This window comes from Streptomyces sp. NPDC048389, from assembly GCF_040706335.1.
GTDB lineage: Bacteria > Actinomycetota > Actinomycetes > Streptomycetales > Streptomycetaceae > Streptomyces.
In genome coordinates this window covers 1-56043 of record NZ_JBEZKP010000038.1, presented here as the reverse complement: position 1 = coordinate 56043, position 56043 = coordinate 1, and the positions used below count along the sequence as shown (strand labels likewise).

Here is a 56043-nt window from a genome sequence, read left to right as displayed (position 1 = left end):
GCTGCTGCCTGCCGTGCCGGTGCTCACCGCGTCCGTGGTGCTCGGCGTCCTGGCCGCCCATCTGCCCCGCCTGCGGGCGACGGTGCGCACAGCCGCCCGGCCGGGCCTGTCGTACGCCGGGAGGCGGCTGATGCGCGCCGGGATCGTGCTCCTCGGGCTGCAACTCGGCCTGGACGACGTACGCCGCCTGGGCTGGGCCACCGTGGCCATGGTGCTCGTCGTCGTGACGGCCACCCTGCTCGGAACGTGGTGGCTCGGGCGGCGCCTGGGACTCCCCGGCGATCAGCCGCTGCTCGTCGCCACCGGATACGCCGTCTGCGGAGCCTCCGCGATCGGCGCGGTGAGCGAGGCGACGGACAGCGACGAACGGGACGCGGCCACCGCCGTGGCGCTGGTGACCCTCTGCGGCACCCTCGCGATCGCCGTACTGCCCCTGCTGCAAGGACCGTTGGGGCTCGGCGACGCGCAGTTCGGCCGCTGGGTCGGGGCGAGCGTCCATGACGTCGGCCAGGTCGTCGCCACCGCGCAGACCGCCGGAGGACCGGCACTCGGCGAGGCCGTACTGGTGAAACTCATACGGGTGGCGCTGCTCGCCCCGCTGGTCGCCGTCGTGGCACTGTCCGTACGGCGCCGCAGGCGGAGCGGGAAGGCCGGCGGTCACGAGGCCGGCCGCAAGCGGGTGCCGCTGGTGCCGCTGTTCGTCGTCGGCTTCCTCGCCGCGGTGGCCCTGCGCAGCACCGGACTGGTGCCGGCACAGGTGCTGGAGGCCGCCCGCACCGCGCAGGAACTGCTGCTGGCCGCCGCCCTGTTCGGCCTCGGCAGCGCCGTCGACCTGCCCTCGCTCGCCCGCACCGGCGGCCGCGTGGCGGTCCTCGGACTGTCCGCCTGGCTGGTCGTGGCGGGCGTGTCGTACGCCGGAGTGCTGCTGGTGGCCGGGTGATCGAAGGGGGACGGCCGATTCTGTCGTGCCCGGGGCCGGGACTTCCATGGCGCCACGGCAACGGTCGCATGTGGGGTACGACGTGGCCGGTCGGCATCCCGGCTGCCCCGGGCACACTCGGAAGCTAGGGCCGCCGGCGGGGCGCCGCCTATAGGGAACCGGTGATGTACCTATACGCAAAGAATCGGCCGGACCCGCAGGCCCCGGCCGCCGGGGGTCACTCCGGGCGCTGGGAGCGGGTCCGCGAAAGAGTCTGCCGGGACTGCGACTCCAACTTCCGCCGGGCCCGGGACACATGCTGCTCCACCGTACGCGGCGACAGATGCAGCGTCGCCGCGATCTCCCGGTTGGTGAGCCCGGTCGCCGCCAGGTCCGCGACTTCCTGCTCGCGCGGCGACAACTGATCGCCGTAGCTGGGGCGGCCGCGCGGCCGCTGCCCGTCGGCGGGCTGGTGGGCCCGCAGCTCCGCCCGGAGGCGGGCGGCGTCCCACACCGCGCCCAGTTCGGTCAACTGATCGACGCACGAGCTCAGTTCGGTGACGGCGGCCGCGGTGTCGGTCCCCGACGCCAACTGGCAGCGGGCCGCCCCCTCGGTGGCCAGGACGGTGGCGTACGGGCGGGGGATGCCCGCGTAGTGGAGGGCCGCCCGGCGGTACAGCGCCGCGGCCTCCCGCTGCTCGCCGTCCGCCTCTGCGAGCAGCGCGCGGCACCAGGTCAGCGCCCCCGCCGAGGCGGGCGCCTGGCGCCCCTCGAGACCCGCCTCGTACTCGAGGACCATGCCGTGCGCCGTGTCCCGCCGGCCGGCGCGCAGCGTCGCGTCGACGGCCCAGGGCGCGAGTTCGGCCGCCCACACCCAGACGCCCTTGTCCCTCACCCTGTCCCACGCCATCGACGCCTCCGCCACGGCGGACTCGACGTCGTCGCGGACCAGGGCCATCCGGATGAGGGCACCGGACGCGGCGGCTACGTGCGGCACGGCGGTGCCGTTCGTCTCCCGCGAGCCCTCACCGGCCAGCCAGGCCGTCGCCTGCTGCCACTCGCCCCTGGACAGCGCCATCAGTCCCAGCACCGTACGTCCGTCGACGGCCTGGCCGGGCATGGTGTCGGCCTCGGCCACGAACGCGCGCGCCCGGGAGGGCAGTTCCGACCAGTTGCCCTCGGCCCAGTCGAGCAGCAGCAGGGTGCCCCGGGCGCCCTGCTCGACGTACGAGGCACCGCTGCGGGTCGCCAGCTCCACACCCTCGGCGAGCAGCCTGCGCGCCGGGCCGAGCTGACCGAGCCAGAGCGCGCCGTCCGCCGCGTTGCACAGGCCACGGGCGACGTGCTGGCGGCAGGCCGCGTCCTGCGTCTCCCTCGGCAGCTGCTCCAGCACCTGCCAGGCCGACGGGTCCCCGATGTACATCAGCGTGCCGGCCCGGTTGGCGGCGACCGCCGTGGCCGCCTCCTCGTCGCCGCTGTCCGCGCCGGCCTTCTCCGCGCGCTCCAGCCAGTAAAGGTTCCGTTCCAGCGGCACCGTCGACAGCAGCGGCATGGCCAGCGCCGCCATGGCCCTGGCCGCCATCAGCGGCCGTTCCTGAAGCTCCTCCACCGCCTGCTGGAGCTCCAGCCAGCCCTGCATGCCGGCGACCGCCTGGTTGCAGAGCAGCAGCCCCAGGTCGAGCCGGATCTGGCCGCGCACGGCGGCCGGCAGCGACTGCTCGTCGAGGATCTGCCGCAGCACCGTGACCGTCTGGTCGCTGCGCAGTCCCAGCACCGCGCTGTGCGCGAGCAGCGGCGCGAGCCTGGCGCGGGCGGCGGGCGGCACCGTGGGACGGGACAGGGTCCGCTCGAGCAGGTCGATCGCGGCCTGGTGCTCGCCGGCGGCCGCGCACTGCAGCGCCGCGTGCTCCACGGCCCGCAGCCACGCCTTCACCTGGCCGCCGTGGCGGCGGTGCCGGGCCAGTGGCACCCACGGCACCGGATGCCGACGGCCGAGCGCGGCGGCCGCCCTGCGGTGCATCGCCCGGCGGACCGGGCCGGGCACCTGCCCGTACACGGCCGCCGCGGCCATCGGGACGAAGAACCCGTACCGGCCTTCGCCGTCCTCCCGCAGCACCCCCGCGCGCAGGGCCGCGACGAGGGCGTCCCTGCCGTCTGCGCCGTCCAGACCGGCCACCGTGGACAGCTCCTCCGCCTCCACCGGCTCGTCCAGCACGGCGGCCGCCCAGGCGACGGGCCGTATGTGGCCCGGCAGCTCCGCGGCCCGGCCGAGTGCCAGCTCGGCGAGACGGGGCGGTACGCCCGCCGCGTCCAGGTCCCTGACGGAGAAGCGCTCCCGGCCGTCGCCCGCCTCCCGCAGCAGCTCCACCACGTCGGTGACGACCTGCGGCACACCGCCGGAGCGTTCGACGATCCGCGTGATCAGATCAGCGGGACAGCGGCTCTCGCCCAGCCCGTCCGCCACGAGGGTGCGGACCTGCCCGGCGTCGAGCGGTGCGAGCCGCAGCCGCTGTACGGCGAGGCACGCGGGGAAGTGGGCGCCTCTGCCGAGCACGAGGCCGGGCTCCGGCAGGGCCTCGGGGCGGTACGTCACGACGGCGGCGAGACCGTCCGGCGGCCGGTCCACGAGCCTGCGCAGGAGTTCGAGCGCCGCGCCGTCCGCGCGGTGGACGTCCTCGGCGACGAGGAGGAACCGCTCGCTCCGTTCGAGCAGGGGCGCCAGGGCGGCGGACAGGCCGGCGGCCTGCGGGGTGCCGGTCGCGTGATGTGCGGTCTGCCGGTTCGCGTCGTGTGGCGTGCGGGCCTCACGGGATGCGGTCTGCCGGTCGGTGGCGTGTGGCGCGTCGGCCACACGCAATGCGGTCTGCCGGTCGGTGGCCGGCGGATCGGTGTTCCGCGGGGTCGCGGCCTGTGGACCGGCGGAGGGCGAGGCGGGCGGCGTCGATGAGTGGGGCGTCCGCGCGCGGCCCGCTGCCCGTGCCGCCGTGGCGGGCTGCGGGCGGTCGACGGCGACACCGTACGACGAGAACGAGACGGTCACGCTGGGTATCGAGTGGTGCACGGCTGCCCCGGCGAGGCGGTTCGCGAGCCGGGTCTTGCCCGTCCCGGCCGCCCCCTCGACCAGCAGCAGCGCGGGACCGCCTGGGCCGGACCCTCCACCGGGCGGGGCGGAGAGTGTCCGCTCCAGCCATCGGTCCGCCGATTCGTCACTCGACGTGTCCACCGAATCACTCTCCTCGGTGTTTCCCGGGCATTTCGATTCTTTACGTATACGGGTTTCAGTGTCCCTGATTGAACACCGGGTGTCCGGACATGAGTGTTGAGGTGCCGCAGAAGATCTGCATGGCTTTCGACGGCCAGGTGAGACCAGACGACTCCCGGCCGCTGGACCTGAGTCAGGGCGACACCGCCCGACCGAACAGGAGCCCAAGTGATTGCCATAGAACGTGCCCCGAGCCCTGCCCCCCGGCGGGCCGGGCCCACCTCCACACTGCGAAGCCTGGCCCACTGTGCCATGCCTGCTTCGCCGGAGGCCGCGCGCGCACTACGGCGCTTCGCCCGGTCCGTCGCACGCCGATGGTGTCTGGCCGAGCATTTCGACGAGGCACTGTCGGTCATCGTCACCGAACTGGTCACCAATGTGGTGCTGCACAGCGGCAGCCCCTGGGTGTCCACGGTGATCACCGTCCGCGGGGACGCGCTGACCGTCGAGGTCATGGACGGCGGTTGCTGGAAACACCGGGTGGACCGCCGGCAGGAACCGCTCGACGCGGACGTCCCCTGCGGGCGCGGACTGCGCCTGGTCGACGCGTACGCGACACGGACGGTGACCCACCGGATGGAGCGGGGCAGCGCGGTGCTCGCCGAGATCGCGCTCCATGGAACGCCGCCGCCGGTCGTGCGCGACCCGCTGCACGCGCTCGACCCGCATCTGTGACTGCGCCAGGCCCGTCCGGCCGGCCTTCCCTCGTATTTTCCTGAAGGCCCGGCTCTGGAGGATCGGCAGACGGCAGACGGCAGACGGCAGACGGCAGACGGCGGACGGCGGACGGCGGACGGCGGACGAACCCGAACCCCGGAGGCCGCCACACGTACGCCGGAGCCGCTCCGGACGGGTCGGAGCGGCCCCGTGTGAGAGTACGGCTCAGCGGGCGCCGAGCAGGTGGTCCATCGCCAGCTGGTCGAGGCGCTCGAACGCCATGCCGCGCTCGGCTGCGGCGTCCACGTCGAAGTCCTCGAACGCCGACCGGTCCGCCAGCAGCCCGGCCAGTCCGTCCCCGGCCGTCGGGCGCGCCAGATCGTCCAGGCGCGAGGCCCGCAGCGCCTCCTGCACCTCGGGGTCCGACCGGAACGCCGCGGCGCGCTCCTTGAGGATCAGGTAGTTGCGCATGCACCCCGCCGCCGACTCCCACACACCGTCGAAGTCCTCTGTGCGCGGCGGCTTGAAGTCGAAGTGCCGCGGTCCCGCGTAACCGGCCGTCTCCAGCAGGTCGACCAGCCAGAACGCGGAGCGCAGGTCGCCGGCGCCGAAGCGCAGGTCCTGGTCGTACTTGATGCCGCTCTGCCCGTTCAGATCGATGTGGAAGAGCTTGCCCGCCCACAGTGCCTGCGCGATGGAGTGGGGGAAGTTGAGCCCCGCCATCTGCTCGTGGCCGACCTCCGGGTTGACGCCGTAGAGCTCCGGGCGCTCCAGCCGCTCGATGAACGCCAGCGCGTGGCCGACCGTCGGGAGCAGGATGTCGCCGCGCGGCTCGTTCGGCTTCGGCTCGATGGCGAACCGCAGGTCGTAGCCCTGCTCGGTGACGTATTCGCCCAGCAGGTCGAAGGCTTCCTTCATGCGGTCCAGCGCGACCCGCACGTCCTTGGCGCCGCCGGACTCCGCGCCCTCACGGCCGCCCCAGGCGACGTACGTCCGCGCGCCCAGCTCCACTGCCAGGTCGATGTTGCGGATGGTCTTGCGCAGTGCGTAGCGGCGCACGTCGCGGTCGTTGGCGGTGAAACCGCCGTCCTTGAAGACCGGGTGGGTGAAGAGATTGGTCGTCGCCATCGGCACGACGAGGCCTGTGGCGTCCAGCGCCTCCCGGAAGCGCTTGATGTGCACCTCGCGCTCCCCGTCGCCCGACCCGAAGGGGATCAGGTCGTCGTCGTGGAAGGTCACACCGTACGCGCCGAGGTCGGCGAGACGCCGGACGGACTCCGCCGGGTCCAGGTGCGGCCGGGTCGCGTCCCCGAACGGGTCCCTGCCCTGCCATCCGACCGTCCAGAGGCCGAAGGTGAACTTGTCCTCGGGAGTGGGGGTGAAGCGTTCCGTCATGGTCATGCCCGCCTTGGATCACTGGTTTGTTCTCTGACCTTACTAATAATGCATGGATACTCTCTACGGCAGGAGACCATCGGGGCCTGTTGTCGCGCGAGCGCGTGGCGTAATTTGTTGCCGCTCGACCAAATGGTTGTGCGGGACACTGACCGAGAGGTGCTGCAATGCCGTCGAACGCGGTCGTCATCGGGGTGGACAGTTCCACTCAGTCCACCAAGGCGGCGTTCACCGACGCCGTGACCGGGCGGATGCTCGCCGTCGGCAGGGCACCCCACCAGGTCACCGGCGAGAGGGGCGCACGGGAGACCCACCCGGAGGTGTGGTGGACGGCCCTCGCAGAGGCCGTCGCCGCCGGCCTCAAGGAACTGGCGGGACTCGGCGTCGAGCCGTCGGCGATCACCGGTATCGCGGTCGCCGGACAGCAGCACGGGCTCGTCGTCCTCGACCGAGCGGGCACGCCCCTGCGACCGGCTCTGCTCTGGAACGACACCCGTTCCGCACCGCAGGCCGCCGCACTCACCGAGGCGCTCGGCGGCCCCGACGCCTGGACCGCCCGCACCGGGTCCGTCCCCGTCGCCTCCATGACGGCCGCGAAGTGGCAGTGGCTGCGGGAGAACGAGCCCGCCGCCGCGGACGCCGCCGCGGCGGTGCGTCTGCCGCACGACTTCCTCACCGAACGCCTCGCCGGTGTCGCCGCCACCGACCCCGGGGACGCGTCGGGTACCTGCTGGTACTCGACGGCCGCCGGCGCCTACGACCCCGGTCTGCTGGACCTCGTCGGGCTGGACCCCGCACTGCTGCCGCCCGTCGCCACCACCGGCGGCACACGCGTCGGTTCGCTCACCGCCGCGGCCGCCACGCGGCTCGGCCTGCCCGCAGGGATCGCCGTCGCCGCCGGCACCGGCGACAACATGGCCGCGGCGGTCGGACTCGGACTCGGCGGGCAGGGGCTGCTCGATCATCCGGTGCTCAGTCTCGGCACCTCCGGGACGGTGTTCGCCGCGACCCGCACCCGGCCCGCTTCCCCCGCACTCGCCGGATTCGCGGCGGCGGACGGCACGTACCTGCCGCTCGCCTGCACCCTCAACTGCACGCTCGCCGTCGACAAGGTCGCGTCCCTGCTGGGCCTGGACCGGGAGGCCGCGGAGGCGGGCGGCGAAGTAGTCCTCCTGCCGTACCTGGACGGCGAACGGACTCCGGACCTCCCCGGCGCCTCCGGCATGCTGACCGGGCTACGGCACGCCACGACCCGTCAGCAGATCCTCGGCGCGGCCTACGAGGGCGCCGCCGTGACCGTGCTGCGCGCGCTCGACGAAGTCCTGCGCGCCTGCGGCCGGGATCCGGCCGCACCGGACACCGCGTCCCGCCCCCTCCGGCTCGTCGGCGGCGGCGCGAAGGGCCACCACTGGGTCGAGACCGTCCGCCGCCTCTCCGGCCGCCCACTCCTGCTCCCGTCCAGTGGCGAACTCGTCGCCCTGGGCGCGGCGGCGCTCGCCGCGGAGGCGGCGACGGGCGAGGACGCGGTGGCTCTGGCGGCCGGCTGGGGCGCGGGCTCGGGTACGGAACTGCCTGCGGTGGAGCGGGACCTGGAGACATGGGAGCGGGTGTCGTCGGCGGTGGAAGGGCTGGGTGGCTGAGCGGGTTGGGTGAAGGCGGCGCCGGGTCAGGGCGTGGCGCGCGGTGGAGGGGCTGGATGGCTGAGCGGTTGTGCGGTTGTGCGGTTGAGCGCAGGCGGCACGGCGCGTGGTCAGGGTGTCGCGCGCGAGGTGGCGTACGCCACCGGGTCCGCCAGGACGTCCTGGACGACCAGCGCCGCCGCGCCCCGGGCGGCATCGGCCGCGGCCGAGGAGGCACGCAGCCGCGTCCCCGCCGCGGGCCAGAGCCCGGAGACCACGCGGGTCTCCAACTCCGCGCCCACCGGTGGTGCCAGCCACGGCAGCAGCGGCCGGTAGATGCCGCCCAGCACGACCGCGTCCGGGTCGAAGAGATTCACCGCGCCGGACAAGGCACGGCCCAGGGCCCGCCCCGCCCCGGCCAGCGCCGCCAGCGCGGCCGGGTCGTCCGCGCGGGCACGGCGTTCGAGCTCGGCCACGCCCGAGGCTCCGGCGTGTTCGTCGAGGCCGGCTGCCCGCAGCAGCGCGGACTGGCCCGCGTACTGCTCCAGGCAGCCACGCGATCCGCAGCGGCAGCGGGGGCCGTCGTCGGAGACGGAGACATGGCCGATCTCGCCGGCGAACCCGTTCGCGCCGCGCAGCAGTTCGCCGCCCAGCACCAGTGCGCCGCCGACACCGATCTCACCGGTCAGATACAGGAAGCTGCGTATGTCGCCGAGGTCGCCGAACCACAACTCGGCGAGCGCCGCCAGGTTCGCCTCGTTCTCCGAACGCACCGGCAGTGCGGGGGCCCCGGGCCGCAGCGCGGCCAGCGCCTTCGCGAAGGGGGCCTCGGCGGGGACGGCGGTCCAGCCGAGGTTCGGCGCCTGGAGGACCGATCCGCCGGAGATCAGGCCCGGCAGGGCCAGCTCCGCGCCGACCGGGCGCAACTCCTGCTCCGTGGCCGACCCGAGAGCCCGCGCCGCGATCCGCGCGGCCCTGCCCAGCACTTCGGCCGGTGCGGCGTTCCGGTTGTCCAGGTGCTCCACGAGCCGGACCCGGTCGGTGCCGGCGAGGTCGACGACGCACACCGACACGTAGTCGACGTTGATCTCGACCCCGATGCCCGCGACTCCGGTGCGGGCGATCTTGAGCACCGTACCGGGGCGGCCTGCCTGGCCGCTGAACGTCTTGCCCGACTCGGACAGGAAGCCGCTTTCGAGCAGCTGCTCGACCAGGGAGGAGACGGCGGCACGGGTCAGCCCCACCCGGGCGGCGACGCCGGCACGCGTGGCCTCGACCTGGTCGTGGACCGCCCGCAGCACCAGGCTCAGATTGTGCCGGCGCACCGTCTCACGGTCGGCCTTCGGGCCCAGCGGGGCCTGCCGACGCGCCGCGCCGGTACGGGCGCTGCCTGATTGGTTGCCGTTCATATCGCCGCCGAGCCTATGGGATGCGCCCGCGCCACGGCCCCGCGCCTTCCGTAACGGCGCTGCGGTCCGACGGGTGCGCCCCGGTGCGACACCCGCCTGACGGAAACACGGGCCTACGCGGCGGTGCGGCTCCGTTCCTCGAGGACGCGCGCCACTTCGTCGGGATGGGTGAGCTGGGGGTAGTGGCCGGCGCCCGGGACGGTCACGACCGGGTGGGCGGTCGGGCCGGTCAGGGGGTCGGTCGCGCCCGCCAACAAGGTGACGGGGAGGGGCGCGTCGGGAAGTGCGTGGCGCAGGGCGGAACGGTCCGTGTGGGCGCTGCGCAGCGCCGCGAGGACGCGTCGGGCCCCGCCCGGCCGGTGGAGAGCGGCTGCCGCGCTGTGGACGGCGGGGCCGAGCGGGGCGGACAGGGCCGCGGCGAGGTCTGCGGCAGGCATGCGGCGCAGTGCGAAGGCGCCCAGCCGGGTGGTGCGCCGGCGGCCGGAGGGTTCCTGCAGGAAGGCGGGTGCGACGAGTACCAGCCCGCGGATGCGTTCGGGGTGGCGCAGGGCGTAGCGCAGCGCGGGGCCGCACGCCAAGGAGTGCGCGGTCAGCAGCGGCCGGGTGGTGAGGGGGCGCATGAGTTCGGCGAGCCAGGCGTCCGTCGCGCCGCTGGTCGGGCTGGAGCGGCCGAGGCCCGGCAGATCGGCCGCCAGCGCCGCTCCGGTGAGCCGCGCGGTGACATCGGTCCAGGAGTCGGCGTCCAGGGGCAGTCCGTGCAGCAGTACGTGGTCCGGCCGGTGGCGTTCACCCACGAGCCAGGTGCGGCTGTCGGCGATCCGGTGGAATCCATGGGGCTGCGCCGGCGGTTCGATGGCACCGAAGCGGGTGGCGACCAGGTGGTCGGCCCAGTCGTGGAGCGCCTCCTCGACGGGGGGCATCCGCAGTCCGTGGGCGTCGGCGAACGCGGTGGCGGACCTGGTGGGGTAGCGGTCCGCCGACAGGAACGGCAGTGTCTCGGGGTCGGCGCGGGTGATGCGGCGGGGCAGCGCCCGCAGCAGGGACACGGGCACGTGCCCCCGGGGTGGGCGTACGCCGGTGTGCCGGGCCAGGAGGGTGAGGAGGCCGGGAAGTTCGGGGGTGGCGTCGTCGAGCACCCAGTAGTCCCGGCCGGCGGTGCCGGGGTCCTCGGGCAGGGTGGCGAGGAACCGGGTCAGGTGGTCGAGTGTCACGACGGGCAGGAAGGTGCGGGCGTCGCCGGGGCTGGCGCGCAGGCGTCCTTGCCACAGGTCGCCGACCATGGATGCGAGGCCGATGAACTGGCCCCGGCCTATGACCGTCGCGGGGTTGGCGATGGTCAGGGGCACGCCGGTTTCGCCGGCCCGGCGGCGTACGGCGGTGTCTCCCTCTCGCTTGGAGGATTCGTAGGCGCCGAGCCGGCCCTTCGGGCTCGGGTCGTCCTCGGCGGCGACCCGGTAGCCGCTGAGATGGACGAGGCGGCGCACGGAGGTCCTGGCCGCGGTCCAGTCGAGGACGTTCAGCGCTCCGGTGACGTTGACCGCCCGCGCCTCGTCCGGGTCGAGTCCGAAGGCGAAGCGGGCGGCGCAGTTGTAGACGTCCCGCGCCTCCCGCAGGTCGTTCGGCGGCAGGCCGAGCCCGGGACGGGTGATGTCGGCGGTCACGACGGTCAGCCGGCCGGTGTCGACCCCCGAGGCGTGCAGCCAGGACGTCAGAGGGGCGGCGGAGCCGCGGACGGCGGCGGCCACATGGCGGCCACGGCCGAGCAGTTCGGCGACGAGCGCCCGACCGATGAAGCCGGCGGCGCCGAAGACGACGGAGTCAGTGGACACAACACTCCCTTATAGACTGGTCTACATATTTTTTGGGCGACGAAGCGCCCGGTCGAACGGCTCGTGGAGCGGGCGAGGTGTCCTGTCGGCCACCGCGCCCAGGTCGGAGGGGCCGCGTTGCAGCCCCCAGGTCGCAGGGCCCGGGTCGCAGTGTCCAGGCCCCCGAATCGGAGGGCCCGAATCAGAGGGCCCGGGCCGCCACGGCGCCCGGGTCGGAGGGCCCGGGTCGGAGGAGGGATGCGATCGAATGCGCCGCCCGGTCGAGAGGCTCACGGCTGCGATGCGCCCGTGCGAGCACCAGCGCGCCCTCGATCAGGCAGAGCACCGCGGTCGCGGTCCCGTCGGGCGACGGATGGCCGTCCGCGGTCAGGCGTTCGGCGAGGGTCGTCTCCCAGGACCGGTACACCTCCGAGCACGCCTTCTGCAGACTCGGACTGGCGGCGGCCATCTCCAGGGCGACCGTGGCGATCGGGCACCCCTTGCGCCAGTCGGACTCCTCGAGCCTGCCGGCGAGCACCTGAACGAGGGTCGTGAGCATGTCGACCGTGCGGTGACCGGCGGCGTCCGCGCCGAGGTCCGCCATCAGCCGGGCGATCTCCCGGCCGCCCCGCCGTACGGACTCCTCCACGAGCTGGTCCTTGCCGCCGGGGAAGTGGAAGTACAGCGAGCCCTTCGGGGCTCCACTCGCGGCCACGACCTGGTTGAGCCCCGCGTTGAAGTAACCGCCCGACTCGATGAGTTGCTGGGTCGCGTCCAGCAGCCGGCTCCGCGTCTCCTCGCCCTTCTGTCCCATGCCTGAAAAATAGACCGGTCGCCATATTTTTGCAACCGGGCCTCTGTCCGTCTCACGGAGGCGCCGGAGGTCACTCCGGGCGGGGGGCCTGGCGGCGGGCCGACCGCGCCCTGTTGCCGCACCCCACCGAGCACCATGCCTGGTCGCGCCGGCGCGCCAGGAAGAACATGCCGCAGCTGGGTGCGGGGCATCGCCGCAGCCTGGCCTGGTCCGGTCCGGTGGCCAGGACGAGCACCTGCCGGGCCACCCTGCCCGCGACCGGGCCGCCGCCCTCCCGCTCGGTGAGCCGGCCGTCCTTCCCGACCTCGAACGTCACCGGAGCCTGTGCGGCGAGGTCGTTGAGTCGTGTCCGCGCCGCCTCCGGCAGCCGGGCCCGCCGGGCCGCCGCGCCGAGGGCGGCCCTGGCGGGGTCGCGCAGCCGTGTCAGTTCCTCCAGGGGCAGGGCCGCCAGCGCCCGGTCCGCCGCCCGGGTCCGCCATGCCGCCCTCAGTTCCTCGTCGGCCAGCAGGTCGATGTCGCCGCGGGACGGGCCTGCGCCGCACACGACGGTGTTGGCGAGGTCGAGCGCGGCGTCCTCGCCGATCCACGGCATCTCGTGGAGGTTTTTGAGGCTCATGTCCCCAAGCTACCGGACTCACGTATTCGGTATCGCGAACCCGTGATAGCTTCCACTCACGGTTTCCGGCTCGAAAATCCGTGACGAGCCATCTGGAAGGAGTGCCGCATGAGCACGACGATCGAGTACGTACGCTTCGAGGCCACCGACCCCGCCGAGCTGACCGCCCAGCGGGACGGGCTGGTCGCCCTGCTGCGCGAGAGGTACGGTGCCGACTTCCTCGGCGCGTATCTGGCCCGCTCACAGGACGGCTCCCTCATGGACTTCCTCCTCTGGTCGTCCCCCGAAGCAGCCGCCCGCGCGGCCCGGGAGATGCCCGGCGAACCCGCCGCCGCGGGATTCTTCGGTCTGATCGGCGAGGTCCACGAGATGCGGCACGCCGAGGTGCTGCACAGCGCCCGGCCGTAGCCGCAGCAGCCGTAGCAGCCGCCGGTCCCGTCCCGCAGCACCACGGCACGGGACCGGCGCGGGAGACTTACGAGGAGGCAGCCGTGCCCACGGCCGAGGAACTGCTCAACGCGCACACCACCGACGAACTGGCGCTCGTGATGACGGCAGCCGGCTGTGCACCGGCGACCGCCCTGCGCGGCTGCGGCGCCCGCCTGGACGGCCTGACGTTCAGCGGGCGCGTCGCCGCCGTGAAGGAAGCGGTGCTCGCCGACCTGCCGGACGACTACCCGGGCTTCGCCGCCGCTCTCCGCGCGGCGCTGCGGCACCCCGGCTTCGTCGGATGGATGACCTTCCCGGTCAACGAGGCGGTCGCCGAGCGCGCCCTCGCACACGGCGTGTTCGAACCCGCACTCGGCCTCCTGGCGGATCTCACGCCGCTGCTCACGGCGGAGAGCGCCGTACGGCCCTTCCTCCGCCACGATCTCCACCGGGCGCTGCGGACGATCCTGCCGTGGACCGACCATCCCGATCCGCACCTGCGCCGTCTGGCGAGCGAGGGCACACGGCCGCGCCTGCCCTGGGCGACCCGCCTGCCAGAGCTCGTCACCGACCCCTCCCCGGCCCTCCCCGTGCTGGACTCGCTGTACCGCGACTCCTCCGAGTACGTCAGGCGGTCGGTCGCCAACCACCTGAACGACATCAGCCGCGACCACCCGGAGACCGCCGTCGCCACCGCGTCCCGCTGGCTCGCCGACCCCGCCGCCACCACGCCGGCCCTGGTGCGGCACGGTCTGCGCACGCTCGTCAAGGCCGGGCACCCGCAGGCCCTGGCCCTCCTCGGCCACGACCACGACGCCGCGGTCGATGTCACCGGCCCCGACGTCCGGACACCCGACGTGCCGTCCGGCGGGCACCTGGTCTTCGCCTACGAGGTCACCAACACCGGCTCGCAGGCGGCCGACCTGATGATCGACTACGTCGTCCACCACCGGAAGGCGAACGGAACCCTCAGCCCCAAGGTGTTCAAGCTGACCACCCGCACCCTGGCCCCGGGTGAGCGGTGGTCCCAAGTCCGCCGCCACTCCTTCCGGCCCATCAGCACGCGCCGTTACCACCCCGGATTGCACCGGGTGCAGCTTCAGGTCAACGGACGGCCCTACGGTCTCGCCGACTTCACGCTCACCCCCGGCGCCCCGGCAGAAGCGCGGACCGGCGACGGCCGGTCCGCCGCCGGGTGACACGACGGGAGGCAGGCAGCGCCCCGCCCGCCGGGCGCCGCCGGTGAGGCCGGCTGTTGTGCCGCCCCTGCCGCTGAAGGCGCCCTTACGCGCCTGCCGGGGGCTGGCTGCCACGCTCCCGCCGGGGGCTGGCTGCCACGCGCCCGCCGGGGGCTGGCTGCCACGCGCCCGCCGGGGATCGGCTGTTACGCGCCCGCCGGGTCCGCCTCCCGTTCGCCGCGGGGCTCCTTCGCGATCCGCAGTTCGTCGTCGCTCAGCGGCGGTCCGGGCAGCGGCGGCAGTTTGGAGCCGCGCAGCACCGCGAGTGCGATCTCCGGCCGGACGAGGGAAGCCGTCGGCGCGGACAGCGTCATCACGTCGAACAGCGCCTTGGCGACCAGGGGCCGGCCCGTCGCGGTCAGCATCAGCCGGTCGACGTAGGTACGCAGGGCCCGCACCGCGACCCCGGGGGGCTTGCCGACCGCACCGGGGTAGAGGATGTCCTGTCCCGTGGCCAGGTCCCAGGCCGTGGCGACCGGCCGGGCGACCGCCCGCTGGACCCGGCGGGCGAGGCCCGGGGAGCCCACGCCCCCGGCCGCCGCCAGCGCCTCGCGCAGCGCGAGCACGCCCTGCGCGGCGACCGACATCCCGTGCCCGTAGACGGGGTTGTACGTGGCGACCGAGTCGCCGAGCGCGACGAAGCCCTCCGGCCAGTCGCGGATCTTCTCATAGTAGCGCCGTCGGTTGACCGTGCTGCGGGAGACGACGACGTCCGTCAGCGGCTCGGCCTGCGCGATGAGGTCGGCGACGACGGGGTGCCGTACGGATCGGGCGAAGTCCTCGAACTCGTCGGCCGCGTTCGTCGGCCGGCCGCCGCGTGTGCCGGACAGCGTCACCAGCCACCGTCCGCCCTCGATGGGCACGATCGTGGCGGTGCAGCCGGGCCGCGGCTCCCGCGCGTCGGCCTGGACGTTGACGACGGGGTACTCCTCCGAGCCCTCGGGCGCCCGGAAGATCCTGCTCGCATAGGCCAGGCCCGAATCGACCTTCTCCTCGCGCACCTCGCCCACGCCCAGGTCCCGCAGCCACTCGGGGGCCCGTGAGCCGCGGCCGCTCGTGTCGACGACCAAGTCCGCGGGGAGCACCCGTTCGCCCTCCGCGTCGCCGCGCACGCGCACGCCGTCGACCCGCCCGGCGGCGCCCTGCAGACCCAGCAGTTCGGTGCGTTCGAGGAGGGTGATCCGGGGACCGGCGAGCACCTGCTCGCGTACCACCCAGTCGAGCAGGTCCCGGCTGCACGCGACGAGGAACTGCATCTCGGGGAAGCGGCGGAACCAGCCCTGCGACGACATGGACACCAGCCCGGTCGGCAGCGCGATCCTGCGGGCGCCGGCGGCGAGCCAGCGGTCCGTGGTGCCGGGCATCAGCGACTCGATCGCCCGGGCCCCGCCGGACCACAGCAGATGGGCGTGGTGGGCCTGCGGGAGGCTCTTGCGTGATCGCGGCCCGTCGGGCAGCGCGTCCCGCTCGACGACCGTCACTTCCTCCACGTGCGCGCCGAGGGCCTTTGCCGCCAGCATGCCGGCCAGACCGCCGCCGACGACCACGGCTCTGCGGCCCGGGTTGTGACGACTTCTCAAGGGATCGCTGCTCATCGGGTGCCGCTCTCTGACCTGGCCGCACGCATGCGCGCTGCTTCGACGACGGGGGAATGGCGCAGCGCGAGGGACATGCGCACGAGGTCGCGCGGTCCGGCGGCTGCCACGGGTGTGCAGGACTCGGCGGACCTGACGATCCGCCCCTCGGGGTCGGCCGCCCGGGCCCGCAGGGCGGCGGCGACCATCGACGCGTCCGCCACCGCGTGGGCCTGCCGGGGGTCGGCTCCGGCGGTGAGCGCCTCGGCGTAGGCGTCCTCGCGCAGCACGCGGTCGAAGTACGGGTCGAGCTGCAACATCCCGTCGTGGATGTCGGACTCCCGCTGGATGACGCGCAGTTCGGCCGGGGAGAAGAGCGAGATGCGTACCGAGGGCTGGCCCGGCGGCGCGGTGGAGCGCAGTTCGCGCCAGAGGGTGCCGAGCCGGCGGTAGACCGCCCAGGTGTGCCAGCTGTCGGACACCCGCTGGCCGACGAGCGGCAGGACGAAGCCGACGGCGCTCAGCAGCGCGCCGGCCGAGGCGAGCGGCGGCGCGGCCAGCGTGGAGAGGTCGTCCCAGTCGTGCCCGGCCCAGCGGGCGGCCACGGCGAGCGATTTCGTGACTCCGTACGCGAGGTTGAACAGCGACCCGACGACGATCGTCACCAGACCGCCGCGGAGCCAGCCGCTCACCTTCAGCGACCAGCGCCAGCACAGCACGGTCATGCCCACCGCGGCGACGCTGTGGGCAGCGAGGTAGAGCGCGATCATCTCGCGGATGTACGGCGTCCTGGCGTAGTACGTGTCCAGGTCCCGCAGCCGCTCCACGGGAGCGTCGCCCAGCAGGAAGAGGAGGACGAGCGCCCCGATGACCACGCTGTACGCGGCCATCCAGCGCAGTGAGATCCGCCGGGTCTCCTCCTGCGGGCCGCCGCGCCAGTTGACGAGGAGCACCAGGCAGGACGCGCTGAACGCGGACAGGATGCAGTAGACCAGCGGCGCGGAGAAGTTGGGGACGCCGGTGATGCGGTTGACCTCGGCGATGGTGGGCGGCGCGGCGAAGAAGAAGGTGGACGCGCCGAGGATCAGCAGGGCGCACACGGACCGGAGCAACGGGTCGCGCCAGTCGCGCCGCATCCCTGGAATTTTGAACGCGAGTGCGATTCCCAGTGCGGCGGCGGGGATGTAGTAGTCCGGTCCGTTCACGCCTCAGCCCTGTGGCCCGCGGTATCCCAGGGACGCCTCGATACGTCCCGCGAGCCCGTCGCGCCGGACGGGGCCGCGGCCGTTCGAACCGGCGAGCCAGGCGCGGCACTTGCTGCCGAGCAGCAGCCCGAAGCTCTCGGCCTCGTTCTCCTCCGCCTGGTCGAAGCGGGTGCGCGCGGCGACCTTCAGCACGGTCGCCTGCAGGTCGGCCTCGTCGGACAGCAGCCGGGCGGCCACGGCCGCGCCCTCGACGTGATGGCTGCAGTGGCCGGCCTTCATGTGCCACAGCTCATGGCCGAGAATCACCAGCTGGTGGTCGGGTGCCGTGCGCTCCTCGATGACGACCAGGTCCTGCTCGGCCATGTCGAGCCACAGGCCGCTGGCGGTGCCCGGCGGGAAGGGCGCCGTGCGGTAACGCACCGGCCTGCCACGGTGTTTGCTCATGCCCTTGCACAGCGCGGAGTAGAGGTCGGCGGGTTCTGCGGGGGCGGGGAGATCGATTCCGCCGACCAGCTCGCCGCACAGTCGGCGCATCTCTTTGCCTATGCTCACCGCTCTCCTCTCCCCGTCAGAACCTTCACAGACACGTCCAAATCCAAGCCTGTCCGGAAATCAGGGCTCCGTGGAAGGATCCGTGTCCGGTGCGGGCTTCACGCTCTCCAGAAGCATGTCGAGCCATTCGGTCACCTTGTCCCGGTGCTTGTCGCTGGGCAGTTGCGCCGCCCGCCAGGCGATGCCGCGTACGCCGTGGTCCTGCAGCAGCCGCTCCAGCGGGTCGCCGCCGTCGCCCGCGTAGTCCTGGAGGAGGCGCTGCTCGGTGCGCCGGAGGGCACCGTCGAGAGCGTCGGCGTCGTCGGCGGTGAGGAAACCGGCGTGCACCTTGAAGAAGCGCTGGATCGCGTCACAGTGCTCCATCGTCGGCCGGCGGTCGCCGTTGATGAGCGCGCCCGCCTGCTGGCGTGACATGCCCGCCCCGTCGGCTATCTCCTGCTGGGTGTACCGGCGGCCGTTGGGCTTGAGCCGGGTGCGTCGCAGCAGGTTGAAGCGTTGCAGAAAGCGTGCCTGGAGGTCGGGTTCGCCTGCCGCGCGCCCCTCGAGGAGGGCGCGCACGACGTCGACGGGGACGCCGGACGCCTCGGAGAGCTTCTGGACGTCGAAAACCTCGCCGTGGCTCATTCCGAGCTTGTCCGCAAGTTCGGTGACCCGGGCAACCGATGCCGCCAGAGGGCCTGTGGCCGTTGGACCCGGAACCGAGAAGCCGTCTGTCACCAGTAGGTCTCCTAGATCACGCGAGGCAGCCCCGCATCCTGCGGGGCTGCCGGAAGTTAACCCTATTCCTGTCCTGGCAGCCAAGGTCTTGCCACAGCTGTGGCGTGATTTGAGCGCTCAGCGGCGCGGAATGCCACGATAGTTGACATCCCCTTGTTCGCGGTAGCAGGATCGCCACGCGGTGTGAAGATCCAAAGGGGGCTGTCGCAGCGGGACTTGCGGCACGCTCCGAGAAGGGTGGCGTTCTCGATGACACATGAGGTGGGCGTCGGGCGCCGGGGTGTCCGCGGACGCCCGAGCTCCGCGGGTGCCGCTCGGGCCGCGGCCCGTACGAAGCGGCTCGGTGACGCCCTCAGAGGGCGCCGCGAGGAACTGGGCCTCAGCCTCGAGGAGGTGGCCGCCCGCCTGGGCGTCACCGCCTACACCTACGCCACCTGGGAGCGCACGCCCGGCCGCGAGTGGCCCGAGGAGACGCTGTGCGCCCTCGTGGACGCCCTGGAACTGAACGACCGGCAGGGCGGGCTGCAGTGCCTCGCCGGCGACCCGGACACGCCCGACACGGTGCGCGGTGCCTTCGACGGGCACACGCCCGTCAGGCCCTCGGGCCCGGTGCCGCCCTCGCGGCCGGTGCACCGACCAGCCCCGCACCGGCCCGCCGTCCCCGTACCGCCGCCGGTGCCCGTACGGCCGCCGCGGCCGCCGTCGGGGCCGGACGGACCGGCGGACCCCGAGACGCAGTCCTATCTGCGGGACTACGCCGCGGTGATGGACACGGTGCCGCTGCCCTCTGTCCTCTTCGACCGGCACTGGGACGTGGTGCACACCAACCCCGCCTTCGCCGCCCTCTTCCGTGGCATCGGGCCGCACCCCACGGCCATGCCGGACCGCAACTTCCTGCGGTTCGTGCTGTTCCACCCCGACGCCCGGACGGTGCTCGGCGAGCACGAGACCAGCTGGTGCCTGCCGCTGATGGCCCAGCTCGCCGCGGCACTCGACAAGCACGGCGACGACGGTGCGCTTCAGGCCATTCGTGACGACATCGCCGACGACCCGATCATGGACGCCGCCTACCGGTGCGGCCTGCCGCACTGGATGAGCGCGGTCGGCGCGTCCGCCATCCATCACGACGGAGCCGTACGGCCGGTGAGCCACCCCGATCCGCGCTGGGGCCGCACCGACTGCCGGATCATCGACGAGACTCCGGCGACGCTCCAGGACAAGGGCTTCTCGCGGATGACACTGGCCCTCCGCGAGAACCGTTCGGCCGGTGCGCCCGGCGTGCGCCGGGGGAGAAGCCACTTGCGCGCGGTCTCCGGCGGCTGACGCGCGCCCTGACGGCCGCACGTCCCAGGACCCGCCCCCGTGCCGGGGCCCGCGCCACGGTCGCCGGCGGCGCTCGAAGTGCCCCTGCCCGGCGGGCGGCGGTGCCGCGCAACGGCATATCCGGCCCGGCTGGGCGGTCCTCCCGCGGCCGCCAGGCCGTAGGGGGAGATCGGCCCGCCACTGCGCGAAACGCGGTGCTGGTGCAGGTGCGCGGAGGCAGGGGCTTGCCCCGGATGCCCGCGTCCCGCCGCTCGGGTTCAGGCCCGGTACCGGCCGGGCCAGGCCGCCCCGTTCCGCCGGGGCCCGGCACGCCCGGGCCCGTCGGGCTCAGCCCATCGAGGCGACGGCCCACTCCGCGACGACCGCCACCGCCACGCCGATGCCGAGGATGAGGGTGGCCCACCGTGTGCGTCCGGCGCGGCTGAGCACGAGGGCGGTGCCGGAGAGGATCAGTGCGATGCCGTAGAAGCCGACGGTGAGCACCGAATGCGTGCTGCCCAGCCGCAGCGCCAGCGTGGCGGCCACCGCGGTCATGATGGCGGCCGACAGTGCTATCCGCACGCCGCGGGCCTGGCGCGGTGTGAGGCCGTCTCGTTCGGGGCCCGTGTTCACTTCTGACATGCGGGGAAGCCTATCCGGGCGGTTCCGCCGGCGGACCGGTGGGACCGCTTCGTGCTCGTCCGGCGGGATCAGACCGTATCTCGGCCCGGTCCGCCCACCTCGGCGGGCCAACGCGGTGCCGTACCGGTGAGTTGACATGCCATCAGGTAGAGAGGGATGGGCGGGGTGTACGGGCTCGGGCCCGCCGGTCGGCGGATCAGCCGGGTGCCGGCCCCGGGCACCCTGGCCCCCCGGGCGTAGTGGGAGGGCAGCGGCCAGGTCAGATCCAGGTCGGAGCCGGCGGGAACGATCCACCACCACCATGCGCTGTCGGCGAACACGCAGCCGGCGCTCGGCATCCGGACCAGCAGGCGGAATCCGTGACGGGCGGGCACGCCGACCGCGTCGCACCCCAGATCCGTATGGAGGGCGGCCGGGACGTCGAGCCGGGAGAGGTGGTCGGCGTGGTCGTGGCGTACGCCCCGGGAGCGGAGTGGCGCCAGATCCCTCAGCACAGCCACTCCGTCGTCGGCGGTCCCTCACCGAACGGCGGCCGGGGGTTGCAGGCAAGCTCCGCCCACACGGCGCGGCCCGTGCCCGGTACGGCGTCGTACGTGCCCCATGCGCAGCTCACCGCCTCGACGAGCAGCAGCCCGCGCCCGCGTTCGCCTGTCGCTCCGTGGCACACGCGCGGGCCGGTGGCCGTGCGGCCCCGGTCCTGCACGGTGATCCGCAACCGCTCGGCTCCGGCCTGGAGTTCGCAGGCGACCAGATGGCCGTCGGTGTGCACGATGGCGTTGGTGAACAGCTCGGAGACGACCAGCAGGGCCGTGTCGTGCGGGTCCCCGTCGACGCCCCAGCCCGCCAGGCGTGCGGACACCCGTTTTCTGGCCCGGGAGACATGTTCGACGCGCGCCGGCAACTCGAAGGCGTACCGGGTGAGATCGGTCCCCGCGCGGGGGGCCGGAAGCTCGGAGGCGAGCGCGTCACGGTTCACATGAACACTCTCCCGCTGCAACCGCCACCTTGGCAACCCCCACTCTGAAAAATGCAGAGTGGACATATTCATCGGGTCCGGGGCGTGGCACACTGCTCGCACACAGCACGTGGGGAGGTCTCGAAGTGAGTGAACCGCGGTCCGCCCCCACCGTGGGGCAGGTCGTCCTCGGCAAGCGCCTGCAGGATCTGCGGGAGCGCGCCGGTATGAAGCGCGAGGAAGCGGCGAAGGTGCTTCGCGTCGCCCCCGGCACCATCCGCAGGATGGAGACCGCCGAGGTCGCCCTGAAGATCCCGTACGTGCAACTGCTGCTCGGTGCCTACGGCGTCGGCGACGAGGAGGCCCGCGGCTTCGTGGAGCTGGCCGAGGAGGCCAACAGGCCCGGCTGGTGGCAGCGTTTCCACGACGTCCTGCCCCACTGGTTCAGCATGTACGTGAGCCTGGAGGGCGCCGCGAGCCTCATTCGTGCGTATGAACCGCAGTTCGTGCCCGGCCTGCTCCAGACCGAGGACTACGCCAGAGCGATCATGCTCGGCGGAGCCATCGGCCACACCGAGCCCGACGACGTCGAGCGGCACGTGGCACTGCGCATGGAGCGCCAGTCCCTGCTCACACGGCCGGCCGCCCCCAGGCTCTGGGTCGTCATGGACGAGACGGTCCTGCGCCGCCCCGTCGGGGCACCGGGTGTGATGAAGGGCCAGGTCGAAAGGCTGATCGAGGGCGCCCGGCTGCCGAACGTGACCCTGCAGATCGCCGAGTTCGCGACGGGCCACCACCCCGGAACGTACGGCCCGTTCGTGCTCTTCCGATTCGCCGTGCCCGAGCTCCCGGACATGGTCTACAGCGAGTACCTGACCGGCGCCGTCTACCTCGACGCGCGCCCCGAGGTCGCCACGCACCTCGAGGTCATGGACCGCATGGCGGCACAGGCCGCGTCGGTGCAACGCACGAGGGAGATCCTCGACGATCTCCGCAAGGAGCTGTGAATGGACCGCATATACAACGGGATGCCGGCCGCCGAGCTCGGCGAGGAGGGCTGGCACAAACCCTGGAGCGGCGGCAACGGCGGCAACTGCGTCGAGACCATGAAACTGGCCGACGGCAGGGTGGCGGTGCGTCAGTCCGCCGACCCCGACGGCCCCGCTCTCATCTACACCTCCGGGGAGATCGAGGCGTTCATAGAGGGAGCGAAGGCCGGCAAGGCGGACTTCCTGGTCGGCTGAGCTGCTGCCGCGGGGGCGGCGGCTCGGCCGGCCGGAAGCCCTGGGGCGCGTGGGCCGGTGAGGCGTGCCGGGCAACCGTTCTCCGCCGTCGGCGGCGCCGTCATTCCACCGCCACCGCCGGCCCGGAGTCACGTTCCCGACCCGGCGCCCCCGTCCGGGCGGCCGGTGCTCCCCTGCCGCGCGACCGCCGCACGACGTGGCCGACGAGCACCGCCACGGCCGCGAGGGCGTACGCGGTCGTGCCGATGGTCTCCCCGTCGGCGTCGAGATGCACGGTGACGTACTTGGCCGCACCCGCCGCCGCGACACCCAGCCACTCCCACCGGCCGTCGAGCGCCACCAGCGCCACCAGCAGCAGCGCGTACCAGGAGTACCCCGGGGTCATCAGCAGGAACGCCGTGCCCGTCACCAGCAGCGCCCCGCTCCACGGGAGTTCCGGGTCGCCGCGCCGCAGCACGTACCCGACGACGGCCACCGTCACCACCACGACCGCCGGCAGCGCCCAGGCGTCCGGCAGTACCAGCCGCAGCAGCGCGTAGCGGTTGCGGGCGGACGGGTCGTCGTACCCCTCCTCCTCGGTGTAGCCGCTCAGATAGCCGAGCACGGAGCTGTTCGAGAGCAGGACGTACGGCAGGTACGACAGCGCCACGACGGCCGCGGCCGGCACCAGGACGGCCGCCGCGTCCCGCCATCGCCGCACCCCCGCCAGCGCGCCCGGCAGCACCACCGCCGGGAGCAGTTTCGTCGCGACCGCCGCACCCAGGAGCACGCCGCCCTCCAAGCGGCGGCGGACCACCATCGCGAGCCCCACGACCGCCAGCGGCACCCCGACCACATCGACGTGCGCGTTGTTCACCGCCTCCAGCGGCACGGCGGGACACCACGCCCAGTACGCCGCCTTCCGCGGATCGCCGCGCCGGCGCAGCACCACCACCAGGGCGACCGTCGTGCCGACGGCGATCAGGGCGCCGCCCGCCTGCAGCGCCTTGTGCCGTGCGTCGTCCGGCGCGACGGCGTGCACCATCAGGAAGTAGCCCTCGGCGAACGGCGGATAGATCGTGTGGACCTTCGGCCGGTTGATCCGGGTGCAGTGCACCTCGCCCTTCGGCCCGGCGATCCGGGCCCGCTCGGGTGCCTCGCACCGCGCACCGGTCGGGAAGAGCCAGTCGTCACGCAGCTCCACGAGGGCCGGATCGGCCGGCGGGTGATCGTACGGAGAGATCCCGGCGGCCTGCACCCGGCCGTCCCAGGCATAGCGGTACGAGTCGGTGCTGGTCCGAGGCGGTGCGAGCAGCCCGGTCGCGGCGACCGCGACGCCGCCCGCGAGGATCAGCACCACCGCGTGCCGCACCGGCGCCCGGCGCACCGCGAAGGCCGCCGCGGCGAACAGGATCCAGCAGACGGCGTACCACCGGGACAGGCCCCCCGGATCGGTGATGTATCCGTCTTTGAGGACCGTCACGGCGAGCACGGCGGTCAGGCCGGCGACGAGAACACCGGTCGTCAGTGAGCGCATGTTGATCACGGCTCTCAGCCTGGCAGCCGAACCGGCCCGCACCGCGCAGACGCCCCCTGCCGTCCCCATTCCGTAAGGTGTCGGAACCCTCCCGCGGGTGGTTCGTGGGGTTCTCATGGAGGACATGAGGATCAGGAGAGCCGGACCACCGCTCACCCTCCGGCCGCCCAGGTTCGCCGGCCGGCTGCACGACCCCCGGACCGCCACCGCCATCGGCCGGTGGCTCGGCGCTGCGATCGCCCTGTGCTTCGTCACCGGCGTGCTCAGCCACTATGTGCAGCGGCCGCCGGACTGGCTCGCCGGGGCGCTGCCCGGCCGCCCCGTCTGGGGGTACCGGGTCACCCAGGGACTGCACGTCGCGAGCGGTATCGCGGCGATCCCGCTGCTGCTGGCCAAGCTGTGGGCCGTCTACCCGAGGCTGTTCGTGTGGCCCGCGCTGCGGTCGGTACGGCACGCCCTCGAACGGATCTCGGTGGCCGTGCTCGTCGCGGCGTCCGTCTTCCAGCTCGGCACGGGCCTGCTGAACACCGCCCAGTGGTATCCGTGGCCGTTCTCCTTCATTCCCGTGCACTTCGCGGTGGCCTGGCTGCTGCTGGGCGCGCTCGTCCTCCACATCGCCGTCAAATACCCCGAGATCAAAGCGCACTGGAGCCGCCGTTCGCCCGGGACACTGGAACTGCCCGCGGAGGAGGGGCCGGACCGGCGTTCCCTGCTCGCCGGGGTGGCGGCGGCTGTCGGGGCGGTGACCCTGACCACCGTCGGCCAGTCGCTCACGCCACTGCGGTGGTTCGACCTGCTCGCACCACGCCACCCCGACCACGGCGAGCAGGGCCTGCCCGTCAACCGCACCGCCGCGGCGGCCGGCGTCGGCCCTACGGCCCTCGACGGCTGGCGGCTCACCGTCACCGGCCCCCGCTCCTACAGCCTCACCCTCGACCAGCTCGCCGCGCTGCCGCAGCACACCGTGACCCTGCCCATCGCCTGCGTCGAAGGCTGGAGCAAGTCCGCACGGTGGACCGGCGTCCGCGTCCGGGACCTGCTGGAACGGGCCGGTGCGCCGCCCGGCGCCGCGCTGCGGGTCGTGTCCCTGGAGAGGCGCGGCGCCTACCGGGTGATGGAGATGGGCGGCGGATACACCGACGACCCGCTCACCCTCCTGGCGCTGCGCCTGAACGGCGAGGTCCTCTCCCTCGACCACGGCTACCCCGCCCGCGTCATCGCCCCCAACCGGCCGGGTGTCTGGCAGACGAAATGGGTCAGCGGAATGGAGGTGGTGTGATGCGGATCGTGCTGGGCGCGGCCGGCCTCGCCCTGATGACCGTCGGCCTGTCCCTCCTCGTCGGCGGCGGGCAGTTCAAGGACGTCGCCCTGTGGCTGGCCGGTGCCGTCCTCGTCCACGACCTCCTCGTCGCACCCCTGGTGCTCGGCGCCGGCCTGCTGCTGGCCCTGCTGCCCGCCCGCGGCCTGCTGCGGGGCGCCCTGATCACCGCCGGCAGTCTGACGGCGATCGCCCTGCCGGTGCTGCTCGCCCCGGGCACCCCGGGGAACCCCTCCGTGCTGCCGCTGGACTACCCGCGCAACTGGCTGCTGTCGCTCGCCGGGGTCGCCGCCGTGACCGGAGCCGTCCTGGCGGCGCGATGGCTGCGCGGCAGGCGGGCGGCGCGGGGCGCGCGGGCCGGCGGACGGCCCTGGGCGCGTTGACCTGCCGCGTTGCTCACTCGGGTGCGGGGCGCCTGCGGCGGGCTTGTCCCCTCCCCGTAACCGGGGGCTCTGCCCCCGGGCCCCGCGCCTCAATCGCCGACGGGGCTCCAAAAGAGCCCGCCCGGCGATCGAGGGGACGGCCGAACGCCGTACGGGGTCCGGGGCTTGCCCCGGTCGCGGGAAGGGACGGGGAAGAGTACAGGCCCCGCGCAGCGGACGCCGCACCCGCGGCCCGCCCCTACCGCCCCCGCCCCAGTGCCACGAACCGCCGCGCCCCCACCCCCCACTCCTCCCGCAGCGTCCACCCCGCACCCCGCCCGTACCTCAGCAGCGCCTCCGTGCCCACCCGGGCCCAGGGGAACGGCGTGCCCTCCGTCGCGATGCCGTCGAAGACGCGGACGCGGACTCGTTCGTCGATGTCCAGCGGTGCCGTCTCGGCGAGGAGCAGGCCGCCGGGAGCGACGAGCCGGGCGACGCGTGACAGCAGGGCGCGCGGGTCGCCGCCGATGCCGATGTTGCCGTCGATCAGCAGGGCCGTGTCCCAGGAGCCCTCCCTCGGCAGAGGGTCGAAGACGGACCGGCGCAGCGCGCTGCCGCCGATGCGTATCGTGCGGGCCACGGCCTCCGGGCTGACGTCGATGCCGAGCACGGTCGCTCCGCGCGCGGCGAGCGCCGCGACGAGGCGGCCGGGGCCGCAGCCGATGTCCAGGACCGCGCCGTGGCTGCGTGCGAGGACCGTGCCGTCGGCCGTGTCCGGTTCGGCGCACCAGCGTTCGACCTCCAGGGGCAGCAGCCAGCCGTCGGGCCGCCGCAGATAGAGCGGGCCGCGGCCGGTCCGCAGGGCGTCGGTGTACGGATCGGCCTGCCACGCGGCCGCCGGCGCGGCCGTCACCGCGCCCGGGCCCCGGCCATGGCTGCCAGCGTCGCGGCGAACCGTGTGCCCGGCGCGCCGGCGGCGACCCGCCGCGCGTCGTCCGGCGTGTCCACGTCCCGCAGCCGCGGCAGTTCACGCACCCCGAGGCCCGCCCCGACCAGCCGCTGCCGCTGCGCGGCGCCCGTACCGGGCGACGACATGGGTACGCCGCGCACCAGTCGCCCGTCCGGTTCCGCGAGACCCAGCGCCCAGAACCCGCCGTCGTCCGCGGGACCGAACGCGGCCTGACCGGGGCTCAACTCCAGCCCGCAGGCGAGAAGTCCGGGGGACACCTGAGGCGTGTCCATGCCGATGAGCAGCGCAGGCCCCTCGCACAGCCCGAACGCGTCCGCGAGCCGTTCGTCCAGCCCGCCCCCGCGCTGCGGCACGACGTCGATGCCGGGCGGCAGCCACGCCCCCGGCTTGCCGTCGAGTACGAGGACCCGGCGCCGTGCGGGCGTGGCGAGCACCGCGTCGAGGGTGTCGCGCAGCGCGGCCTCCGCGAGGACCGCAGCCTCTTCCGGAGTGTGGAAGGGCGTGAGCCGTGTCTTGACCCGTCCGGGCACCGGCGCCTTGGCGATCACCAGCAGGGTTCCGCTCATCGCGCGCCGCCGTCCACCAGGGGACGCGGCTGTTCGGCGAGCACCGCGCTCATGTCCCGTACGGCCTGCCAGGTGCCCCGCCAGGTACCGGTGACCTTCGACCTGCCCGACCGGGGCAGGTACGGGACGTCGACCTCCGTCACCCGCAGGCCGGCGTCGCTGGCGCGGACCACCATCTGGAGCGGGTAGCCGCTGCGGCGGTCGGTGAGGCCGAGTGCCAGCAGGTCGGTGCGTCGGGCCGCGCGCAGGGGGCCGAGGTCGTGCAGCCGCACCCCGGTGCGCCGGCGCAGCATGCGTGAGAGGGCCGCGTTGCCGGCCCGGGCGTGCGCCGGCCATGCACCCCGTGTCTGCGGGCGCCGCCGCCCGAGCACCAGGTCCGAGCCGCCGGCGGCGACGTCCCGTACGAACCCGGTCAGCAGCCCCGGGTCGAGCGACGCGTCGCAGTCGCAGAAGCAGACGTACTCGGCCTGCGCCGCGCTCAGTCCCGCGTGGCACGCCGCTCCGAAACCCCGCCGGGGTTCGTGGACGACGTGCGCCCCCAGCGCGCGGGCGATGTCGGCCGAGCCGTCCGTGGAGCCGTTGTCGACGACGATCGCCCGCCAGCCGGCCGGGATGCGCGACAGCACCCACGGCAGCGCCTCCGCCTCGTCCAGACAGGGCAGGACGACGTCCGCGGTCAGCATGGAGCACCCCGCAGCCCGCTCGCGGCGAACTCGGCCATGCCCTCGGCGAAGCCGACCCGTGGCTTCCAGCCCAGCTCGGCGCGGAGCCGCCCGGAGTCCGCCGTGATGTGCCGTACGTCGCCGAGCCGGAACCCGCCGGTCACGACCGGCGCCGGCCCGCCGTGCGCGGCGGCCAGCGCGGCCGCCATCTCGCCCACGGTGTGCGGCGTCCCGCGGCCGGTGTTGTACGCGGTCAGTGCTCCCGGCTCGCGGCCGTGCACCGCTTCCAGCGCGATCGCGTTCGCCTCCGCCACGTCCCGTACATGGACGAAGTCCCGCCGCTGGCCGCCGTCCTCGAAGACCCGCGGTGCCTCGCCGCGCTCCAGAGCGGACCGGAAGAAGGACGCGACGCCCGCGTAGGGCGTGTCGCGCGGCATCCCCGGCCCGTACACGTTGTGGTAGCGCAGCGCGACGGCGCGCCCGCCCGTCGACCGGGCCCAGGCCGCCGCCAGATGCTCCTGCGCCAGCTTCGTCGTGGCGTACACGTTGCGCGGGTCGACGGGCGCGTCCTCGCCGACGAGCCCGGGGGCCAGTTCCTCGCCGCACTCGGGGCACAGCGGCTCGAAGCGTCCGGCCGCCAGGTCGGCGGCGGCCCGTGGGCCGGGCCGGACCCGGCCGTGCGAGGGGCAGTCGTAGCGGCCCTCGCCGTAGACGACCATGGACCCGGCGAGCACCAGGTCCGCGATCCGCGCCCGGGCCATCGCCGCGAGCAGCACCGCCGTGCCGTGGTCGTTGCAGCTGACGTAGTCGGGCGCGTCGGAGAAGTCGGTGCCGAGGCCCACCATCGCGGCTTGGTGGCACACGGCTTCCACGCCGCGCAGTGCGCGCTCCACCGCCGCCGCGTCCCGCACGTCCGCGTGGATCCATTCGGCGTCGGGCGGTCGCGGGGGCCCGGGATGGGCAGCGGGAAGAAGGGCGTCGAGCACGACCGGGTCATGGCCGCGCGCGGTGAGGGCCGTGACGATATGCGAGCCGATGAAGCCCGCGCCACCTGTGACGAGTACACGCATGTCCGCGACGCTACGGCGGGAAGGGCCGTGGGCGGTCGTTCCGCGCCGTGCCGTCACAGGTCGGTAAGGAGTGGAGTGCTCCGGCCGGGTGAACGGGTCCTACGGGCGGTGGAGGTACGCGAGACCCGGGTGCTCGGCGAGGTAGCCGTCGACGAGACGGCGGGCGACGCTCACCGAGTCGACCAGCGGGTGCAGTGCGAAGGCCCGCACCGCGCCCGACCGGGAACCGCTCGCGGCCGCTGCCAGCACCTCGCGTTCGACGGCCTTGACCGCCGTGACGAGCCCGACCGCGTGAAGGGGCAGCGGGTCGACCGCAGCCGGGTGCGCGCCGTTGGCGTCGACGAGGCACGGGACCTCGATCACGGCGTCCGCGTCCAGCACGGACAGGGTGGAGCGGTTGCGGACGTTGAGGATCAGCGTGGTGCGTTCGTCGCGGGAGACGGCCCGCATGAGGGCGAGCGCCACCTTCTCGTACCCGCCGGACTCCAGGTCGCCCTCGTCCCTCTCACCGATGCCGGCCGCTTCCCGGTTGGCCGCCATGTAGGTGGCCTCGCGCTCGGCGAGCGTGCGATGCCAGGTGTCGAGCGGCGGTGCGCCGGGACGCTCCATCTCCTCGTAGAAGGACGCCTGTTGGGTGCGCAGGAACGCGCCCCGGGTCTGCTTCGCCTCCTGATAGGCGCGGACCGTCTCACGGTTGAAGTAGTAGTAGTGCAGGTACTCGTTCGGTACGGCGCCCAGCGAGCGCAGCCAGTCCGGCCCGAAGAGCCGGCCCTCCTCGAACGAGTCCAGCGCCTTCGGGTCCGCCAGCAGCCGCGGCAGTTCGTCGCGTCCGCCGACGTGCAGCCCGCGCAGCCAGCCGAGGTGGTTGAGGCCCACGTAGTCGATCCACGCGGTCGCCGGATCGGCGCCGAGCACCTTCGCCACCCGGCGGCCGAGGCCCACCGGCGAGTCGCAGATGCCGACGACCCGGTCGCCGAGGACCCGGCTCATCGCCTCGGTGACGAGCCCGGCCGGGTTGGTGAAGTTGATGACCCACGCGTCGGGGGCGAGTGCGGCGATCCGGCGGGCGATGTCCACCGCCACCGGCACCGTGCGCAGCCCGTACGCGATGCCGCCCGCGCCGACCGTCTCCTGTCCGAGGACGCCCTCGGCGAGCGCGACGCGCTCGTCCGCGGCACGGCCTTCCAGACCGCCGACCCGGATGGCGGAGAAGACGAAGTCGGCGCCCCGCACGGCCTCGTCGAGATCGCGGGTCACCACCAGCTCCGGCGCGTCGGGCCGCCCCGCCGCCTGCTCCGCCAGCACCCGGGCGACCGCGTCGAGCCGGCCCGCGTCCACGTCGTGCAGGGTGACGCGGGTGACCCGGCCCTCCGCGTGATCGCCGAGGAGCGCCCCGTACACGAGAGGCACCCGGAACCCGCCGCCGCCGAGAATCGTGAGCTTCATGCCCGTACGCTACTCGGCGCCGGCGGCCCGGCACCGGTCAGCCGAGGTCGAACGCGTTGGGCAGCCCGAGCCGGAAGCGGATGCGGTCGTGCCGTCGGAAGGGGTCGAGCTCCGGAGCGCGGAACAGCGGGGTGACCGTGCAGCGGGGCGCCGTCGAGCCGGTGCGCTCGAGCAGTGCGTTGACCGCCGCTCGGGCGGAGGCGTTGGCGCCTTCCATGGTCGCCAGGTCGATGTCGACCGACACGTAGTCGCCGGCCAGGAAGAGGTTCGGGACCGCGGTCGCGGCTTGCGGGCGGTTGTGGAAGGTGCCGACGGGGTGGATGAGGAGTTCGTCGTCGTTGGTCGGGTTCGGTGTGCCGAGGCCGTCGACGCCCGGGTCGAGGAACCACGAGTGCAGGGCGCTGTCCTTGAGGACCGTCCGGCCGGTGTCGTTCACCGCCGCCTTCAACTGCGCCCACACCTCCTTGGCGACCTCGGCGCGGGTGCACTGCTTCGCGGTCTTCCCGTAGAGGATGCCGGGCCTGTCCCACTCGGAGACGTCCACCGAGAGGCAGTCCACGGCCGCGCCGTCGCCGTAGTCGGCCGGGAAGTCGCGGTCGGGCCAGTGCGCCGCCTGCTGGATGGCCGTCAGGGACCACGGGGAGTCGACGCAGTTGAGATGCCCGTGGAGCAGGGGGGCGCGCTCGGTCAGATAGAACTGGATACCCGTCATCCAGTCGGTCCGCAGCCGGTCGCAGCGCGCGAGCTGCGGGTCCGCGGCGCGCAGCGCGGGCCCCCAGGTCCGCCGGGCGTGCTCCACGGGCATCGCGGAGACGTAGTGGTCCGCGGTCACCGACTCGCGTCCGCCCCGGGGGTTCTCGACCACGGCGGCGCGGACCCGCCCGGAGGCGTACGCGATCTCATGGACGGTCCAGCCGACCTTGAACTCCACTCCCAGCGAGGTCAGATGGGCGACCCAGGGATCGATCCACGCCTCGTTGGTCGGGGCGTCGAGGATCCGGTCCAGGGGGCCGTCGGCGCCACGGCCGAGTGCGTTGTGGACGAACGCCTCCAGCAGTGTGGCGACGGTGCGGGTGCTGGCCTCCTCCGCCTTGGTCGCCACGATGTTGCGGGTGAGGCCGACGGCGAGGATGCGCCGGTAGTCGTGGCTCATCCGGTCCGCCCTGATGAACTCCCACCAGGGTGTGGCCTCCCAGGTCCGGTCGCGGCGCTCGTCGCAGCTGGTGAGGAAGACGAGCATGCGGTTCACGAAGTACGCGGTCTCGTGGAACGGGATGCCGAGGGCCGTGTCGAGCATCGCCGTCAGGGCGCGGCGGATGTCGTCGAGCGTGAGATCGGGCGGCTGGTGGCCGGGCCAGGGGAGTGGGATGCGCAGGTCCTCCCGTCCGGTGCGGCTGAACGACATCTCGGACGGCGCGACCAGGTTGTCCCAGACTCCGTTCGCGTTTCCGGGGAAGGGGATGCGGCGCATCGTGTCGGGCAGGTTGTGGTAGATCCCGGGGATGAAACGGAAGCCGTGCTCGGCGGGCAGCGGTCTGCGGCCCCCTCTGGCGCTTCCGGGTACGTCCATGCTCCTGGCCTTGCCGCCCAGGGCCCGGCGTTCGTAGACGGTGACCGCGAAACCGCGCTCGGCGAGTTCATGAGCGGCCGTCAGGCCGGCGACGCCGCCTCCGAGCACCGCGACCGAGACGGCGGGCGCGGTGGTGGCGGGCGCGGTGGCGGCGGCCGCCGTGCCGGGGACGCCCGCACCGGCCAGGGCGGCGGCTCCGGTGACCTTCGCGGCGCCGGCCATGAAGGTGCGCCGCGACGCGCGCGGCCGGTCCTGCGGTGAGTCCTGCGGGGGGTACTGCGGTGAGTCCGGCAGGGTGCCCTCCGCCGAGTCCGGCGGGGTGTCCTGCAGAGTGGTGTGCGTGGTGGTGTGCGGTGTGCGTCGCGCGGTGCCAGAACCATCCATCCGATGCTCCTTACCGACGGTAACTTCCACATCCGGCGCCGGAGCATACGGAGATCCCTCACGACTCGGAAGCCACCGGTGCGCCCCCTGCGCGCAATGGCTGGAAAATGAAGCCATGTCCCGACGAACCAAGCGCACCAGAGGCACCACCCCTCCCGCCCTCACCGCCGAGTCGCCCTGCCCCTGCGGGCTGCCCGCCACCTACGGCGAGTGCTGCGGCCGGTTCCACCGCGGAGACGAGTGGCCGCCCACCGCGGAGCTGCTGATGCGTTCCCGCTACAGCGCCTTCGTCGCCCACGACGCGGCGTACCTGCTGCGCACCTGGCATTCCTCGACCCGCCCCCGTCACCTCGAACTCGACCCGGGCATGCAGTGGGCGTCTCTCGAGATCGTCGACACCACGGACGGCAGCGCATTCCACGCCACCGGCACCGTCACCTTCCGTGCCCGCTACCGCCACCACGGCAAGCGCGGTGAACTGCACGAACGCAGCAACTTCGAGCGCGAGAAGGGCGCGTGGGTGTACGTCGACGGCACGTTCAACGAGTGATCGGGCGCACCGGGCGACCGCGCAGCCCGGAAGGCACGTCCCACCTGCTTCAATGCGGTCATGGTCGAACTCGTACTTTTCGGAGCACTCGCCTCACTGGTCGGCTGGCTGGTGCACCGCAAGCAGCGGCAGCGGTCGTCCGCCGCGACCGCGAAGGACGAGACCGGTATCGCGTGCATGGTCAAGGGCGGGCCCGGAGGGGCGCGCTGGCGGCCGGGTCGGCTGCTCACCGGCGCCGGTCCGCTTGCCTGGAAGGCGTCATGGGGCGGACGGACGGTCGTCCTGCCCACCGGCCTGCGACGGACCGGGCTCCGGCCGCCCTCGATGCGGGAGGCGCTGGGGCTCAACCCGAGAGCGCGGATCATCGAGTGCGCGGCCGGCGACGAGGTCGTCCTGATCGCCGTCATGCCGGAGGAGCTGGAACCGGTCGTGAAGGCCCTCGACAGCGCGTGAGCCGCGCCGGGCCGGACGGCACCGGCGGGCGCCCGGCCGGGGCCGGACCTCGCCGGCCGGCCACGCCGGTCAGCACCTCGTAGAGAGGCGCCGGGCGGTCAGTGCCGGGTCGGTCGGTGGTCGGCGATCAGTGCCCGGTCGGGCGGGGGGCGCGTCGCGGCGCGACCGTGAGCCGGGGGTCGTAGGCGGCCAGTACCTTGTTCGCCCGTGCCAGCACGGACAGTGCCCGCTCCCGGTCCACCCGGTCCTCGGCGCACAGCGGCCCGCGGAACAGGTTCACCTCACGCGCGGCGCACTCCGCTTCGATCTCCGCCTGCAGGATGTGGACCGGCATACAGGATCCGATCATGGCCGCGACCCGGTCGGGGATCGGGACCGGGATGAGGGGGGAGGCGGTCACGTGAAGTCCTTCTTTACCGTTACGGGTCGCCCCGTGTTTCTCGTTGCTCGGGCGGTGCGTCGCCCCGAGCAGGCACCCGGGTCCCGTCAACCCGCGGATCGCGTCCGGTGGGGTCGGCCGTCGGGCACGGTGTCCTGCGAGTGGCTCGCGCCCTGTCCCCGCCTGGCCGTCCGTATCCGGCGGCACTGCCGACACACCTTACGCGAATGCCGCCGAGGCACCCGAATCGGTGGTCCGGCGGCGTGGAGGTGACGACGGCACCCCGTGACCGGTCACCGCGTCCGAATCCGCAGGTCAAGTCGGCGAAACGGCCCAGGGCTTGATCATCGCGGGGCGGGGCCCGCTCGGCGGCGCGAGGGTGACTCCCGCCACACTCGCCTCAGTCGGCTGCCACCGCCCCGGCCGCTGCCTCTGGGCCACTGCCCGGAACCGCGGGCGCCGCCGGCGACCGGGCTTCTTGCAGGTCGACGAACCGCCCTCGCCGTTGTCGCGGAAGGTGATGGCATCCTTCCCGATGCCCAGAGCGTCGAGCAGGACGTCCGGCGCCGCACAGACGTCTGACTGAGCGCGGCTGACCGGGACGAGGACATGACGAGGACATCAGGGCAGGGTGCCCTCCAGTCGGCCGAGCGCGACGATCCTCTGGTTGCGGAACATCGCCACATCCACCGGTCCCGGGCCCTCCCAGCCCCGTTCGGTCTTCGTACGCAACCGCGCGGTAAGGAATCGGACGCGCAGAACGGGGGCGAAGACGGCCAACTGGCCCTGCGGCGCGGGATACTGGTGCTTTCTCGACGTGGCGATCAGGGGAGTGGATCGGTGAACTCTGCCGGAGAAGCGGGCCGTTGGGGCGTGGGCGGCGTCCGGGGTGGGCGGCATGCGGTCGTCGTGGGCGGGAGCCTCGCGGGGCTGCTCGCGGCACACGTCCTCGCCGGGCACGCCGACCGGGTGACCGTCGTCGAGCGCGACCGGTTCCCGGACGGCATGAAGCCGCGGCCGGGTGTACCGCAGGGGCGGCATCCACATGTCCTGCTGGAGGGTGGGCAGGTGGCCCTGGAGTCGCTGCTGCCCGGCTTCCTGGCGGAGTTGCGGGCGGCGGGGGCGCCGCGGGTGGGCATGCCGTCGGACATGGTGATGTGGCAGACGGGGCGCTGGTTGCGGCGGCTGCCCGCCACGACGCACATCTACACCGGTTCCCGCGCGCAGCTCGAGGAGCAGGTACGGCGGTGGGTTCTCGCCAACCCGGTGATCAGCGTGGTGGAGGGGACCGAAGCCGTCGGGCTCCTCGGTGACGCCTCGCGCGTGCGGGGTGTGCTGCTGCGGGACCGCTCCGGCGCCGCCCGCGGGGAGCAGCGGGCCCTTGAGGCGGACCTGGTCGTCGACGCCTCCGGCGGCGGCACGAAGGCCCCGCAGTGGCTGACGGCGATCGGGGCCGAGGCCGCGCACGAGGAGACCATCGACACCGGGCTCGCGTACGCCTCGCGCGTCTACCGAGGCAGGAGCGGTGTCCTCGACGGCGATACGGTCGGCTACTACGTCTACCCCGGCCCCGCCCAGGTGTATGGCGGCGGTGCGCTGCCGCTGGAGGACGGCACCCATCTGGTCATCGTCTCGGGGTTGCGTGGCGACGAGCCGCCCACCGACGACGACGAGTTCGTGACGTACGCCAAGAGGCTGCCGCATCCGCTCCTGCACAGGTGGCTGGAAGGGGCCGAACCGCTCTCGTCTGCGTTCGGCTACCGGCGGACCGCGAACATCCGACGCCGCTACGATCTGCCCGGCCGCCGGCCGGCCGGATTCCTCGCCACCGGCGACGCCCTGTGCACCTTCAACCCGATCTACGGGCAGGGCATGGCCGTTGCCGCGATGAGCGCGGTCGCGCTGCGTGACGCACTGGCCGATCCGGGCCGGACGCCCACGACGCGGCATGTGCAGCGCGCACTCCTCACGGCGTCCCGGCAGGCGTGGGACATCTCCGCCGGGGCGGACCGCAAGATGCCGGGGGCGGTCGGCAACGCGGTCGCCGTCGGGCCCGTGGACAGCGTCGCCGGCTGGTATCTGCGGCGTGTCCAGGAGCGCTACGCCGGCGACGCCGTCATGGGGCGCGCCTTCCGCTCCGTGCTGACTCTCTCCGCGCCTGTCACCACCCTGTTCGCCCCGCCCGTGGCCCGGGCCGTCCTCTTCCGTCCGCCCGCGCCGACGCCCACCGAGCCGCCGGCGACACCGGAGGAACCGGGAGGATCGGGGGCCTGAGCGACGTCGGCAGCCGACGGCGTCCTTCGCGCCCGTACCCCGCCCCCGGCCCGTACTCCCGGCACGGACCGCGGCGGCGGCCTGGACTGCGGCGGCCTGGACGGGGGCGCCCCGGACGGCGGCGGCCCGGACGGGGTCCGCCCGACGATCCCGGACCGGCCGGTCCGGGATCGGTTCAGCGCCGCTCGCGCCGCTCCCGCAGCTGCAGCGCGCGCAGCACGCCCTCGGTGGCGAACCGGCGGTCGGGGTCGCCGAGCCGGTCGCCGAAGATGGACTCCAGGCTACGCAGCCGGTAGCGGACCGTCTGGGGATGCACATCGAGCAGTTCGCCCATCTGGGCGGCGGTGCCGCGGGTGTCGAGCCAGATCCGCAGGGTCTCCACCAGCCGGCTCCGGCGGGTCGGCGTCAGCCCGGCGAGCGGGGCGAGTTCACGCTCGGTGAGCCGGTCCAGAAGGGCGGGATCGGAGAGCAGCCACAGCGTGAGCATGTGGTCGGAGCAGCAGGTCAGCGGGGCGTCGTCCACGATGCCCGAGTCGATGAATTCCAGCAGGCGGCGGGCCCAGCGGATGGAGTCCGCGGCGTTCGCGATCGGTACGGTCAGTCCTATGGAGGCCCGGTGGCCGGTCAGCGTCTTCTCCAGCAGGTGTCTTCGTCGGAGGTCGACCGGTCCCGGGACGAGTAAGTGCGGTTGTGGTCCGCCCAGTTCGGAGAGGACATCGTTGTCGAGTTCCGTTCCGGCCAATTCCTTCGACGGGCGCAGGGCGACCAGGGTGACCTGTTCCGGCAGCGGCCAGCCGACCTGCTCGGACAGCTCCGCGACGGCCGGCCGGGGCACGGGCGGCCCGGCCATGATCAGGTGCAGCAGCCTGCGGCGGGCGGCCGAGCCCTGTTCGACGGTCCTGGCCTGCACCTCCAAGTAGCCCTCCCTGGTGAGGGCTTCGAGCTCGTCGACGTAGGCGAAGAGGGCATCGGCGAAGCTGAGCATCAGCGTGGGGGAGAGGTTGTACCGCCGGCCGATCCGTTTGGCGCGGCGCAGCGCGACCCGGGCGCCGAGCCGGTAGGCGCCGTGGAGGGAGTCCAGGCTGCGGCCCTCGTACGCCTCGAACCGGCCGAAGCGGCGCAGCATCTCGTCGCGCAGCGGTGACGGCGCCGACGGTGAGGCGACCTGGTCGACGAAGACGGAGATGTTCTGTTCGACGCCGATCTGGATCGCCCGACCGTACGGCCCCTTGAGCAGTCGCCCGTACTCCGGGTACGCGCGCGTCACCTCGATACCGATCTCCTGGATGAGGCTGGGCAGTTCGGGCCTGATGATCGCGGCGAACTCCTGCGGCAGCGGGCCCAGCGGCTCGCCGGCGTCCGACGGCTGGGTCGGCTTTCTGGGCATGGTTCTCTCCCCTCGGTCTCCGGTTGTCCGGTGGGGGGCCAGGCGGCGGGAAGCGCTCCCACGGACCGACAGGCACGACGACTTCGTCGGGTGCTGAACGTTGGGTGCTGAACGTTGGGTGCTGAACATAGACCAGAGGAGCACGCCTGCACAGCGGGCGCGACAGGGTTGGCCGGGGATGGAGGTGGCCGGGAGACGCACGGTGCGCCGCGTGCGGACGGGGGTGCCACGCTCACTTCCGGACAAGAAAACGGGAGTGGGGTGTTGCGCCGGCGACAAGAAAATACCCGCTGGTAGGGGCTCTGCGGGAATCTGCCGAACCAGTATTGCGCGACTGGTTACCCGCTCGTAACGTCACTCTCCGAAAGCAGGGGCGAGCGGGTGGCCAACAGAATTCGACCCGTGTTCCTCCCCTGCGGCCTGGCGGCCGTGGGCGGGGGAGTCCCCGGACTGCGCGTCCCTCGAACGAGCCGCAACCCCTCTTCGGTCTGTGCGGACGAAGAGCGATCCCCAGGTACGCCGATCCCCCTGAAGGGAACACACCCGTGCGCAGATACATCAGAAACGCCGCGTTGGTCGCGTCCTCCACCGTGGCCGCACTCGGCCTCGCCGTCACTCAGGCGTCCGCCACCTCCGCCGCCGGCTGGGCGGTCACCCCGGGCGGCGCCTTCACCGCCGTGGCCCAGAACCCGACCCTCACCGTTCCGGCCGCCGTCCTGGAGTGTGCCTCGGCCACCGCCACCGGCACCATCGGTTCCAGTGCCACGAACGACGTCGGCAACATCACGTCCCTCACGTTCGAGGACTGCTCGGTCATCGGCATCCCGTTCGACGTGGTCAGCAAGAGCTTCCCGTGGGACCTCAACGCGCTCGGTGTGAGCGCGGTCCCGAACGCCGTCGACGGATCGATCACCGGCGTCGACGCGAGCATCAGCGGCAGCGGCTGCACCGCCGACTTCGCCGGCTCCGTCACCGGCCACTACAAGAACGACACCAAGCAACTGGTGATCGACGACGGTGACCTCGTCGCGTCGAACGCGAACTGCTTCGGCATGATCAACGACGGTGACCCGGCCCTCTTCGAGGCCGTCTTCGACGTCTCCGGCAACCACACCATCAGCCCGGCCTGACGCCGCCGCTGTTCCGGGGCCCCGCGGCCGGACCCCCGTGCCGCGGGGCCCCTTGGGGCAGCGGACCGCCCATCCCCGCCAGGCCCCGCCAGGATCGTGCTGCCGCACCGACCAGAGCTGGAGAGGCACCCGTAGATGACAGGCTTCAGCACCCGCTCCCAAGCTGCCCGCGTCGCCGTAGTCGGTGCCACGGGGCTCGTCGCCGCCTTGCTCGTCGGTCCGGGATCCACCGCGCAGGCCCGTGACATCCATGTCGGACTCACCTACGACTGCGCGTTCGCACAGGGCACCGGGGCGGTGCGGATCGCCGTCGGCGGCTCCTTCCCCGACACGGGTGCCGTGGGCCGTCCCATGCAGCCGGGCGAGCCGGTGGTGCGGGTGACGATCCCGCCCGGGGTGCTGGAGGGGACCCTGCCCGCCGATGTGCGGAGCGTCGCGAGTTCGCTGACGATGACGGCCCAGGTGCGGCAGAACACCCGCTCCGCGGAGGCTTCCTGGGCCTCCCTCACCGCCCCGGCCGCCGCACTCGGCGAGGACGGAGGACTGGAGCTGGAACACACCGGAAAGGTGCCCTCCGTCACGGTGACCGCCCAGGGCGACGTCACCTTCTCCGCCGGGCCCGTCTCGCTCCGGCTGCTGCCGGAAACCGCCGACGGCAGTGAGCCGATGCCCCTGCCGGCAGTGGACTGCACCCCCGCCGCCGGACAGGACGCACTCCTCGCGACCGTCCCGGTCGCCGGTGAGGAGCCCCCAGCCCCCTCCGGCGCCCCGTCGCCGGGTGAGGGGCAGGACGGGGCCGACCGGGAGCCGGACCGCGACATCGCGGTGGCCCCCTCACCTCCGGAGAGCGAGCAGCCCGACGTGTGCCCGCCCGACCGGCCGTCCGGGGGGATCGAGGAGAGCTTCATACCTCCGCCCCCGCCCGGGGAGCCCCCGTTCGTCAGCAACCTCCCCGGCCAGCACGGATGTGCCTACGCCGTCGGACTGGCCAATGTGCGGAAGCTCGGCAGCGCGATGATCGTGAACGACCCGGCCGCACAGCCCGAGGCCATCAATCTGGTCGCCGTCAAGCGCACGCTCCGGCGGTCCGCCAGCCGCCCCGGCGGCTACTACTTCCGTATCGACTCCTACGGTGAGATCGCCCTGCCCGTCGCCTCCAGCACCTTCCTCGCCTTCGGCTTCCAACCGGTGTCCGCCCGGGTGGAGTTCGTCAACGGTCCGCTCACCATCTCCACGGGGACCATCGGGTCCAAGCCCAACCAGGTCAACTTCGCCGTCGCCGCTTTCTACCAGTCGCTGCGGGTCCACGACGTCAAGGTCAACGGCATACCGCTCGACGTCGGACCCGACTGCCGTACCGCCCGGCCCTACCCGGTGGTCCTGCACGGCAAGTTCCCCGAGTACGTGAGCGTCCTGGTGGGCGGGCCGATGCGAGGCACCGTCACCATTCCGGAGTTCACCGGGTGCGGAAGCGGCGGCGAGGACCTCGACCAGCTCTTCAGCGCGTCGCTCTCCGGGCCCGACAACCTCATCGCGATGCGTCAGGGACCGCTCTGCGTACCGGGCGCGCCAGGTCTGAAATGCCCGCCCCCGGTGCCGGCGCTCCCCGGGCAGTCCCCGACGCCGTCCACCCCGTGACGTCACGCCGTCCGGCCGCGCCGGGCCGCCCCGCACGCCGCATGCAGAGCCCCGCACCGCGCATGCAGAGCCCCGCACCCCGTATGGAGAGCCCCGCACAGGCACCGGGAGCGCCCGCACACGCAACAGGAGACAAGGCTTCCACGCTGTCTTGTCACCACATGACAATCCCTGTAGTTCGACCTGAAAGCGCTGGTCACAGCCATTGCCGCGGCCGCCTACCCGCAAGTAGCGTGCGGGCGCCCGGTGCACTTCCACCACTTTCGACACCCGTGCGCGGCCCGCTGCCCACGGACACCCGAACCGGGAGGTGAAATGGGAATCGAGGTAGTCGTCGAAGGTCTCACCAAGTCCTTCGGCAGACAGAACATCTGGCAGGACGTCACGCTCACCCTCCCGGCCGGAGAAGTCAGCGTCATGCTCGGCCCCTCGGGAACCGGCAAGACCGTGTTCCTGAAATCGATCATCGGACTGCTGAAGCCCGAGCGCGGACGGGTCATGATCGACGGCGTCGACATGGTGAACAGCCCGGAACGCGACATCTACGAGACGCGCAAGCTCTTCGGCCTCATGTTCCAGGACGGCGCGCTCTTCGGCTCGATGTCGCTCTTCGACAACATCGCCTTCCCCTTGCGTGAACACACCCGCAAGAAGGAGTCCGAGATCCGGCGCATCGTGATGGAGCGCATCGAGATCGTCGGTCTGCTCGGCGCCGAGGGCAAACTCCCCGGTGAGATCTCCGGCGGCATGCGCAAACGCGCCGGGCTCGCCCGCGCCCTGGTGCTCGACCCGCAGATCATCCTCTGCGACGAACCGGACTCCGGTCTCGACCCGGTGCGCACCGCCTACCTCTCGCAGCTGCTGATCGACCTCAACGCGCAGATCGACGCCACGATGCTGATCGTCACCCACAACCTCGACATCGCGGCCACCGTCCCCGACAACATGGGGATGCTCTTCCGTCGCGGCCTCGTCACCTTCGGCCCCCGTGAGGTGCTGCTGACCAGCGAGGAGCCGGTCGTCGCCCAGTTCCTCGGCGGACGGCGCGAGGGCCCCATCGGGATGTCGGAGGAGAAGGACGCCGCCACCCTCGCCGCCGAACAGCGGGGCGGCGGCGCCTACGACCCCGGCCCGCGGACCGTGGTCCCGCAGCTGGAACCCTCGCCCGGTATGCCCGTCCGCCAGGGCGCCCTGCGCCGCAGGCAACGCGTCCTCGGGATGATGTCCCAGCTGCCGGAGTCCGCCCGTACGGCCATCATGCGCGGCTACAGCCCGGCCGGCGGAGTGGCGCCGTGACCGCCGGGCTTCCGGTGCGCCAGGACGTGCCGGAGGCGGACAGACCCTCGCCCGGAGCCCCCTCGAGGCTCCTCGCCCCGCTGCGCGAGACCGGGAAACTGTTCGCACTGACCATCGCCGTGAGCAGGGCGATCTTCCGCCGACCGTTCCAACTGCGGGAATTCGTCGAGCAGTTCTGGTTCGTGGCCAGTGTGACCATCCTGCCCGCCGCTCTGGTGTCCATCCCGTTCGGCGCGGTCATCGCCCTCCAGGTCGGTTCGCTCACCCAGCAGCTCGGCGCCCAGTCCTTCACCGGCGGCGCCAGCGTCCTGGCCGTCATCCAGCAGGCCGGCCCCCTGATCGTGGCCCTGCTCATCGCCGGGGCCGGCGGCTCGGCGATCTGCGCCGACCTCGGCTCCCGCAAGATCCGCGAGGAACTCGACGCCATGGAGGTCATGGGCGTCTCACCGATCCAGCGCCTCGTGGTGCCCCGGGTGCTGGCGACCATGCTCGTCGCCGTGCTCCTCAACGGCATGGTCTCCGTCGTCGGGACGCTCGGCGGCTACTTCTTCAACGTCATCATGCAGGGCGGCACACCCGGCGCGTACCTCGCGAGCTTCTCCGCCCTCGCCCAGCTGCCGGATCTCTACATCAGCGAGTTCAAGGCCCTGGTCTTCGGCTTCATCGCGGGGATCGTCGCCGCCCACTGCGGCCTCAATCCGCGCGGCGGCCCCAAGGGAGTGGGCGACGCGGTCAACCAGGCCGTCGTCATCACCTTCATGCTGCTGTTCTTCGTGAACATGGTCCTCACGGCGATCTATCTGCAGATCGTCCCCGCGAAGGGGGGCTGAGCGATGGCCGTGCTCGGCTGGCTGGACCGCTCCGGCGACCAGCTCACCTTCTACCTGCGGGCCCTGCTGTGGATCCCGAAGACCCTGCGCCGCTATCTGCGCGAGGTCCAGCGTCTCCTCGCCGAGGTCGCGTTCGGCAGCGGCGGCCTCGGCGTCATCGGCGGCACCATCGGCGTGATGATCGCGATGACCCTGTTCACCGGCACGGTCGTCGGCCTCCAGGGGTACGCCGCCCTCAACCAGATCGGCACGTCCGCCTTCACCGGTTTCGTCTCCGCCTACTTCAACACCCGTGAGATCGCCCCCCTCGTCGCGGGCCTCGCCCTCTCCGCCACCGTCGGCGCCGGCTTCACCGCCCAGCTCGGCGCGATGCGGATCAACGAAGAGGTCGACGCCCTCGAGGCGATGGGCGTGCGTTCCATGCCGTACCTCGTCACCACCCGCATCATCGCGGGGGTCGTCGCGATCATCCCGCTGTACGCGATCGGACTGCTCAGCTCCTACCTCGCCTCCCGCTGGATCACCGTCCTGTTCAACGGCCAGTCCGCGGGCACCTACGACCACTACTTCAATCTCTTCCTCTCCCCGGACGACGTGCTGCTGTCGATGCTCAAGGTGCTGATCTTCAGCGTGATGGTGATCCTCGCGCACTGCTACTACGGCTTCCGCGCGAGCGGCGGCCCCGCCGGTGTGGGCGTGGCCGTCGGCCGCTCCGTACGCAACGCGATCGTGCTGATCAGCCTGACCGACTTCTTCCTCTCGCTCGCCATCTGGGGTGCGACCACGACGGTGAAGGTGGCCGGATGACCGCGCGGACGGCAAGAAGACGGCTCGCGGGCGTGGCCTTCCTGCTCGTGCCCGTACTGCTCGTATGGCTCTCGGTGGCCGTCTACGAGAAGAAGTTCACCGACGACGCCACCGTCACCGTCCTCACCGGCGCGGTCGGCAACGAGATGCACAGGGGCGCGGAGGTGAAGCTGCGCGGCGTCGTCATCGGCGAGGTCCGCGGCATCAGCGCCGACGGCACCGGTGCGCGGCTCACACTCGCGCTGGAACGGGACGAGCTGAGGCGCGTACCGGCCGACGTCACCGCGCAGATGCTGCCGACGACTCTGTTCGGGGAGCGCTTCGTCGCGCTCGTACCGCCTGCCCGCAACCCGTCGGTACAGACCCTGCGGGCGGGGGAGACCATCACCCAGGACCGCTCCGCCAACGCCATCGAGCTGGAGCAGGTCCTCGACAACGTGCTGCCGTTGCTGACCGCGGTCAAGCCGGAGAAGCTCTCGGCGACCCTCACCGCCGTCTCCCAGGCCCTCCAGGGCCGCGGCGACCGGCTCGGCGACACCCTCGTCACCCTCGACGCGCATCTGAAGAAGCTGAACCCCCATCTGCCGGTGCTGAACCGGGACATCGCCCACCTGGTCGAGGTCGGCCACCTCTACGCGGACGCCGCGCCCGACGTGCTCCAGGCGCTCACCGACTTCACCACCACCAGCGGCACCATCGCCGACCGGCAGGCCGCACTCGCCGGCCTCTACGGCGCCACGACCAAGTCCGCGCAGGACCTCACCTCCTTCCTCCACAAGAACCGGAGCAACCTGATCCGGCTGGCCGCCGACGGCCGGCCCACCCTGGAACTCCTCGCCCGGTACTCGTCCACCTTCCCGTGCACCCTGCGCACCCTCGCCGGATTCGTGCCCGCCATGGACAAGGCCCTCGGCAAGGGCACCGACGAGCCGGGCCTCCACGTGGACGTGACGAGCGTGCCCTCCCTCGGCGCGTACGTGCCCGGCACGGACGCCCCGGCCTACGGCAGCGGCGGCGGCGGCGGACCGCACTGCTACGCCGTCCCCTACACCGGCCGGCCCGCCCCCACCGCGGCGTCCGCCGCCACCGAGAACCTCGGACTGCCCAACTCGCCGCAGGAGAACCGGCTCGTCAACGAACTGATGGCCCCGGAGCTGAAGAAGACCCCCACCCAGCTGCCCGACTGGAGCAGCGTGCTGACCGGCCCCGTCTACCGCGGTGCGGAGGTGACGCTCAAGTGAAGCGCCGCAGCCTCGTGGGACCTCTGATCAAGTCCCTCGCGTTCATCGTGGTGACGGTTCTCGCCACCACCGTCCTCGCGTTCTCCATCGCCAACACCTCGGTCGGCGACACCGCCCCGTACAAGGCCCGCTTCACCGATGTGACGGGGCTCGTCGCCGGTGACAGCGTCCGGGTCGCCGGGGTGAAGGTCGGCCAGGTCGAATCGGTGAAGGTCGTCGACCGCCGCGTCGCGGAGGTCGCCTTCAGCGTCCGCAAGGGCCGGGCGCTGCCCGCGTCGGTGACCGCCTCCGTCAAGTACCTCAACATGGTCGGCCAGCGCTACATCGACCTCGACCAGGGGGCCGGTCCGGTGGGCCGCAGCTTCCCGCCCGGGGGCACCATCCCGCTGGAACGCACCACCCCCGCCCTCGACCTCACCCAGTTGTTCAACGGCTTCCAGCCGTTGTTCGAGGGCCTGTCGCCGGGCGAGATCAACGACCTCGCAGCCTCCATCGTCCAGGTCCTCCAGGGCGAGGGAGGCACCGTCGACAGCCTCCTGAGGCACGTCGGATCACTGACCGGCACCGTCGCCGCCAAGGACAGGGTGATCGGTGAGGTCGTCAAGAACCTCAGCACCGTCCTCAAGACCGTCAACGACCGCGAGGCGGGCTTCGACGAGCTGGTGATCACCCTTCAGAAGCTGGTCAGCGGATTCTCCGGCGACCGGGAACCGCTCGGCGAGGCCGTCGCGGCCATGGGGGACCTGACCACCGTCACCGCCGGTCTTCTGAAGGACGGACGGGCACCGCTCAAGAAGGACATCGCCGAACTCGGCCGGCTGTCCCGGCAACTGGACAAGGGGGCACCGCAGATCGAGAACTTCCTGGCGAAGACGCCCGCCAAGATGCAGGCCGTCACCCGTATCGCCTCCTACGGATCGTGGCTCAACCTCTACCTCTGCGAGGCCCGGGTCACCGGCGTCGCCACCTCCGACGGCAGCCCGGCGCCCACCGGCATCGGCATCACGGAATCGAGGTGCCGCGGATGAGTACCGCCCGCTTCCGCGCCAAGTCCGTGCAGGAACGCAACCCCGTCGCCGTCGCTCTCGTGGGGCTGCTCGTCCTGGCACTGCTCGGCATCACCGCGTACAAGGCCGACGCCCTGCCGTTCGTCGGCGGCGGCACCGGCTACACCGCCGACTTCACCGAGGCGGCAGGACTCGACGAGGGCGACGAGGTCCGCATCGCCGGCGTCAAGGTCGGCGAAGTCACCGCCGTCGCCCTCGCCGGAGCCAAGGTCAGGGTCTCCTTCAAGGTCAAGGGCGCCTGGATCGGCGACTCCAGCACCGCGGCCATCGCCATCAGGACACTCCTCGGGGAGAAGTACCTCGCCCTCGACCCGCTCGGCACTCGCGCCCAGGACCCCGCGGAGCCCATCCCCACCAGCCGCACCACCTCACCGTTCGACGTCACACAGGCCCTCAACGGCCTCGGCGAGACCATCGGGAAGATCGACACCGCGAAGCTCGCAGAGAGCTTCGACGCGATCAACGACACCTTCAAGGACTCGCCCCCGAACGTCCGCAACGCCGCGACCGGACTCTCCGCCCTGTCGAAGTCCGTGTCGAAACGCGACGCGCAGCTGGCCGAACTGCTCAAGGGCAGCAGACAGCTCGCCAAGACCCTCGACGGCAAGAAGAGCAGCTTCGAGACGCTGCTCGAGGACGGCAATCTGCTGCTCGGCGAGATCCAGGCCCGACGGGACGCCATCCATGCCCTGCTCACCGGTACCACGAGCCTCGGCACCCAGCTCTCCGGCGTCGTCGAGGACAACAAGCGGCAGCTGAAACCCACCCTCGACGCGCTCGGCAAGGTCACCGCCGTCCTGCTGAAGAACCGCGCGAAGCTGGACCGGACCCTCGCCCTCGCCGGGCCCTACTACCGGCTCGTCGGCAACACCCTCGGCAACGGACGCTGGTTCGACACCTACGTCTGCGGACTCGTCCCCAAGAACTACCTGCCCGCCGGTACCCCCCCGGCCACCGGCTGCATGCCCCCCAAGGTGACCGCGAAGGGCGGTGGATCGTGAACCTGAGACGCGTCGTCGGCATCGGCGCCGGCCTCGCCGTCGTCGCGGTCGTCGGGACCGCGGGCGCGAGGGCGCTCCAGGAGTCCCATTCGACCCGGATCACCGCGTACTTCGACCGCACCACCGGCGTCTACGAGGGCTCCGACCTGCGCGTCCTCGGAGTGAAGGCCGGCACGGTGGAGACCCTACGGCCCCAGGGCGACCAGGTGAAGGTGACCCTGCTGCTCGACGAGGACATCGAGGTGCCGGCGGACGCGCACGCCGTCGTCGTGGCACCCAGCGTCGTCGCCGACCGCTACATCCAGCTCGCGCCCGCCTACACCGGCGGCGAGCGCATCCGCGACGGCGCGGTCCTGCCCGCCGAGAGGAACGCCATGCCGCTGGAGGTCGACCAGCTCTACGCCTCGATCACCGAACTCGGCACCGCGCTCGGCCCCGACGGCGCCAACGCCGACGGCGCGCTCGCCGGCCTCCTCGACACCGGCGCGGCCAACCTCAAGGGCAACGGCAAGGCGATCGGCGACTCCATCGAACAGTTCGGCAAGGCGGCCAGGACCCTCGACGGCAGCAGCGGCGACCTGTTCGCCACCCTCTCCCATCTCCAGTCCTTCACCGCCATGCTGAAGAAGAACGACGCCGGCGTCGCCAAGGCGGAAAGGCAACTCGCCTCCGTCACCGGCTTTCTGGCCGAGGACAAGGAGAACCTGGGCGCCGCCCTGAAGGAACTGGGCACCGCACTGAAGCAGGTCAAGGGCTTCATCCAGGAGAACCGCGGCAGCCTCAAGAAGAACGTCGACGCGCTCGTCCCGCTCACCCGCACGCTCGTCGACCAGCGGGCCTCGCTCGCCGAGGCGATGGACACCGCTCCCCTCGCCGCCGGCAACGCGCTGAACGCCTACGACCCGGTGAACCGCACCCTCAACGGCCGCGCCGACATCAACGAACTCGGTTTCGGACCCGAGATCACCGTCCCGCCCGGCGCCGAGCCCCTTGCCGGACTCGTCCCCGTGGACGGTGCCCGGCAGCAGGCCCTGCCCGCCCTGCCGCTGCCACCGGTCGGCACGGTCTACGGGACCCCCGAGAAGCGGAAGGGGGACTCCCGTTGAGAGGCACCCGAACCGGCCGGCGCCGCGCGCCCGCCGTCCTCGCCCTGGCCCTCGGCATCGGCATGACCGCGGGGGAATGCTCGGTGCCCGCCTTCTCCGGGCCGGAGCAACTGCCGCTGCCCGGCGGCGCGGACCTCGGCGACCATCCGTACGAGATCACCGCCGAGTTCGCCGACGTACTCAGTCTCGTCCCGCAGTCGTCGGTCAAGGTCAACGACGTCGCCGTGGGCCGCGTCACCGGAATCGCACTCGACGGGGACGGCTGGACGGCGAAGGTCACCATGCGCGTCAACGGGGACGTGAAGCTGCCCGCCAACGCGTACGCCCACCTCGAACAGTCCAGCCTCCTCGGCGAGAAGTACATCCAGCTCACCCCGCCGCCGAAACCCGCCGCAGCCCGGGGCGCCCTCAGCGACGGTGCGGCCATCCCGATGAGCCGCACCAACCGCAACCCCGAGGTCGAAGAGGTCTTCGGCGCGCTCTCGCTCCTCCTCAACGGCGGTGGCGTCCAGCAGATCAGGACCATCGCCACCGAACTCAACAAGGCGATGACCGGCCGCGAACCGAAGATCCGCTCCATGCTGAAGCAGGTCGACAAGCTCGTCACGAGCCTCGACGCCAACAAGGAGAACATCACCGCCGCCCTCGACGGAGTCAACCGGCTCGCCGCCACCCTCGCCACCCGCAAACATCAGGTCGGCACCGTCCTCACCGGACTCAGCCCCGGCCTCAAGGTACTGGAGGAGCAGCGCGGCTCGCTGCTCACCATGCTGCGCGCCCTGGGCACCCTGTCCGCCGTCGCCGTCGACACCATCGACAGGGCGAAGGCCGACACGGTCGCGAGCCTGAAAGCTCTGGCCCCCACCCTCAAGGCGCTCGCCGACTCCGGCCAGGACCTGCCCGACTCCCTTCAGGTGCTGCTCACCTACCCGTTCACCGACGAGGTGCTGCGCGGCGTGAAGGGCGACTACCTCAACGTGTACCTCGATGTCACGGCCGTACCCGGCACCACGATCATCCCCGAGTTCGTCCCCGACGACGAGCCCGCCGCCGCGCGGGCGGGCGGCGGCGCGCCCCTGCCGCTGCCGTCGCTCACCGGCACGGGTGGAGGAACCCGCTGATGCTCACGCTCGCCATCCGCCTCAAGAACATCGCCTTCCTCGTCATCGCCGTCCTCGTCCTCGGCTTCGTCGGCGTCCGCCACGCAGACCTCGGCCACTGGGCCGGCATGCGCGACCACTACCGCGTGCGGGTCCAACTCGACCACACCGGCGGCCTGTTCACCCACTCCAACGTCACCTACCGGGGCGTGTCCGTCGGCCGGGTAGGCGACATCGACCTCACCGAGAAGGGAGTCGAGGCGGAGCTGCGCATCGACTACGACGCGCCGCGCATCCCGGCCGACCTGGAAGCCGTGGTGGCCGGCCTCTCCGCCGTGGGCGAGCAGTACATCGACCTGCGGCCGGCCGGAGACAACGGCCCCTACCTGAAGGACGGGTCGGTCATCACCCGGGCGGACACCCGGCTCCCGGCCCCCGTGACCGACGTCCTCACCAGCGTCGACGACCTCGCCTCCTCCGTCGACCTCGAGTCCTTGCGCACGGTCGTCGACGAATTCGGCACGGCACTGAACGGCCGCGGCGACGACCTCCAGGTGCTCCTCGACAACGGCAGCGACTTCGTCCGCGCCGCCGACGAGGCACTGCCCGTCAACACCCGGCTCATGATCGAGGGGGAGACCGTCCTGCGCACCCAGATCGAACACGGCCGGGCGCTGAAGGACTTCGCCGGCGGCGCACGGGAACTCGCCGCCCGGCTGAAGAGCTCCGACACCGACCTGCGGGCACTCATCGCGGCGGCCCCCGACGCCGCCGGACAGATCAGCGGACTGCTGCGCGACCTCGACCCGGCCTTCGGCGTCGTCGTCGCCAACCTGCTGACCACCTCGCAAGTCGCCGTCACCCGGCAGAACGGCATCGAGGAACTGCTCGTGAGACTGCCCGCCGTCGCCGCCGCCGGCTCGACCGCCGTCACCGACAAGGGGGCGAGGTTCGGTCTGTCGGTCACCTTCTTCAAGCCGCTGCCCTGCACCGACGGATACGAGGAGACCGTCTACCGCAACGGCCTCGACACCTCTCCCGCCACAACGACCAGCACCAGGGCCCGCTGCACGTCACCACCGAGCAGCGGAAGGAACGTCCGCGGCAGTGCCAACGCACCCACCGGCGGCCCGGTGCCCGACCCCGTACAGCCCGGCTCCCTGCCCGGTGCGTCTCCCGGTGTGGGTGTGGGTGCGGGTGCGGGTGCGGGGTCAGGTTCGGGACGGGGAGGCAAGGGCGGCCCGGCGGCGGTGCTGCCGGGGGTGCTCCATCTGCCCGCAGTGACCGGCCCCGCCCCGGGTATGGGCGGGCTGCTGGGACTGGAGGTCGCGCCATGACCCGCGGCAGACCGGCCGCGTCCCTGGCGGTCGTCGCGATGGCCCTGGCGTTCTTCGTGTTCGGCGCGTGGACCTACGCGCAGGCGGAGGGCGACGAGTCCCTGGCCTACGCCGCCTCGCGCGACACGGCGCTCGCCGAGGGCAAGGAGCGTGTCGAGACCCTCACCAGCTTCGACGCGGAGCAGCCGGAGGCGGGCCTGCGCCGTTGGCTGGACGCCGCAACCGGGCCGCTGCGCGAGGAACTGAAGCGGGCGAAGACGAAGAGCGGCCCGACGACGCGGGCGGAGGTCACCGACGCGGCACTGACCGCGCTCGACGACCGGGCGGGCACCGCCGAGCTGATCGCCACGGTCGAGGTCGCCACGCGGCAGACCGGCGGCGCGGGGCCCGGGACCCTTCGGAAGCGGCTGGAGGCCACGCTTGCCCTGACCGCCGACGGCTGGAAGATCCAGTCGCTGGCGGCCGTACCGGTCGGAGGGGTGTGACGTGCGCGTCGAGCAAGATGCCGAGGTGACGGCCGAGGCGGAAGAGCCCGGTACGCAGCCGGGCGACGGGCTCCCGTCCGACGACGGCCCCGGCCCTCGCGCGACGCGGCGACGGCAGGCCCTCGTGGTCGTCGCCGTGGCACTGGTGGTGGGCGGAGCGCTGTTCCTTCTGCGGGCAGCCCAGTTGACGGGCGCTCCCGCGGCGGACAACCGGGCGCTCACCGACACGGAGGCCACCGCCCGGGTCACCGGCGACGTCGGCAACGCGCTGACCGCGGTCTTCTCGTACCGGCCCGGCCACACCGACGCCACCCGGGCTTCGGCGCGCGAACTGCTCGCCGGCAAGGCGGCCCGGCAGTACACGGAGCTGTTCGGCCAGGTCGAGAAGCGGGCCGCCGAACAGAAGCTGACGCTCACCACTCACGTCGTACGGGTCGGAGTGACGCGTCTGACCGGCGGCAGCGCGCGGCTCCTGGTCTTTCTCGACCAGGTGTCGCAGCGGCAGGGCGGCGCGCCCGCCACCGCTCCCGCGCAGCTGTCCGTCACGGCCGAACTCGACGACGGGCGCTGGCGGATCGTCGGCATCGCATCCCGCTGAAACCGAAGGGAAGGGAACATGGCACGTGCCCGCACACGCACCCGTGTGACGAGGAACCCGCTGGTCGCGGCAGCTCTCGTGCTGACCGTCGGTGCAACCGGCCTCGCCGCGTGGGGAGGCTGGTCCTGGTACGGGGCCGCGAACGACGACTCCCTGGCCTTCGCGCAGAAGCGCGACGAGGTGCTGGCCGCCGGCCGCCAGGCGGTGCAGAACATGAACACCCTCGACCACCGCGACCTCAAGGGAGGACTCGACACCTGGGAGGACTCGGCAACCGGGGACCTGCACCGGCAACTGGTCGACGGACGAAGCCGGTTCGAGCGTCAGATCCAGGAGTCCGGAACGGTCACCAGCGCCAAGGTGCTGTCCGCGGCCGTCACCGAACTCGACGACCGGGCAGGGCGGGCGAGTGTGATGGTCGCCCTGCGGATCACGGTGACCGCGCCCAAGGGCGAACCGGCCCGCAAGGAGAGCCGGATGCTCGGCGAACTGACCCGTACACCGGAGGGCTGGAAGCTCAGCGCCCTCGGCCAGGCGCCCGTCGGCAACACCGCGGCCGAGTAACCACCGAGAGGACCCCGGACATGTCGACGACGCGTCACCTCATCAACAGGCAACGCAGGTTGGCGACGGCCGCCTCGGCCGCCGAACGCGGCGGCGGGAGTGAGGCCGTCGCGCCGGTCGCGACCGTGGCCGCCACCGACACCGCCGCCGAGACAGGGGGCGCGCCCCCGGAGGCGGGCGGCCTCCGGACCGCCACGGCGCCGGCGGACGGGCGGACCGGGGGCCGGCGACCCTTCGCGAAGCGCCTCCCGGGGCGTTCCCCGGGACGCGCGTCGGCCGGAGGGACGGCCGGAGGGACGGCTGCGGAGACGGCTGTGGAGGAGGCCGCCGCCGAGGCGACCGTGGAGCCGACCGCCGAGCCAACGGCCGAGGACGCGGGTGACGGCGGCGGCCTGCGGGCCGGCGGCCGCCGCGCACGGCTCCTCGCCGTCCTTGCCGTGCTCACCTTCCTGCTCGGCGGCTTCGCCGCCTTCGCCGCCACGCGCGCCGGCGACCTGCGCGACACCCCCGCCGCACGCAACACCGCCCTCACCGACATCGCCCGGACCAGCGAGGTCAAGGGCCGGGTCACCGAGGCGGTGGAGGCCGTCTTCTCATACGACTTCGCCGACGCGGGAGCGCTCGACCTGGCCGCCGAGAAGCATCTGACGGGCCGGGCGGTCGAGCAGCACGACGAGATGCTCGCCGCCGTCCGCAGGGAAGGGCAGAAGCAGAAGCTGGTGCTCACGACCACCGTCACCGCAGGCGGCGTCGAACTCCTCGACGGTGACCGGGCCCGCGTCCTCCTCTACGCCGACCAGAGCAACACCCGCACCGCCACGAAGGAGGAGACGACGTACGCCGCCGCGATGCTCGCTGTCGACGCCGTGCACGAGGGCGGCACCTGGCGCATCGCCGGGTTGGACACCTTCGGAGCCGCGTCATGAGGCCGGTGAGGAAACGGACGCGCCGTGGACTGGCCGGTACCGCGGCGGCCGTTGCCGCCATGGCGGCGCTCACCGCCTCGCAGGCACCCGGGACGCCGGTGTTCCCGCCCGCGGCCCGGAACGACGACAGGGCGGCGGGCAGAAGTGGTTGGCCGGTGGCACCCAACGACGACTCGTACCACACCGAACTGCCGCCGCTGCGTACGCCGGCCCCGCCCGCCGCTCCGCCGACCGGCCCGGCTCCCGTCGACCAGCCGGCCCGGTTCCGGGCGGAGGCCGGCATCCCGGCGACCGTGCTGGCGGCGTACCGCAACGCGGAGGCGCGGACCGGGCACGGCGATCCGGGCTGCCGTCTGCCGTGGCAACTGCTCGCCGCCATCGGCAAGGTGGAGTCCGGCCACGCACGCGGCGGCCGTGTCGGGTCGAGTGGCACGACCCTGACACCCATTCTGGGCCCGGTCCTCGACGGCAACGGCTTCGCACACATCCTCGACACCGACAACGGCGCCTGGGACGGCGACACCCGCTACGACCGTGCGGTCGGGCCGATGCAGTTCATCCCCTCCACCTGGGCGAACTGGGGGCAGGACGCGAACGGGGACGGCCGCAGGGACCCGAACAACATCCACGACGCCGCCCTCGCCGCAGCCCGCTACCTCTGCGCGGGTGACCGGAGCCTCGCCGTCAAGGTTCATCTGGACCGGGCCATCCTCAGCTACAACCACTCGCAGGCGTATCTGCGCACCGTGCTCGCCTGGTTCGACTTCTACCGCCAGGGCGTCCACCCGGTGGCCGACGGCAAGGGCGTGGTACCGGTCAGTCCGGGGGCCGGTGGGAAGAGCCCGGCGAAGGAGCCCGTCGGCGGGGACGGCGACGCGGACGGCGGCGAGATCATCATCGGTCCGCCGCCGGGCTCACCGTCCCCGGCCCCGTCACCGACCGCCGTTCCCAGGCCGTCACCGGACCCGAGCGACGGCCCCGACCCGAGCCCCGATCCCGACCCGGACCCGAGCGACGGCCCCGACCCGGACCCGAGCCCGGACCCGAGCCCGGACCCGAGCCCGGACCCGTCTCCCGATCCCACGCCGGACCCCACATCGGATCCGGACCCCACGCCGGGTCCGGACCCCACACTCGACCCCAGCCCCACACTCGACCCCAGCCCCACACTCGACCCCAGCCCCACACTCGACCCCAGCACCTCATCCACCCCGAGCCCCGCCCCGTCGGTCCCCGACTCGTCGGATCCCGCCCTCGCCTCCTGCGCCTCGGACTGCCCTGCGCCGCCACCCTCCGAACCGTCCCCCGAGCCCTCCGCTCCGGCGTCCTCGGCACCGCCCAGCCCGAGCGCTGGTGCGACTGGCCGCTGAAGGGGCGGCCTGCTCACCCTCCCGAGGGGGTCAGCACCTCGCTCAGGTCGTAGCTCACCGGCTCCTCCAGCTGTGCGTACGTGCAGCCGGCGGGCTCCCGGTCGGGCCGCCATCTGCGGAACTGCGCGGTGTGCCGGAAGCGGTCGCCCTCCATGTGGTCGTAGGCCACCTCCACCACCCGCTCCGGAGCCAGCGCCACCCAGGACAGGTCCTTCTTGCCCGACCAGCGGCTCGGGGCACCAGGCAGCCTGGCGCCCGCATGGGCGCTGTCCTCAGCCCAGGCGGCCCACGGATGCCCGTCCACCGGATCCATCCGCAGCGGCTCCAGCTCCGCCACGAGCTCCTCGCGCCGCCGCATCGAGAACGCCGCGCAGACCCCCACGTGCTGGAGCGCTCCCGAGTCGTCGTACAGCCCGAGCAGCAGCGAACCGACGATCGGGCCGCTCTTGTGGAAGCGGTAGCCGGCGACGACACAGTCGGCGGTCCGCTCGTGCTTGATCTTGTACATCAACCGGACGTCCGGCCGGTACGGCAGATCCAGCGGTTTGGCGATCACACCGTCCAGGCCGGCCCCCTCGTATCGCTCGAACCACTCGCGCGCGACCTCGATGTCGGTGGTCGACGGCGCGAGATGCACGGGCGGGCGGGCGCCCGCGAGCGCCTGGGTGAGCAACTCCAGCCGGGCGCCGAGCGGCGCGTCCAGCAGCGACTCGTCGCCGAGCGCGAGTACGTCGAAGGCGATGAAACTTGCGGGTGTCCGTTCGGCGAGCATTCGCACCCGGGAGTCGGCGGGGTGGATGCGCTCGGTGAGTCTGTCGAAGTCCAGCCGCCCGTCGTGCGCGATGACGATCTCTCCGTCGACGACGCAGCGGTCCGGCAGATTGGCCGCCAGCTCCGCGGCCAGTTCGGGGAAGTATCTCGTGAGCGGCTTGCCGGTACGGGAGCCGATCACCAGCTCGTCGCCGTCGCGGTGGACGATGGCCCGGAAGCCGTCCCACTTCGCCTCGTAGTGCATCCCCGGCGGGATCTTCTTCACGGACTTGGCCAGCATCGGCTTCACAGGCGGCATCACGGGCAGATCCATAGGGCGATTCTGCCCGATATGCGGCCTTGCCGCCCTCGGCCTACGGTGGCGCACATGGGTGCAGCGGTGGAACTGGAAGCAGGCGGTCGGACCGTACGGGTGTCCAATCCGGACAAGATCTACTTCCCTGCGCGGGGCTTCACCAAGCTGGACGTGGCGCAGTACTACCTGGCTGTGGGCCCCGGCATCCTCCGGGCACTGCGCGAGCGGCCCACGACGCTCGAACGCTATCCCGACGGCGTGGAGGGCGAGTCGTTCTTCCAGAAGCGCGTCCCCAAGTACCTTCCCGACTGGATCCCCACCGCGCACATCTCGTTCCCGAGCGGGCGGACCGCCGACGAGATGTGCCCCACCGAGGTCGCCGCCGTGATCTGGGCGGCCAACCTGGGCACCCTCCCCTTCCACCCCTGGCCGGTCCGCAGGGATGCCGTCGACCACCCCGACGAACTGCGCATCGACCTCGATCCGCAGCCCGGCACCGACTTCGAGGACGCCGTCCGGGCGGCCCACGAACTACGCGCCCTGCTGGACGAGTACGGCCTGCGCGGCTGGCCCAAGACGTCCGGCGGCCGGGGCGTGCACGTCTACGTGCCGATCGAGGCCCGCTGGGAGTTCACCGGCGTGCGCCGCGCCGCGATCGCGGTCGGCCGGGAGCTGGAGCGGCGGATGCCGGGGCGCGTGACCACGGCCTGGTGGAAGGAGGAACGTGGCGAGCGGATCTTCGTCGACTACAACCAGACCGCGCGCGACCGCACGATCGCCTCCGCGTACTCGGTACGTCCCCGGCCACACGCCCCGGTCTCCGCGCCGCTGCGCTGGGAAGAGCTCGACGACGTCTCGCCGTTCGACTTCGACATCGCCACCATGCCGGGCCGCTTCGCCGAACTGGGCGACCTGCACGCGGACATGGACGAGCACGCCTTCTCGCTGGAGAGCCTGCTGGAGCTCTCGCGCCAGGACGAGCGCGACCACGGCATGGGCGATCTGCCCTATCCGCCGGACTATCCGAAGATGCCGGGCGAGCCGACCCGCGTCCAGCCGAGCCGCGCGAAGAAGCCAACCACCTGACCTCGCCGCCCGCGCCCGTCGCCGCGCCACTCACGGGCTTCGGCGGGCGCCGCGCACCGAGCCCGGCACGGGTGCCCCGCCGCCGCTGCGCGCGCCCGGCCCTCGGCCCGCCGGGGTCCCGGCGGCTGCCC

54 protein-coding genes (1 of these 54 only partly in view) are annotated in these 56043 nt (G+C 72.8%); 30 read left to right on the top strand and 24 right to left on the bottom strand.

Annotated features, from left to right (window positions below; all coding sequences use genetic code 11):
• On the top strand, window positions 1-940 hold the 3' portion of the coding sequence (locus tag AB0903_RS23780; RefSeq protein WP_366705885.1) for a putative sulfate exporter family transporter. Its footprint begins 119 nt before the window's first position; only the last 940 of its 1059 coding nucleotides appear in the window; its start codon lies beyond the left edge, outside the window; it ends in the stop codon at window positions 938-940.
• A 217-nt stretch (window positions 941-1157) separates the two neighbouring features.
• Here AB0903_RS23780 and AB0903_RS23775 read toward each other — a convergent pair whose 3' ends face one another.
• Window positions 1158-4142, bottom strand: a complete 2985-nt coding sequence (locus AB0903_RS23775; protein ID WP_366705883.1) for a LuxR C-terminal-related transcriptional regulator — start codon at window positions 4140-4142, stop codon at window positions 1158-1160.
• A gap of 291 nt (window positions 4143-4433) precedes the next feature.
• Between AB0903_RS23775 and AB0903_RS23770 the strand changes: the two genes are divergently transcribed.
• A complete protein-coding gene (locus AB0903_RS23770; RefSeq protein ID WP_366705881.1) occupies window positions 4434-4856 on the top strand; it encodes an ATP-binding protein in 423 nt (140 codons plus the stop codon).
• 207 nt (window positions 4857-5063) lie between these two features.
• Here AB0903_RS23770 and xylA read toward each other — a convergent pair whose 3' ends face one another.
• On the bottom strand, window positions 5064-6233 hold the full coding sequence (xylA, locus tag AB0903_RS23765; RefSeq protein ID WP_366705924.1) for a xylose isomerase: 1170 nt from the start codon (window positions 6231-6233) through the stop codon (window positions 5064-5066).
• A gap of 167 nt (window positions 6234-6400) precedes the next feature.
• Here xylA and xylB point away from each other — a divergent pair, with 167 nt between their 5' ends.
• Window positions 6401-7873: a xylulokinase gene (gene xylB / locus AB0903_RS23760; RefSeq protein WP_366705879.1), complete on the top strand. Its 1473-nt coding sequence runs from the start codon at window positions 6401-6403 to the stop codon at window positions 7871-7873.
• Between the two features lie 110 nt (window positions 7874-7983).
• On the opposite strand, the gene AB0903_RS23755 is transcribed toward xylB, so the two are convergent.
• The 4 genes from AB0903_RS23755 to AB0903_RS23740 all read right to left on the bottom strand — a co-directional run bounded on the left by AB0903_RS23755 (window position 7984) and on the right by AB0903_RS23740 (window position 12499).
• Entirely contained in the window at window positions 7984-9261 is a 1278-nt protein-coding gene (locus AB0903_RS23755; protein WP_366705877.1) for an ROK family protein, read from the bottom strand.
• A gap of 113 nt (window positions 9262-9374) precedes the next feature.
• Window positions 9375-11090 (bottom strand): alpha/beta fold hydrolase, encoded by a 1716-nt coding sequence (locus AB0903_RS23750; RefSeq protein WP_366705875.1) that lies wholly within the window; start codon window positions 11088-11090, stop codon window positions 9375-9377.
• Window positions 11091-11271: 181 nt separating this feature from the next.
• Window positions 11272-11883, bottom strand: a complete 612-nt coding sequence (locus AB0903_RS23745; RefSeq protein WP_366705873.1) for a TetR/AcrR family transcriptional regulator — start codon at window positions 11881-11883, stop codon at window positions 11272-11274.
• Between the two features lie 70 nt (window positions 11884-11953).
• Window positions 11954-12499: an ABATE domain-containing protein gene (locus AB0903_RS23740; protein ID WP_366705871.1), complete on the bottom strand. Its 546-nt coding sequence runs from the start codon at window positions 12497-12499 to the stop codon at window positions 11954-11956.
• 108 nt (window positions 12500-12607) lie between these two features.
• On the opposite strand from AB0903_RS23740, the gene AB0903_RS23735 reads away from it, so the two are divergent.
• Together AB0903_RS23735 and AB0903_RS23730 are read left to right on the top strand one after the other, a co-directional pair.
• On the top strand, window positions 12608-12907 hold the full coding sequence (locus AB0903_RS23735) for a hypothetical protein (protein WP_366705869.1): 300 nt from the start codon (window positions 12608-12610) through the stop codon (window positions 12905-12907).
• An 83-nt stretch (window positions 12908-12990) separates the two neighbouring features.
• Window positions 12991-14127, top strand: a complete 1137-nt coding sequence (locus AB0903_RS23730) for a DNA alkylation repair protein (protein WP_366705867.1) — start codon at window positions 12991-12993, stop codon at window positions 14125-14127.
• 185 nt (window positions 14128-14312) lie between these two features.
• On the opposite strand, the gene AB0903_RS23725 is transcribed toward AB0903_RS23730, so the two are convergent.
• From AB0903_RS23725 to AB0903_RS23710, 4 genes are all read right to left on the bottom strand, one after another.
• Window positions 14313-15761: an FAD-dependent oxidoreductase gene (locus tag AB0903_RS23725; RefSeq protein ID WP_366705865.1), complete on the bottom strand. Its 1449-nt coding sequence runs from the start codon at window positions 15759-15761 to the stop codon at window positions 14313-14315.
• On the bottom strand, window positions 15758-16945 hold the full coding sequence (locus tag AB0903_RS23720; RefSeq protein WP_366705863.1) for an MAB_1171c family putative transporter: 1188 nt from the start codon (window positions 16943-16945) through the stop codon (window positions 15758-15760). The genes AB0903_RS23725 and AB0903_RS23720 overlap by 4 nt, the downstream gene beginning before the upstream one ends.
• Window positions 16946-16948: 3 nt before the next feature.
• Window positions 16949-17479: a toxin-antitoxin system, toxin component gene (locus AB0903_RS23715; protein ID WP_366705922.1), complete on the bottom strand. Its 531-nt coding sequence runs from the start codon at window positions 17477-17479 to the stop codon at window positions 16949-16951.
• 78 nt (window positions 17480-17557) lie between these two features.
• Window positions 17558-18214 (bottom strand): helix-turn-helix transcriptional regulator, encoded by a 657-nt coding sequence (locus tag AB0903_RS23710; RefSeq protein ID WP_366705861.1) that lies wholly within the window; start codon window positions 18212-18214, stop codon window positions 17558-17560.
• Window positions 18215-18463: 249 nt separating this feature from the next.
• Here AB0903_RS23710 and AB0903_RS23705 point away from each other — a divergent pair, with 249 nt between their 5' ends.
• The gene (locus AB0903_RS23705) at window positions 18464-19537 is read left to right on the top strand and encodes a helix-turn-helix domain-containing protein (protein ID WP_366705859.1); all 1074 of its coding nucleotides are present in this window, start codon (window positions 18464-18466) and stop codon (window positions 19535-19537) included.
• A gap of 327 nt (window positions 19538-19864) precedes the next feature.
• Here the strand turns inward: AB0903_RS23705 and AB0903_RS23700 are convergent, their stop codons facing one another.
• The 3 genes from AB0903_RS23700 to AB0903_RS23690 all read right to left on the bottom strand — a co-directional run bounded on the left by AB0903_RS23700 (window position 19865) and on the right by AB0903_RS23690 (window position 21134).
• The gene (locus tag AB0903_RS23700) at window positions 19865-20158 is read right to left on the bottom strand and encodes a hypothetical protein (RefSeq protein ID WP_366705857.1); all 294 of its coding nucleotides are present in this window, start codon (window positions 20156-20158) and stop codon (window positions 19865-19867) included.
• Between the two features lie 68 nt (window positions 20159-20226).
• On the bottom strand, window positions 20227-20640 hold the full coding sequence (locus AB0903_RS23695; protein WP_366705920.1) for a hypothetical protein: 414 nt from the start codon (window positions 20638-20640) through the stop codon (window positions 20227-20229).
• 5 nt (window positions 20641-20645) lie between these two features.
• A complete protein-coding gene (locus AB0903_RS23690; RefSeq protein WP_366705855.1) occupies window positions 20646-21134 on the bottom strand; it encodes an ATP-binding protein in 489 nt (162 codons plus the stop codon).
• Window positions 21135-21259: 125 nt separating this feature from the next.
• Here AB0903_RS23690 and AB0903_RS23685 point away from each other — a divergent pair, with 125 nt between their 5' ends.
• Both AB0903_RS23685 and AB0903_RS23680 read left to right on the top strand, forming a co-directional pair.
• Entirely contained in the window at window positions 21260-22120 is an 861-nt protein-coding gene (locus tag AB0903_RS23685; RefSeq protein WP_366705853.1) for a helix-turn-helix transcriptional regulator, read from the top strand.
• A complete protein-coding gene (locus AB0903_RS23680) occupies window positions 22121-22357 on the top strand; it encodes a DUF397 domain-containing protein (RefSeq protein ID WP_366705851.1) in 237 nt (78 codons plus the stop codon). It abuts the gene before it with no gap.
• 100 nt (window positions 22358-22457) lie between these two features.
• Here AB0903_RS23680 and AB0903_RS23675 read toward each other — a convergent pair whose 3' ends face one another.
• Window positions 22458-23873, bottom strand: coding sequence for a glycosyltransferase family 87 protein (locus tag AB0903_RS23675; protein ID WP_366705918.1), 1416 nt, complete (start codon window positions 23871-23873; stop codon window positions 22458-22460).
• 115 nt (window positions 23874-23988) lie between these two features.
• On the opposite strand from AB0903_RS23675, the gene AB0903_RS23670 reads away from it, so the two are divergent.
• Complete coding sequence (locus tag AB0903_RS23670; RefSeq protein ID WP_366705849.1) at window positions 23989-25152, top strand: molybdopterin-dependent oxidoreductase; 1164 nt, start codon at window positions 23989-23991, stop codon at window positions 25150-25152.
• A complete protein-coding gene (locus AB0903_RS23665) occupies window positions 25152-25574 on the top strand; it encodes a hypothetical protein (protein WP_366705847.1) in 423 nt (140 codons plus the stop codon). The genes AB0903_RS23670 and AB0903_RS23665 overlap by 1 nt, the downstream gene beginning before the upstream one ends.
• Window positions 25575-25812: 238 nt before the next feature.
• On the opposite strand, the gene AB0903_RS23660 is transcribed toward AB0903_RS23665, so the two are convergent.
• The 6 genes from AB0903_RS23660 to AB0903_RS23635 all read right to left on the bottom strand — a co-directional run bounded on the left by AB0903_RS23660 (window position 25813) and on the right by AB0903_RS23635 (window position 32059).
• Window positions 25813-26466 carry a class I SAM-dependent methyltransferase gene (locus AB0903_RS23660; RefSeq protein WP_366705845.1) on the bottom strand — a complete coding sequence of 218 codons (654 nt, stop codon included), beginning with the start codon at window positions 26464-26466 and terminating at the stop codon, window positions 25813-25815.
• Window positions 26463-27089, bottom strand: a complete 627-nt coding sequence (locus tag AB0903_RS23655) for a DUF2064 domain-containing protein (RefSeq protein ID WP_366705843.1) — start codon at window positions 27087-27089, stop codon at window positions 26463-26465. The genes AB0903_RS23660 and AB0903_RS23655 overlap by 4 nt, the downstream gene beginning before the upstream one ends.
• Window positions 27086-27772 (bottom strand): glycosyltransferase family 2 protein, encoded by a 687-nt coding sequence (locus tag AB0903_RS23650; RefSeq protein WP_366705841.1) that lies wholly within the window; start codon window positions 27770-27772, stop codon window positions 27086-27088. Before AB0903_RS23650 ends, AB0903_RS23655 begins: the two co-directional genes overlap by 4 nt.
• Window positions 27766-28821, bottom strand: a complete 1056-nt coding sequence (locus AB0903_RS23645) for an NAD-dependent epimerase/dehydratase family protein (RefSeq protein WP_366705839.1) — start codon at window positions 28819-28821, stop codon at window positions 27766-27768. Before AB0903_RS23645 ends, AB0903_RS23650 begins: the two co-directional genes overlap by 7 nt.
• 99 nt (window positions 28822-28920) lie before the next feature.
• Window positions 28921-30267, bottom strand: a complete 1347-nt coding sequence (locus tag AB0903_RS23640; protein WP_366705837.1) for a 6-phospho-beta-glucosidase — start codon at window positions 30265-30267, stop codon at window positions 28921-28923.
• A 37-nt stretch (window positions 30268-30304) separates the two neighbouring features.
• Entirely contained in the window at window positions 30305-32059 is a 1755-nt protein-coding gene (locus tag AB0903_RS23635; RefSeq protein WP_366705916.1) for an FAD-dependent oxidoreductase, read from the bottom strand.
• Between the two features lie 277 nt (window positions 32060-32336).
• On the opposite strand from AB0903_RS23635, the gene AB0903_RS23630 reads away from it, so the two are divergent.
• Together AB0903_RS23630 and AB0903_RS23625 are read left to right on the top strand one after the other, a co-directional pair.
• Window positions 32337-32771, top strand: coding sequence for a YchJ family metal-binding protein (locus tag AB0903_RS23630; RefSeq protein WP_366705835.1), 435 nt, complete (start codon window positions 32337-32339; stop codon window positions 32769-32771).
• Between the two features lie 60 nt (window positions 32772-32831).
• Window positions 32832-33224 carry a hypothetical protein gene (locus AB0903_RS23625; RefSeq protein ID WP_366705833.1) on the top strand — a complete coding sequence of 131 codons (393 nt, stop codon included), beginning with the start codon at window positions 32832-32834 and terminating at the stop codon, window positions 33222-33224.
• Window positions 33225-33351: 127 nt separating this feature from the next.
• On the opposite strand, the gene AB0903_RS23620 is transcribed toward AB0903_RS23625, so the two are convergent.
• Complete coding sequence (locus tag AB0903_RS23620; protein ID WP_366705831.1) at window positions 33352-33624, bottom strand: hypothetical protein; 273 nt, start codon at window positions 33622-33624, stop codon at window positions 33352-33354.
• 600 nt (window positions 33625-34224) lie between these two features.
• Window positions 34225-34503, bottom strand: a complete 279-nt coding sequence (locus tag AB0903_RS23615; protein ID WP_366705829.1) for a hypothetical protein — start codon at window positions 34501-34503, stop codon at window positions 34225-34227.
• A gap of 9 nt (window positions 34504-34512) precedes the next feature.
• Here AB0903_RS23615 and AB0903_RS23610 point away from each other — a divergent pair, with 9 nt between their 5' ends.
• Window positions 34513-35877: an FAD-dependent monooxygenase gene (locus tag AB0903_RS23610; RefSeq protein ID WP_366705827.1), complete on the top strand. Its 1365-nt coding sequence runs from the start codon at window positions 34513-34515 to the stop codon at window positions 35875-35877.
• Window positions 35878-36052: 175 nt separating this feature from the next.
• On the opposite strand, the gene AB0903_RS23605 is transcribed toward AB0903_RS23610, so the two are convergent.
• On the bottom strand, window positions 36053-37264 hold the full coding sequence (locus AB0903_RS23605) for a helix-turn-helix domain-containing protein (RefSeq protein ID WP_366705825.1): 1212 nt from the start codon (window positions 37262-37264) through the stop codon (window positions 36053-36055).
• Between the two features lie 545 nt (window positions 37265-37809).
• Here AB0903_RS23605 and AB0903_RS23600 point away from each other — a divergent pair.
• The 16 genes from AB0903_RS23600 (at window position 37810) to AB0903_RS23525 (ending at window position 53760) form a co-directional block, all read left to right on the top strand.
• Complete coding sequence (locus AB0903_RS23600) at window positions 37810-38394, top strand: hypothetical protein (protein ID WP_366705824.1); 585 nt, start codon at window positions 37810-37812, stop codon at window positions 38392-38394.
• Window positions 38395-38529: 135 nt separating this feature from the next.
• The gene (locus AB0903_RS23595; RefSeq protein ID WP_366705822.1) at window positions 38530-40032 is read left to right on the top strand and encodes a DUF6801 domain-containing protein; all 1503 of its coding nucleotides are present in this window, start codon (window positions 38530-38532) and stop codon (window positions 40030-40032) included.
• Window positions 40033-40347: 315 nt separating this feature from the next.
• Window positions 40348-41328, top strand: a complete 981-nt coding sequence (locus AB0903_RS23590; RefSeq protein WP_366705820.1) for an ATP-binding cassette domain-containing protein — start codon at window positions 40348-40350, stop codon at window positions 41326-41328.
• 26 nt (window positions 41329-41354) lie between these two features.
• The gene (locus AB0903_RS23585) at window positions 41355-42158 is read left to right on the top strand and encodes an ABC transporter permease (RefSeq protein WP_366705914.1); all 804 of its coding nucleotides are present in this window, start codon (window positions 41355-41357) and stop codon (window positions 42156-42158) included.
• A 3-nt stretch (window positions 42159-42161) separates the two neighbouring features.
• Entirely contained in the window at window positions 42162-42965 is an 804-nt protein-coding gene (locus AB0903_RS23580) for an ABC transporter permease (RefSeq protein WP_366705818.1), read from the top strand.
• Window positions 42962-44206: an MCE family protein gene (locus AB0903_RS23575; RefSeq protein WP_366705816.1), complete on the top strand. Its 1245-nt coding sequence runs from the start codon at window positions 42962-42964 to the stop codon at window positions 44204-44206. The genes AB0903_RS23580 and AB0903_RS23575 overlap by 4 nt, the downstream gene beginning before the upstream one ends.
• A complete protein-coding gene (locus AB0903_RS23570) occupies window positions 44203-45234 on the top strand; it encodes an MCE family protein (RefSeq protein ID WP_366705814.1) in 1032 nt (343 codons plus the stop codon). Before AB0903_RS23575 ends, AB0903_RS23570 begins: the two co-directional genes overlap by 4 nt.
• The gene (locus AB0903_RS23565; protein WP_366705812.1) at window positions 45231-46274 is read left to right on the top strand and encodes an MCE family protein; all 1044 of its coding nucleotides are present in this window, start codon (window positions 45231-45233) and stop codon (window positions 46272-46274) included. Before AB0903_RS23570 ends, AB0903_RS23565 begins: the two co-directional genes overlap by 4 nt.
• Window positions 46271-47380, top strand: a complete 1110-nt coding sequence (locus AB0903_RS23560) for an MlaD family protein (RefSeq protein ID WP_366705810.1) — start codon at window positions 46271-46273, stop codon at window positions 47378-47380. Before AB0903_RS23565 ends, AB0903_RS23560 begins: the two co-directional genes overlap by 4 nt.
• A 62-nt stretch (window positions 47381-47442) precedes the next feature.
• Complete coding sequence (locus AB0903_RS23555; protein ID WP_366705912.1) at window positions 47443-48501, top strand: MCE family protein; 1059 nt, start codon at window positions 47443-47445, stop codon at window positions 48499-48501.
• Window positions 48501-49817, top strand: coding sequence for an MlaD family protein (locus AB0903_RS23550; RefSeq protein ID WP_366705808.1), 1317 nt, complete (start codon window positions 48501-48503; stop codon window positions 49815-49817). Before AB0903_RS23555 ends, AB0903_RS23550 begins: the two co-directional genes overlap by 1 nt.
• On the top strand, window positions 49814-50302 hold the full coding sequence (locus AB0903_RS23545) for a hypothetical protein (RefSeq protein WP_366705806.1): 489 nt from the start codon (window positions 49814-49816) through the stop codon (window positions 50300-50302). Before AB0903_RS23550 ends, AB0903_RS23545 begins: the two co-directional genes overlap by 4 nt.
• Window position 50303: 1 nt before the next feature.
• Window positions 50304-50900: a hypothetical protein gene (locus AB0903_RS23540; RefSeq protein WP_366705804.1), complete on the top strand. Its 597-nt coding sequence runs from the start codon at window positions 50304-50306 to the stop codon at window positions 50898-50900.
• A gap of 18 nt (window positions 50901-50918) precedes the next feature.
• On the top strand, window positions 50919-51464 hold the full coding sequence (locus AB0903_RS23535) for a hypothetical protein (RefSeq protein ID WP_366705802.1): 546 nt from the start codon (window positions 50919-50921) through the stop codon (window positions 51462-51464).
• A gap of 20 nt (window positions 51465-51484) precedes the next feature.
• A complete protein-coding gene (locus AB0903_RS23530; protein WP_366705800.1) occupies window positions 51485-52390 on the top strand; it encodes a hypothetical protein in 906 nt (301 codons plus the stop codon).
• The gene (locus AB0903_RS23525) at window positions 52387-53760 is read left to right on the top strand and encodes a lytic murein transglycosylase (RefSeq protein WP_366705798.1); all 1374 of its coding nucleotides are present in this window, start codon (window positions 52387-52389) and stop codon (window positions 53758-53760) included. The genes AB0903_RS23530 and AB0903_RS23525 overlap by 4 nt, the downstream gene beginning before the upstream one ends.
• Window positions 53761-53773: 13 nt before the next feature.
• Here AB0903_RS23525 and AB0903_RS23520 read toward each other — a convergent pair whose 3' ends face one another.
• Window positions 53774-54844: an ATP-dependent DNA ligase gene (locus AB0903_RS23520; protein WP_366705796.1), complete on the bottom strand. Its 1071-nt coding sequence runs from the start codon at window positions 54842-54844 to the stop codon at window positions 53774-53776.
• A gap of 54 nt (window positions 54845-54898) precedes the next feature.
• Here AB0903_RS23520 and ligD point away from each other — a divergent pair, with 54 nt between their 5' ends.
• Window positions 54899-55912 carry a non-homologous end-joining DNA ligase gene (ligD, locus tag AB0903_RS23515; RefSeq protein WP_366705794.1) on the top strand — a complete coding sequence of 338 codons (1014 nt, stop codon included), beginning with the start codon at window positions 54899-54901 and terminating at the stop codon, window positions 55910-55912.
• Window positions 55913-56043: the final 131 nt, after the last annotated feature.

Excerpts from the sequence above, each read along its gene's own strand:
- AB0903_RS23770 (WP_366705881.1), top strand. The coding sequence starts at position 4,434 with ATGCCTGCTTCGCCGGAGGCCGCGCGCGCACTACGGCGCTTCGCCCGG.
- xylA (WP_366705924.1), bottom strand. The coding sequence starts at position 6,233 with ATGACGGAACGCTTCACCCCCACTCCCGAGGACAAGTTCACCTTCGGC.
- xylB (WP_366705879.1), top strand. The coding sequence starts at position 6,401 with ATGCCGTCGAACGCGGTCGTCATCGGGGTGGACAGTTCCACTCAGTCC.
- AB0903_RS23755 (WP_366705877.1), bottom strand. The coding sequence starts at position 9,261 with ATGAACGGCAACCAATCAGGCAGCGCCCGTACCGGCGCGGCGCGTCGG.
- AB0903_RS23745 (WP_366705873.1), bottom strand. The coding sequence starts at position 11,883 with ATGGGACAGAAGGGCGAGGAGACGCGGAGCCGGCTGCTGGACGCGACC.
- AB0903_RS23740 (WP_366705871.1), bottom strand. The coding sequence starts at position 12,499 with ATGAGCCTCAAAAACCTCCACGAGATGCCGTGGATCGGCGAGGACGCC.
- AB0903_RS23735 (WP_366705869.1), top strand. The coding sequence starts at position 12,608 with ATGAGCACGACGATCGAGTACGTACGCTTCGAGGCCACCGACCCCGCC.
- AB0903_RS23725 (WP_366705865.1), bottom strand. The coding sequence starts at position 15,761 with ATGAGCAGCGATCCCTTGAGAAGTCGTCACAACCCGGGCCGCAGAGCC.
- AB0903_RS23715 (WP_366705922.1), bottom strand. The coding sequence starts at position 17,479 with ATGCGCCGACTGTGCGGCGAGCTGGTCGGCGGAATCGATCTCCCCGCC.
- AB0903_RS23705 (WP_366705859.1), top strand. The coding sequence starts at position 18,464 with ATGACACATGAGGTGGGCGTCGGGCGCCGGGGTGTCCGCGGACGCCCG.
- AB0903_RS23700 (WP_366705857.1), bottom strand. The coding sequence starts at position 20,158 with ATGTCAGAAGTGAACACGGGCCCCGAACGAGACGGCCTCACACCGCGC.
- AB0903_RS23680 (WP_366705851.1), top strand. The coding sequence starts at position 22,121 with ATGGACCGCATATACAACGGGATGCCGGCCGCCGAGCTCGGCGAGGAG.
- AB0903_RS23675 (WP_366705918.1), bottom strand. The coding sequence starts at position 23,873 with ATGCGCTCACTGACGACCGGTGTTCTCGTCGCCGGCCTGACCGCCGTG.
- AB0903_RS23670 (WP_366705849.1), top strand. The coding sequence starts at position 23,989 with ATGGAGGACATGAGGATCAGGAGAGCCGGACCACCGCTCACCCTCCGG.
- AB0903_RS23665 (WP_366705847.1), top strand. The coding sequence starts at position 25,152 with ATGCGGATCGTGCTGGGCGCGGCCGGCCTCGCCCTGATGACCGTCGGC.
- AB0903_RS23655 (WP_366705843.1), bottom strand. The coding sequence starts at position 27,089 with ATGAGCGGAACCCTGCTGGTGATCGCCAAGGCGCCGGTGCCCGGACGG.
- AB0903_RS23650 (WP_366705841.1), bottom strand. The coding sequence starts at position 27,772 with ATGCTGACCGCGGACGTCGTCCTGCCCTGTCTGGACGAGGCGGAGGCG.
- AB0903_RS23645 (WP_366705839.1), bottom strand. The coding sequence starts at position 28,821 with ATGCGTGTACTCGTCACAGGTGGCGCGGGCTTCATCGGCTCGCATATC.
- AB0903_RS23640 (WP_366705837.1), bottom strand. The coding sequence starts at position 30,267 with ATGAAGCTCACGATTCTCGGCGGCGGCGGGTTCCGGGTGCCTCTCGTG.
- AB0903_RS23635 (WP_366705916.1), bottom strand. The coding sequence starts at position 32,059 with ATGGCCGGCGCCGCGAAGGTCACCGGAGCCGCCGCCCTGGCCGGTGCG.
- AB0903_RS23630 (WP_366705835.1), top strand. The coding sequence starts at position 32,337 with ATGTCCCGACGAACCAAGCGCACCAGAGGCACCACCCCTCCCGCCCTC.
- AB0903_RS23625 (WP_366705833.1), top strand. The coding sequence starts at position 32,832 with ATGGTCGAACTCGTACTTTTCGGAGCACTCGCCTCACTGGTCGGCTGG.
- AB0903_RS23615 (WP_366705829.1), bottom strand. The coding sequence starts at position 34,503 with ATGCCGCCCACCCCGGACGCCGCCCACGCCCCAACGGCCCGCTTCTCC.
- AB0903_RS23605 (WP_366705825.1), bottom strand. The coding sequence starts at position 37,264 with ATGCCCAGAAAGCCGACCCAGCCGTCGGACGCCGGCGAGCCGCTGGGC.
- AB0903_RS23595 (WP_366705822.1), top strand. The coding sequence starts at position 38,530 with ATGACAGGCTTCAGCACCCGCTCCCAAGCTGCCCGCGTCGCCGTAGTC.
- AB0903_RS23590 (WP_366705820.1), top strand. The coding sequence starts at position 40,348 with ATGGGAATCGAGGTAGTCGTCGAAGGTCTCACCAAGTCCTTCGGCAGA.
- AB0903_RS23580 (WP_366705818.1), top strand. The coding sequence starts at position 42,162 with ATGGCCGTGCTCGGCTGGCTGGACCGCTCCGGCGACCAGCTCACCTTC.
- AB0903_RS23575 (WP_366705816.1), top strand. The coding sequence starts at position 42,962 with ATGACCGCGCGGACGGCAAGAAGACGGCTCGCGGGCGTGGCCTTCCTG.
- AB0903_RS23565 (WP_366705812.1), top strand. The coding sequence starts at position 45,231 with ATGAGTACCGCCCGCTTCCGCGCCAAGTCCGTGCAGGAACGCAACCCC.
- AB0903_RS23555 (WP_366705912.1), top strand. The coding sequence starts at position 47,443 with ATGACCGCGGGGGAATGCTCGGTGCCCGCCTTCTCCGGGCCGGAGCAA.
- AB0903_RS23550 (WP_366705808.1), top strand. The coding sequence starts at position 48,501 with ATGCTCACGCTCGCCATCCGCCTCAAGAACATCGCCTTCCTCGTCATC.
- AB0903_RS23545 (WP_366705806.1), top strand. The coding sequence starts at position 49,814 with ATGACCCGCGGCAGACCGGCCGCGTCCCTGGCGGTCGTCGCGATGGCC.
- AB0903_RS23535 (WP_366705802.1), top strand. The coding sequence starts at position 50,919 with ATGGCACGTGCCCGCACACGCACCCGTGTGACGAGGAACCCGCTGGTC.
- AB0903_RS23530 (WP_366705800.1), top strand. The coding sequence starts at position 51,485 with ATGTCGACGACGCGTCACCTCATCAACAGGCAACGCAGGTTGGCGACG.
- AB0903_RS23525 (WP_366705798.1), top strand. The coding sequence starts at position 52,387 with ATGAGGCCGGTGAGGAAACGGACGCGCCGTGGACTGGCCGGTACCGCG.
- AB0903_RS23520 (WP_366705796.1), bottom strand. The coding sequence starts at position 54,844 with ATGGATCTGCCCGTGATGCCGCCTGTGAAGCCGATGCTGGCCAAGTCC.
- ligD (WP_366705794.1), top strand. The coding sequence starts at position 54,899 with ATGGGTGCAGCGGTGGAACTGGAAGCAGGCGGTCGGACCGTACGGGTG.